General features: G+C 62.0%; 55 protein-coding genes (1 of these 55 only partly in view). 29 read left to right on the top strand and 26 right to left on the bottom strand.

What is annotated here, in order from left to right; all coding sequences use genetic code 11:
• The 3 genes in view from QD408_RS10750 to QD408_RS10740 are tightly spaced (at most 13 nt apart) and all read right to left on the bottom strand, a layout consistent with a single transcriptional unit that may run on beyond the window.
• On the bottom strand, positions 1-285 hold the 5' portion of the coding sequence (locus QD408_RS10750) for a TadE/TadG family type IV pilus assembly protein (protein WP_414139290.1). It extends 513 nt beyond the left edge of the window; only the first 285 of its 798 coding nucleotides appear in the window; the start codon lies at positions 283-285; its stop codon lies off the left edge, out of view.
• Between the two features lie 5 nt (positions 286-290).
• Positions 291-854, bottom strand: a complete 564-nt coding sequence (locus QD408_RS10745) for a prepilin peptidase (RefSeq protein ID WP_414139289.1) — start codon at positions 852-854, stop codon at positions 291-293.
• Positions 855-867: 13 nt separating this feature from the next.
• Complete coding sequence (locus tag QD408_RS10740; RefSeq protein WP_008531426.1) at positions 868-1,071, bottom strand: hypothetical protein; 204 nt, start codon at positions 1,069-1,071, stop codon at positions 868-870.
• Positions 1,072-1,580: 509 nt separating this feature from the next.
• Here QD408_RS10740 and QD408_RS10735 point away from each other — a divergent pair.
• Positions 1,581-1,712 carry a hypothetical protein gene (locus tag QD408_RS10735; RefSeq protein ID WP_008531424.1) on the top strand — a complete coding sequence of 44 codons (132 nt, stop codon included), beginning with the start codon at positions 1,581-1,583 and terminating at the stop codon, positions 1,710-1,712.
• Positions 1,712-2,860, top strand: a complete 1,149-nt coding sequence (locus tag QD408_RS10730; RefSeq protein WP_414139288.1) for a CpaF family protein — start codon at positions 1,712-1,714, stop codon at positions 2,858-2,860. Before QD408_RS10735 ends, QD408_RS10730 begins: the two co-directional genes overlap by 1 nt.
• A gap of 250 nt (positions 2,861-3,110) precedes the next feature.
• Here the strand turns inward: QD408_RS10730 and QD408_RS10725 are convergent, their stop codons facing one another.
• On the bottom strand, positions 3,111-4,004 hold the full coding sequence (locus QD408_RS10725; RefSeq protein ID WP_088683601.1) for an NAD(P)/FAD-dependent oxidoreductase: 894 nt from the start codon (positions 4,002-4,004) through the stop codon (positions 3,111-3,113).
• Between the two features lie 43 nt (positions 4,005-4,047).
• Between QD408_RS10725 and QD408_RS10720 the strand changes: the two genes are divergently transcribed.
• From QD408_RS10720 to QD408_RS10710, 3 genes are all read left to right on the top strand, one after another.
• Complete coding sequence (locus QD408_RS10720) at positions 4,048-4,191, top strand: hypothetical protein (protein ID WP_190237489.1); 144 nt, start codon at positions 4,048-4,050, stop codon at positions 4,189-4,191.
• A 101-nt stretch (positions 4,192-4,292) separates the two neighbouring features.
• Positions 4,293-4,940 (top strand): TetR/AcrR family transcriptional regulator, encoded by a 648-nt coding sequence (locus tag QD408_RS10715; RefSeq protein ID WP_088683603.1) that lies wholly within the window; start codon positions 4,293-4,295, stop codon positions 4,938-4,940.
• A 36-nt stretch (positions 4,941-4,976) separates the two neighbouring features.
• A complete protein-coding gene (locus tag QD408_RS10710) occupies positions 4,977-5,840 on the top strand; it encodes a class I SAM-dependent methyltransferase (RefSeq protein ID WP_414139287.1) in 864 nt (287 codons plus the stop codon).
• Between the two features lie 159 nt (positions 5,841-5,999).
• Here the strand turns inward: QD408_RS10710 and QD408_RS10705 are convergent, their stop codons facing one another.
• The 4 genes from QD408_RS10705 to QD408_RS10690 are packed head-to-tail and all read right to left on the bottom strand — an operon-like array spanning position 6,000 to position 11,034.
• A complete protein-coding gene (locus QD408_RS10705) occupies positions 6,000-6,545 on the bottom strand; it encodes a sarcosine oxidase subunit gamma (RefSeq protein WP_414139286.1) in 546 nt (181 codons plus the stop codon).
• Positions 6,538-9,492: a sarcosine oxidase subunit alpha family protein gene (locus QD408_RS10700; protein ID WP_414139285.1), complete on the bottom strand. Its 2,955-nt coding sequence runs from the start codon at positions 9,490-9,492 to the stop codon at positions 6,538-6,540. The genes QD408_RS10705 and QD408_RS10700 overlap by 8 nt, the downstream gene beginning before the upstream one ends.
• Positions 9,489-9,770, bottom strand: a complete 282-nt coding sequence (locus tag QD408_RS10695; RefSeq protein WP_414139284.1) for a sarcosine oxidase subunit delta — start codon at positions 9,768-9,770, stop codon at positions 9,489-9,491. Before QD408_RS10695 ends, QD408_RS10700 begins: the two co-directional genes overlap by 4 nt.
• Before the next feature lie 13 nt (positions 9,771-9,783).
• Positions 9,784-11,034, bottom strand: a complete 1,251-nt coding sequence (locus QD408_RS10690; RefSeq protein WP_414139283.1) for a sarcosine oxidase subunit beta family protein — start codon at positions 11,032-11,034, stop codon at positions 9,784-9,786.
• A gap of 87 nt (positions 11,035-11,121) precedes the next feature.
• Between QD408_RS10690 and QD408_RS10685 the strand changes: the two genes are divergently transcribed.
• From QD408_RS10685 to purU, 7 genes are all read left to right on the top strand, one after another.
• Positions 11,122-12,078: a GlxA family transcriptional regulator gene (locus QD408_RS10685; protein WP_414139282.1), complete on the top strand. Its 957-nt coding sequence runs from the start codon at positions 11,122-11,124 to the stop codon at positions 12,076-12,078.
• A gap of 78 nt (positions 12,079-12,156) precedes the next feature.
• Positions 12,157-12,840 carry a helix-turn-helix domain-containing protein gene (locus QD408_RS10680; RefSeq protein WP_088683609.1) on the top strand — a complete coding sequence of 228 codons (684 nt, stop codon included), beginning with the start codon at positions 12,157-12,159 and terminating at the stop codon, positions 12,838-12,840.
• An 88-nt stretch (positions 12,841-12,928) separates the two neighbouring features.
• Complete coding sequence (locus QD408_RS10675) at positions 12,929-13,834, top strand: class II glutamine amidotransferase (RefSeq protein ID WP_088683610.1); 906 nt, start codon at positions 12,929-12,931, stop codon at positions 13,832-13,834.
• Between the two features lie 57 nt (positions 13,835-13,891).
• Positions 13,892-14,578 carry a protein GlxC gene (locus QD408_RS10670; RefSeq protein WP_414139281.1) on the top strand — a complete coding sequence of 229 codons (687 nt, stop codon included), beginning with the start codon at positions 13,892-13,894 and terminating at the stop codon, positions 14,576-14,578.
• Between the two features lie 14 nt (positions 14,579-14,592).
• Positions 14,593-15,921 carry an FMN-binding glutamate synthase family protein gene (locus QD408_RS10665; RefSeq protein WP_088683612.1) on the top strand — a complete coding sequence of 443 codons (1,329 nt, stop codon included), beginning with the start codon at positions 14,593-14,595 and terminating at the stop codon, positions 15,919-15,921.
• 80 nt (positions 15,922-16,001) lie between these two features.
• Positions 16,002-17,309: a type III glutamate--ammonia ligase gene (glnT, locus tag QD408_RS10660; RefSeq protein ID WP_414139280.1), complete on the top strand. Its 1,308-nt coding sequence runs from the start codon at positions 16,002-16,004 to the stop codon at positions 17,307-17,309.
• A gap of 74 nt (positions 17,310-17,383) precedes the next feature.
• Positions 17,384-18,268, top strand: a complete 885-nt coding sequence (gene purU, locus QD408_RS10655) for a formyltetrahydrofolate deformylase (RefSeq protein ID WP_414139279.1) — start codon at positions 17,384-17,386, stop codon at positions 18,266-18,268.
• A 116-nt stretch (positions 18,269-18,384) separates the two neighbouring features.
• Here the strand turns inward: purU and QD408_RS10650 are convergent, their stop codons facing one another.
• From QD408_RS10650 to QD408_RS10640, 3 genes are all read right to left on the bottom strand, one after another.
• Positions 18,385-19,206: an oxidoreductase gene (locus QD408_RS10650; protein WP_414139278.1), complete on the bottom strand. Its 822-nt coding sequence runs from the start codon at positions 19,204-19,206 to the stop codon at positions 18,385-18,387.
• Between the two features lie 130 nt (positions 19,207-19,336).
• The gene (locus QD408_RS10645) at positions 19,337-22,447 is read right to left on the bottom strand and encodes an efflux RND transporter permease subunit (RefSeq protein ID WP_414139277.1); all 3,111 of its coding nucleotides are present in this window, start codon (positions 22,445-22,447) and stop codon (positions 19,337-19,339) included.
• Positions 22,447-23,565: an efflux RND transporter periplasmic adaptor subunit gene (locus QD408_RS10640; RefSeq protein ID WP_414139276.1), complete on the bottom strand. Its 1,119-nt coding sequence runs from the start codon at positions 23,563-23,565 to the stop codon at positions 22,447-22,449. The genes QD408_RS10645 and QD408_RS10640 overlap by 1 nt, the downstream gene beginning before the upstream one ends.
• Positions 23,566-23,663: 98 nt before the next feature.
• Between QD408_RS10640 and QD408_RS10635 the strand changes: the two genes are divergently transcribed.
• From QD408_RS10635 to minE, 4 genes are all read left to right on the top strand, one after another.
• The gene (locus tag QD408_RS10635) at positions 23,664-24,254 is read left to right on the top strand and encodes a TetR family transcriptional regulator (RefSeq protein WP_414139378.1); all 591 of its coding nucleotides are present in this window, start codon (positions 23,664-23,666) and stop codon (positions 24,252-24,254) included.
• Positions 24,255-24,588: 334 nt separating this feature from the next.
• The gene (minC, locus tag QD408_RS10630; RefSeq protein ID WP_414139275.1) at positions 24,589-25,314 is read left to right on the top strand and encodes a septum site-determining protein MinC; all 726 of its coding nucleotides are present in this window, start codon (positions 24,589-24,591) and stop codon (positions 25,312-25,314) included.
• A gap of 31 nt (positions 25,315-25,345) precedes the next feature.
• Positions 25,346-26,161: a septum site-determining protein MinD gene (minD, locus tag QD408_RS10625; protein WP_088683619.1), complete on the top strand. Its 816-nt coding sequence runs from the start codon at positions 25,346-25,348 to the stop codon at positions 26,159-26,161.
• Positions 26,158-26,418, top strand: a complete 261-nt coding sequence (gene minE / locus QD408_RS10620; RefSeq protein ID WP_011428260.1) for a cell division topological specificity factor MinE — start codon at positions 26,158-26,160, stop codon at positions 26,416-26,418. The genes minD and minE overlap by 4 nt, the downstream gene beginning before the upstream one ends.
• A gap of 99 nt (positions 26,419-26,517) precedes the next feature.
• On the opposite strand, the gene QD408_RS10615 is transcribed toward minE, so the two are convergent.
• Together QD408_RS10615 and QD408_RS10610 are read right to left on the bottom strand one after the other, a co-directional pair.
• Positions 26,518-27,549 carry an aldo/keto reductase gene (locus QD408_RS10615; RefSeq protein ID WP_414139274.1) on the bottom strand — a complete coding sequence of 344 codons (1,032 nt, stop codon included), beginning with the start codon at positions 27,547-27,549 and terminating at the stop codon, positions 26,518-26,520.
• Between the two features lie 212 nt (positions 27,550-27,761).
• Positions 27,762-29,030 (bottom strand): flavin monoamine oxidase family protein, encoded by a 1,269-nt coding sequence (locus QD408_RS10610; RefSeq protein WP_414139273.1) that lies wholly within the window; start codon positions 29,028-29,030, stop codon positions 27,762-27,764.
• A gap of 115 nt (positions 29,031-29,145) precedes the next feature.
• On the opposite strand from QD408_RS10610, the gene QD408_RS10605 reads away from it, so the two are divergent.
• Positions 29,146-30,126 (top strand): 3'-5' exonuclease, encoded by a 981-nt coding sequence (locus tag QD408_RS10605; protein ID WP_414139272.1) that lies wholly within the window; start codon positions 29,146-29,148, stop codon positions 30,124-30,126.
• Between the two features lie 154 nt (positions 30,127-30,280).
• Positions 30,281-30,427 (top strand): DUF1127 domain-containing protein, encoded by a 147-nt coding sequence (locus tag QD408_RS10600; RefSeq protein WP_011428254.1) that lies wholly within the window; start codon positions 30,281-30,283, stop codon positions 30,425-30,427.
• Positions 30,428-30,565: 138 nt separating this feature from the next.
• On the opposite strand, the gene QD408_RS10595 is transcribed toward QD408_RS10600, so the two are convergent.
• Positions 30,566-30,817, bottom strand: a complete 252-nt coding sequence (locus QD408_RS10595) for a hypothetical protein (protein ID WP_414139271.1) — start codon at positions 30,815-30,817, stop codon at positions 30,566-30,568.
• A 217-nt stretch (positions 30,818-31,034) separates the two neighbouring features.
• Here QD408_RS10595 and kduI point away from each other — a divergent pair, with 217 nt between their 5' ends.
• The 3 genes from kduI to QD408_RS10580 all read left to right on the top strand — a co-directional run bounded on the left by kduI (position 31,035) and on the right by QD408_RS10580 (position 33,562).
• Positions 31,035-31,871, top strand: coding sequence for a 5-dehydro-4-deoxy-D-glucuronate isomerase (kduI, locus tag QD408_RS10590; protein WP_414139270.1), 837 nt, complete (start codon positions 31,035-31,037; stop codon positions 31,869-31,871).
• Positions 31,872-31,876: 5 nt separating this feature from the next.
• Positions 31,877-32,632, top strand: coding sequence for a 2-dehydro-3-deoxy-D-gluconate 5-dehydrogenase KduD (gene kduD, locus QD408_RS10585; RefSeq protein ID WP_414139269.1), 756 nt, complete (start codon positions 31,877-31,879; stop codon positions 32,630-32,632).
• Between the two features lie 183 nt (positions 32,633-32,815).
• Entirely contained in the window at positions 32,816-33,562 is a 747-nt protein-coding gene (locus tag QD408_RS10580) for a FadR/GntR family transcriptional regulator (protein WP_414139268.1), read from the top strand.
• A 4-nt stretch (positions 33,563-33,566) separates the two neighbouring features.
• On the opposite strand, the gene QD408_RS10575 is transcribed toward QD408_RS10580, so the two are convergent.
• The 4 genes from QD408_RS10575 to QD408_RS10560 form a co-directional block, all read right to left on the bottom strand.
• A complete protein-coding gene (locus tag QD408_RS10575; protein WP_414139267.1) occupies positions 33,567-36,842 on the bottom strand; it encodes a GH36-type glycosyl hydrolase domain-containing protein in 3,276 nt (1,091 codons plus the stop codon).
• A 191-nt stretch (positions 36,843-37,033) separates the two neighbouring features.
• On the bottom strand, positions 37,034-37,522 hold the full coding sequence (locus QD408_RS10570) for a cupin (protein ID WP_088683628.1): 489 nt from the start codon (positions 37,520-37,522) through the stop codon (positions 37,034-37,036).
• A 177-nt stretch (positions 37,523-37,699) separates the two neighbouring features.
• Positions 37,700-39,241: a DHA2 family efflux MFS transporter permease subunit gene (locus QD408_RS10565; RefSeq protein ID WP_414139266.1), complete on the bottom strand. Its 1,542-nt coding sequence runs from the start codon at positions 39,239-39,241 to the stop codon at positions 37,700-37,702.
• 264 nt (positions 39,242-39,505) lie between these two features.
• Positions 39,506-40,414, bottom strand: coding sequence for a flagellin (locus QD408_RS10560; protein ID WP_088683630.1), 909 nt, complete (start codon positions 40,412-40,414; stop codon positions 39,506-39,508).
• 336 nt (positions 40,415-40,750) lie between these two features.
• On the opposite strand from QD408_RS10560, the gene QD408_RS10555 reads away from it, so the two are divergent.
• Positions 40,751-42,772: a beta-N-acetylhexosaminidase gene (locus tag QD408_RS10555; protein WP_414139265.1), complete on the top strand. Its 2,022-nt coding sequence runs from the start codon at positions 40,751-40,753 to the stop codon at positions 42,770-42,772.
• A gap of 77 nt (positions 42,773-42,849) precedes the next feature.
• Here the strand turns inward: QD408_RS10555 and QD408_RS10550 are convergent, their stop codons facing one another.
• Positions 42,850-43,590, bottom strand: coding sequence for a helix-turn-helix domain-containing protein (locus QD408_RS10550; protein WP_414139377.1), 741 nt, complete (start codon positions 43,588-43,590; stop codon positions 42,850-42,852).
• A gap of 277 nt (positions 43,591-43,867) precedes the next feature.
• Between QD408_RS10550 and QD408_RS10545 the strand changes: the two genes are divergently transcribed.
• Positions 43,868-44,782, top strand: a complete 915-nt coding sequence (locus QD408_RS10545; RefSeq protein WP_414139264.1) for a DMT family transporter — start codon at positions 43,868-43,870, stop codon at positions 44,780-44,782.
• A gap of 5 nt (positions 44,783-44,787) precedes the next feature.
• Here the strand turns inward: QD408_RS10545 and QD408_RS10540 are convergent, their stop codons facing one another.
• From QD408_RS10540 to QD408_RS10520, 5 genes are all read right to left on the bottom strand, one after another.
• The gene (locus tag QD408_RS10540; RefSeq protein ID WP_414139263.1) at positions 44,788-45,990 is read right to left on the bottom strand and encodes an ROK family transcriptional regulator; all 1,203 of its coding nucleotides are present in this window, start codon (positions 45,988-45,990) and stop codon (positions 44,788-44,790) included.
• A 90-nt stretch (positions 45,991-46,080) separates the two neighbouring features.
• Positions 46,081-47,280 carry an MFS transporter gene (locus tag QD408_RS10535; protein WP_414139262.1) on the bottom strand — a complete coding sequence of 400 codons (1,200 nt, stop codon included), beginning with the start codon at positions 47,278-47,280 and terminating at the stop codon, positions 46,081-46,083.
• Positions 47,281-47,295: 15 nt separating this feature from the next.
• A complete protein-coding gene (locus tag QD408_RS10530; RefSeq protein WP_414139261.1) occupies positions 47,296-48,072 on the bottom strand; it encodes an SDR family oxidoreductase in 777 nt (258 codons plus the stop codon).
• A 25-nt stretch (positions 48,073-48,097) separates the two neighbouring features.
• Complete coding sequence (locus QD408_RS10525; protein ID WP_088683637.1) at positions 48,098-48,961, bottom strand: MurR/RpiR family transcriptional regulator; 864 nt, start codon at positions 48,959-48,961, stop codon at positions 48,098-48,100.
• A 22-nt stretch (positions 48,962-48,983) separates the two neighbouring features.
• On the bottom strand, positions 48,984-49,370 hold the full coding sequence (locus QD408_RS10520; protein WP_088683638.1) for a RidA family protein: 387 nt from the start codon (positions 49,368-49,370) through the stop codon (positions 48,984-48,986).
• A 111-nt stretch (positions 49,371-49,481) separates the two neighbouring features.
• Between QD408_RS10520 and QD408_RS10515 the strand changes: the two genes are divergently transcribed.
• Genes QD408_RS10515 through QD408_RS10505 form a run of 3 tightly spaced genes read left to right on the top strand, consistent with a single transcriptional unit; the run spans position 49,482 to position 52,571 of the window.
• Positions 49,482-49,964: a hypothetical protein gene (locus tag QD408_RS10515; protein WP_414139260.1), complete on the top strand. Its 483-nt coding sequence runs from the start codon at positions 49,482-49,484 to the stop codon at positions 49,962-49,964.
• 30 nt (positions 49,965-49,994) lie between these two features.
• The gene (locus tag QD408_RS10510; RefSeq protein WP_414139259.1) at positions 49,995-51,470 is read left to right on the top strand and encodes a M81 family metallopeptidase; all 1,476 of its coding nucleotides are present in this window, start codon (positions 49,995-49,997) and stop codon (positions 51,468-51,470) included.
• The gene (locus tag QD408_RS10505) at positions 51,471-52,571 is read left to right on the top strand and encodes a D-TA family PLP-dependent enzyme (RefSeq protein WP_414139258.1); all 1,101 of its coding nucleotides are present in this window, start codon (positions 51,471-51,473) and stop codon (positions 52,569-52,571) included.
• A gap of 519 nt (positions 52,572-53,090) precedes the next feature.
• On the opposite strand, the gene QD408_RS10500 is transcribed toward QD408_RS10505, so the two are convergent.
• Complete coding sequence (locus QD408_RS10500; RefSeq protein ID WP_414139257.1) at positions 53,091-53,900, bottom strand: hypothetical protein; 810 nt, start codon at positions 53,898-53,900, stop codon at positions 53,091-53,093.
• A gap of 15 nt (positions 53,901-53,915) precedes the next feature.
• Entirely contained in the window at positions 53,916-54,239 is a 324-nt protein-coding gene (locus tag QD408_RS10495) for a hypothetical protein (protein ID WP_414139256.1), read from the bottom strand.
• A 369-nt stretch (positions 54,240-54,608) separates the two neighbouring features.
• Between QD408_RS10495 and QD408_RS10490 the strand changes: the two genes are divergently transcribed.
• The 3 genes from QD408_RS10490 (at position 54,609) to QD408_RS10480 (ending at position 56,158) form a co-directional block, all read left to right on the top strand.
• Positions 54,609-54,956, top strand: coding sequence for an ArsR/SmtB family transcription factor (locus QD408_RS10490; RefSeq protein WP_414139255.1), 348 nt, complete (start codon positions 54,609-54,611; stop codon positions 54,954-54,956).
• The gene (locus QD408_RS10485; protein WP_414139254.1) at positions 54,949-55,452 is read left to right on the top strand and encodes an SRPBCC family protein; all 504 of its coding nucleotides are present in this window, start codon (positions 54,949-54,951) and stop codon (positions 55,450-55,452) included. The genes QD408_RS10490 and QD408_RS10485 overlap by 8 nt, the downstream gene beginning before the upstream one ends.
• Positions 55,453-55,648: 196 nt before the next feature.
• Positions 55,649-56,158, top strand: coding sequence for a nucleoside kinase (locus QD408_RS10480; RefSeq protein ID WP_414139253.1), 510 nt, complete (start codon positions 55,649-55,651; stop codon positions 56,156-56,158).
• Positions 56,159-56,442: the final 284 nt, after the last annotated feature.

Raw genomic sequence — 56,442 nt, 5'->3', positions numbered from 1 at the left:
GATCGTAAACTGGAAGACTACGAACATGAAGAAGACGAAGATCGGCGTGACGAGCACGAAATCCATCATCGTCGTGCTGCCCGACACGTCCCTGTGAAGCTCCGATATCCGGCGCCGGCGGGCGGAAAGCCGCGGCAGCAGCAGCATCGAGGCGAAGAGTACGAGGGCGATCGCAAAGGTACCGAAGAGGGCGCCGTGATCCTCAGGGATCCAGAAGGTCCGCGAGTGCAGGATCGAACTCCAGAAGGCACCGTCGAAAGTGGGGCGTTCGAGTTCAGGGCGCATTGCCGTTACCTCACAAGGGCAAGAGGGGTGAAATCAGGTATGAACAGGCACCAGAGAAGTCCGAGGGCTGCGGCGACGCCGAAGCGGACGGTATGATCCGTTTCGCGCGGCTTCAGCACCAAAGCGGCGCTGCGGAAACCGGCAGGCAGGAGCAGGGCGAACAATCCGACAGCCCGCAGCAGCGCGCTCCAGTCAACCCTTCGCGCCATCGAGAAAACGGCGATGACGCCGCCAACCATCAGCGATGCGAGCATCACGTCGATGGCGGGCCAGAGGCCGAGAATGGCGCCGAGCGCCGCCATCAGCTTGACATCGCCGCCGCCGCAGCTTCCGGCTGCGAAGGCGATGATGAAGATCAGGCCTGCAGCGAGCAGGCCGGCAAAAGCCAGGCCGATCCCTGCCGGACCGCCGCTGATGGCTGCCAGCATGAAGCCGGTCAGCAAACACGGATAGGTCACGGCGTTCGGGATGTGACCATGGCGGTGATCGAGCACCGCCGCGGTCGTGGCGCAGGCGACGGCAAGAGCCGTCGCCGCAGGCATCTGGGTCAGATCGTAGGTCATGTCCATGACACGGATCCGCTTATTGGCCCGGCTCAGGAATTCTCTCGGCGTCGGAGAGAGCCGTGTTCTTTTCGTTGAACCACTCGCCGATCTGTTTGCCGAATGCGAGCAGGAGCAGCATCAGCGGAATGACGATCAGCGCGACGGCCAGGACGATCTGGGCCATGTCGCCGCGCTCGTCCTTGTGAAGTGCAATTGCGAGAGTCTTGAGTTTTTCAAACATCTGCGTATTCCTCGTTCCCAAGTTTGTTTCGGATCGAAGACCTTGGTGAAGATAAAGCAAGAATACGATATCGTTTCGAACCGGCACGTTGCTCGTTTCAATGATATTTTCTGCTTCGGTTTATCTTCCCCGGTGGCCAACGCTTGTTGAGCAACACCATTAAGACCCAAGAGTGCGCCCAAGGCCAGCCCTCCGTCAAGCAAACGAAACGAAGGGTTCCAATTGACTTGGAGGCATTGCCTGTTGAAACGGAATCGACGAGGGCAATTTCTAGCTAATCATCTGAATTAGCTCAATTTTCAACCCGAAGGGCGCAGCCTGCCGCGATTTGGCCCAATATCGTCCACTGCCCCATAATTGGCCAATCCTTTCAAGGCGATAGAATATCCGGGTAGGCGCAGCTATCTCACCCGCCCGCGTGGAACGCGCCCATGGCATTGCTTGGCGATCTGGATTAAGCTTATCGGACGTATTGGGCATTGACCCTTCAGTCGTTCCGGAGAAAGAACATGGAAACGATGAGCAGCGTCTTGATACTTGCATTGGTCCTCATTCCACTGATGATGTTCTTTCCGACCGCGGTTCAGATGATGGTAACGCTGTTCGGGATGAGCACTGTTCTTGTCGGGATGCCGCTCTGATGAAGGCCGTTTCCGACGATGCCGCCGAACAGGCGACCTTCCAGGTCCTGACCCGGGCGCTGGACAAGCTCTTGGGACCGATCCGCTTCCTTCTCGAGGACCCGAGCGTTTCCGAAATCCTGATCAACGGAACCTCCGACATCTTCGTCGAAAGGCGAGGCAAGCTCGAACGCGCCGATACGCGCTTCGCCAGCCGCGAGGACCTGGAATCGGCCGCGCGCAGCATTGCGCAATTCTCGGGCAAGCGGCTGACGCCGGAGGAGCCGAGCGTGGAAGCCCGTCTGCCGGATGGTTCACGCGTGCAGATGATCCAGCCGCCGGCCGCCCGCACCGGGCTCTGCATCTCCATTCGCCGCTTTCTGAAAGAGCATCGCAGCATCCGCGATCTCGTCACCCAGGGCAGCCTGACCGAGGAGTCGCTGTCGCTGCTGCAGGCAGCCGTCGGGCTGCAGAAAAACGTCATCATCTCCGGCGGCACCGGCACCGGCAAGACGACGATGCTGAACGCGCTGTCGGAAGCCTTTGCCGATCACGAACGCATCATCGTCATCGAAGACACCTCGGAACTGCAGATCCGCAAGGAGCACGTGGTCTATCTCGAAGTGACGAAGCCCGACCGTTTCGGCCGCGGCGGCGCCAGCATCCGCGACCTGTTCCGCTCGTCCCTGCGCATGCGGCCCGACCGCATCATCGTCGGCGAATGCCGCGGCGGCGAGGCGCTCGACATGATCCAGGCGATGACCTCCGGCCACAGCGGCAGCCTTTCGACCGTGCACGCCAATACACCCTACGATGCCCTGCACCGGCTGGAGACGCTGGCGCTGATGTCCGACATCGATATGCCGCTCCGGCCGCTCAGGGCCCAGATCGCCTCGGCCGTCGACGTCGTCGTCCAGATCGCCCGCTTCAAGCGCACCGGCAGACGCCGGGTGATCGAGATTTCCGAGATCAAGGGCCTCAACGACGACGGCCAGTATATCGTCGAGAGCATCTACAAGCTGGAAGGCGACGGCCATTCCAATTCCGATGGCGCACTGCTCTGGACCGGAGTCGTGCCGAGCTTCGCTTCCGATGCGATGGAAGAGCTGCAAGGTGCGGAGCGAGCGGAATGGATGAAGGCCGAAGCCGCCGCGCGGGCAACGACTTGAAAGCCTGTTGGCGGACTGTCTGCCCGGCATGATGCGTCGAGGGAGGCAAGCATAGTTACCTTCCCCGGTGTTTACTGGCGCTTCTTGCGCCAGGGTGCGTTCTTCTGCCAGTCGCCGGCCACGATGCTCCCGTAGATGGCCTTCCGGCAGGGCCTCCAGCCGGATGCCTGCTCCGGAAATCCGAGGCTGAGGAACCAGCGCCGGCGGCGCGCTCGTCCTCGCCAGAACCCGGAGAAGGAATTCGCGGCTCTCAAACCAGCATCGACTGCTGGGCGAAGATACCCGCCATCGCACCTTGCCATGATGCCGTGGTGACCGAGGGCATTCCGGGATTGGCGAGGTCGCCGGCGGCGTAGATGCCGGGCATGCTGGTCTCGCGGCGATCATCGACCTTGAGGGCGATGCCGCTGGGCGTATCGACTGTGGCGAGGCCCAGTGATTCATGCAGGCTGGCGGACGGCTTGTTGCGCGGATGGGCGAACAGGATGTCGACCGCGACATCGGGGCCGGTGTCGAGTTTGACGGTGGCGCTATGGCCCCCGTGATGGACGATCCCCGTGATCCGGCCCTCGACGACAGGTATGTTGCGAGGTGCGAGATCGGCCCGGATATCGGGCGGAATATCATGACCATCGGCGAACAGCGTCAACCTGTCGGTCCAATCGTGGAAAAGCCTGGCCTGATTGTGCGACTGCCGGCCGGACCAGACGAGGCCCCAATGCTGGCCGGCGACTTCAAAGCCGTCGCAATAGGGGCAGGGCACGATGGAGGTGCCCCAGCTTTCGGCAAAGCCGGGAACATCAGGCATCTGGTCCGCGATGCCATAGCTCAGGATCACGCGGCGCGCCTTGAGGCTTTCGCCATCGCCAGTGAGGACGGAGAAGTTGTCGATTGCGCCGGAGACACTTTCGGCCCGGGCACGGACCAGCTTGATCGTAGGATAACGCGCCAGCTGCTGCCGCGCCTCGGCCAGGATGTCCAGCGGCGGCTTGTGATCGTGGCCGAGCAGACCATGCGAGTGGCCGGCGAAGCGATTGCGCGGCAGGCCGGTATCGAGAACGGAGACCTTGCGGCGGGCACGGCCGAGCTGCAAGGCGGCGGCGAGACCGGCAAAGCTGCCGCCGATGATGATGACGTCATCCATGGTAATGGGCTCCGTGTTGCGGATGGAGAGGGTTGAGTTGGGCTTGGCGCGCAATATCGTCCAGCGATACGCATTCGAGACGGGCAGCGAGCAGGGCTTCGGCATCGGCGTGAAATTCGCCCATCACTGTTTTGGCAGTCGGCACAATGCCGCATTCGATATCGCCGTGCGGCCAGGGGAAACTTGATTTGGAGGACAGGATAAAATCCCCTCTTTAACTTGCATATTTTTGATACTACATGGTATCGTAAAGCATGAATAACGATACTGTCAAGGATCTTAATAGTCGTGTCCGAAAATAGTCGAGGCCGGCGCGGCCGGCCAGCCAACGAGGCGCTTGGCCAAACGATAGTCGACGTAGCATACGAACTCTTTGTGGAATTGGGTTTTCAAGCGACGACATTGGACAAGGTCACCCAGCGAGCGAAGATATCAAAGCTCAGCATCTATCGGCACTTCGAGAACAAGGAGGCGCTGTTCAGCGCGGCCGTCGCCACCCGCTGCCATCAGTTTGCACCACAAGCCCTTTTTGAAGGCGTCGACGGTTCGGCCGAAGATCAACTCATGGCGCTGGGATCATCCCTCCTTCGCACGCTGTTGAGCCCGGACGTCCGCAGTGTCGAAGCCATGGTCATGGCCGACAAGACGAACCAAAAGTCGTTAAGCAAGCTCCATTACGAAGCCGGCCCCGCCCATATCATCGCCCAAATCGAGGCCCTGTTGCGCCAGTTGCACGCGAAGGCGGTTCTGAACGTGCCCGATCCTCTCCGGTCTGCCCGCTTGTTTGCCGCGCTTTTCAAAGGCTCCGATCTCCTGCTTGTCGCACGCTTCGATGAGGCTAAAGCAGAGGACGACGACGAGATCGAATCCTATTGCCGGTCGGCCGTCGCCATGTTCATCGCCGCGCACGGTCGCAACAACCAGGCGGGGGGATAGCCTGGTTAAAGAACGGATCAGAACAAGGACCATGGCATGACAGAGAAAGATGTTTATCAGGTAGCCGACTGGAAAGGCCAAAGCGGGGAGCGCTGGGTCGCCTACCAGGCCCGGCTCGATGCAATGATGGCGGTGTTTGGCCAGGCCGCGATCGAAGCAGCCGCGCCCGTCGCGGGTGAACGCGTGCTGGACGTCGGCTGCGGCGCGGGAGCGTCTAGTCTGGACCTAGCCGATCGCGTCGGCGCGGGAGGCCATGTGCTAGGCGTGGACATATCCGAACCGTTGATCGATAGAGCGCGCGCGCTAGCACCGCAGCATTCGGCGGCCATGTTCCAAGTGGCCGACGCCAGCAGCGCCGAGCTTCCAAAAGGGGCGTTCGACATTCTGTTCTCGCGTTTCGGGGTGATGTTTTTTGACGATCCCGCGGCGGCCTTCACTCATATGCGCCGCGCGCTCCGGCCGGGCGGCCGGGTCGCTTTCGTCTGCTGGCGCAGCATAGCCGAGAACGATTGGGTGCGTTTGCCGATGGGCGCGATGAAAGGAATCATCCCGCCGATGACGCCGCCCGGTCCCGAAGCGCCCGGCCCGTTCTCGTTTGGTGACCAGGGGCGTGTGGCGCGTATTCTAACGGCGGCTGGCTTCACCGATGTCGCTATCGCGCCCTTCGATGCCTCCATCCCATTCGGCAAGGGGGAGACGCGGGATGCGGCGCTCGACGACGCGGTGAAGATGACACTCGAGGTCGGCCCGCTGGCACGCTCTCTCGCTGATCAGCCCGACGATATCCGCGTCCGCGCCTCGGCTGCGGTTCGTGCCGTCTTCGCGGGCTGCACTCGCGAGCGGTCGGTGATGATCGACGGCGCAGTGTGGATCGTCACGGCGCGCAATCCGGCAAGCTGACAGGGATTGACCGGCGTTATAGCCCTCAACATGCCACGGCAAGCGCGGCGGGCAGAGCCTTGTTTGCGATCTCGCGACGGGGGAAATAGAGCAGCAACGACGCCGATCATCTCTTTCCATCCATGGACAAACATTGGCAGTTGACGGCAACGATAGCCTTTATGCGCTATCCTTTTCGGCGCTTGTCGCCATATGCTTAAGCTCGTGCCACAGACTTTCGGCAAAACTGCGCAGGACCGTGAGTTCGAAGCTGTCGTCGCCGGTGCGCGCGATCTGCACGGAGATATGACCGACCATCGTCATCGCCGCACTGCCTTCCGGGAAGACGGCGGGATCGAGATCGATGGCCGTGCCCTTTGAAAGAAGCAGGCGTGAGGATCGGCCGGAAACGCCGATGCGGACCCGCCCGTGGCTCTGGTCCATGACGAAAGCTTTTCCAGCGAGTACGGCTGCGAGCGCGTCGAGACTTGCCGGCAGAAGCGGCTCGTCACCGGCGACGAACCATTGGTGGAAGCCGGCCTTGCGGACCGAGCTGTTCGTAAAGCGGGCTTTGGCCAATTCCGCGGCAAGTGCCGCCGGCTCGATCGCGCCGAGCACGTGCAGCAAATAGCCCTCCGGCAACGCCTCCAGCCGGATGCCTGCTCCGGAGATGCCGTTATATGCCGTCCCGGCAAGAACCGGTTTGTGCTGGGGAAGATCAGGCATGAAGCTTCTCGTTTTCGGGATCGATGAAGACGGGATGGCAGAGCACCGCATCGGTGAATTCGTTGCGCAGGCCGTTCCAGACCGTCACCTTTTCGCCGATGCGTTCCGGTCCACGCTTGACGAGCGCAAGGCCGATCGTATGGCCGAGGCTCGGCGAGAAGGCGCTTGAGGTGACATAGCCCTGGTCGTTTTCGAGCGTCGCCGCAGCACCCTCGGCGAGGATATGCGAGCCGGTGCGGAAGCCGCTTGCCGGATTGAGCGGCTTGACGCCGACAAGGCGCGGGCGCTCGGGATGCTGCAGGCCCTCGCGGGCAAGCATCGCCTTGCCGATGAAATCTGGCTTGGTCGATGAAACCATGCGGCCGAAACCGAGATCGCCAGGTGTTACCGTGCCGTTGATCTCGGCATGGGTGACGTGGCCCTTTTCGATGCGCATGACGCCGAGCGCTTCGACGCCGTAGGGTGAGATGCCGTGCTTTTCCCCTGATGCCATGATGGCATCGGCAACACTTTCGCCGTAGCCGGCCGGCACGGCCAGCTCGTAGGCGAGTTCGCCCGAGAAGGAAATCCGGAAGAGCCGGCCTTCGAGGCGGCCGCCGAATAAGGACACCTTGCGGGCGCTCATGAAGGGGAAGGCCGCATCCGATATATCCTCGTCGACGATCTCGGAGAGGATTGCGCGCGACTTCGGCCCGGCAACCGCCATCTGCGCCCATTGATCGGTCGAGGAGGCGAAGCAGACGTCGAGTTCCGGCCACAGCGTCTGGGCGCAGAATTCGAGATGGGTGAGCACGCCGGCGGCGAGCGCCGTCGTCGTCGTCATGAAGAAATGGTCTTCGCTGAAGCGGCTGGTGGTGCCGTCGTCATAGATGAAGCCGTCTTCGCGCAGCATGATGCCGTAACGCGCCTTGCCGACCGCCAGCTTGGCAAAGCCGTTGCAATAGACCCGGTCGAGGAAGGTCGCTGCATCCTTGCCGAAGATTTCGATCTTGCCGAGGGTGGAGACGTCGCAGAGGCCGGCATTCTTGCGGATGTTCAGCACTTCGCGATCGACGCTTTCGCGCCATGTCGTCTCGCCGGCGCGCGGGAACCAGGAGGAGCGATACCAGAGACCGGTTTCGACGAAGACCGCGCCGTTCTTTTTCGCCCAGCCATGCAGCGGCGATTTGCGCGCCGGCTGGAAATCCTTGCCGCGCGACGCCCCGGTCAAAGCGCCGAAGGAGACCGGCGTATAGAAGGGCCGGAAAGTCGTCGTTCCCACCTCGGCAGGCGACACGCCGCGCGCCTCGGCAAGAATGCCGATGGCGTTGATGTTGGAGAGCTTGCCCTGGTCGGTCGCCATGCCGCTGGTGGTATAACGCTTGGCAAGCTCGACATGGCCGTAGCCTTCGCGCACGGCAAGGCCGAGGTCCTTGAGATGCACGTCGTTCTGATAGTCGACGAAAGCCTTGCCCTTCGAGCCTTTGACCGACCAGAGCGGCTTTGCGCGCTGAGCCGTTTCGGTGGCAGAAGCAAAGGCCGGTTCCGCGGCGAGGCCGATTGCCTGCAATGCGGCGGCGGCCTTTGCCGCACCATCACCGAGGCAGGCTGTGGTCTGCGCAAGGCCGGCGGCCGCGCCGGCAACGGCAAGTCCTTCCTGCGCAGACGGCGCCAGAAAGGCCGAGGCCTCCTCCGACCACTGCGGCTTGCCGCCGCGATGGCAGGCAAGATGAATGATAGGGCTCCAGCCGCCGGACATCCCAAGCGCATCGGCTTCGATCCGGCGAAGGCCGCCTGAGGTCTCGATGCTGACGCCGCGCAGGCGCTTGCCGCCCTCTGCATCGATGACCCGGGCGCCTCGCAGAACCTCGGCGCGGCCCTGCCAGCTCTTGCCGCCATCGGCGCGGCTGTCGACGATCGCGGCAACTCGAAGGCCGGCGGCTTCGAGGTCGGCGGCAGTGTCATATGCGGTATCGTTGGTGGTGAAGATCACCGTGCCTTGGCCAGGTGCTACCGCCTGCCGATTGAGATAGCTGCGCATGGCGCTTGCCATCATCACGCCGGGAATGTCGTTGCCGCCGAAAACGAGCGGCCGCTCCTCGGCTCCTGTCGCCAGGATCGCCTGGCGGGCGACGATGCGCCACAACCGTTCGACCGGACGATCCGGATCGGGCAGCGCCACATGTTTCTGCACACGTTCGACGGCGCCGAAGACATTGTCGTCGTACCAGCCGAACACCGTCGTGCGCGGCAGCCGGCGCACATTCGCCAGCCCTTCGAGTTCGGCCAGTAGCTCGCCGAGAAGAGCGTCCGCCGGCTTGCCGTCGACGGCGCCGCTGTCCGAGAGCAGGCTGCCGCCGAGTTCGGGGCCTTCGTCTGCGAGAATGACGCGCGCGCCGGCGCGGCCGGCCGTCAGTGCCGCGGCAAGGCCGGCAGGGCCGGAGCCGATCACCAGCAGGTCGCAATGCGCCCAGCATTTCTCGTAAATATCAGGATCGGCTTCGTAGGAGGCCCGGCCGAGGCCTGCCGCCTTGCGGATCACCGGCTCGTAGAGTTTTTCCCAGAGGGCCGCCGGCCACATGAAGGTCTTGTAGTAGAAGCCGGCGCTGAGGAACGGCGAGAGCAGCCCGTTCACCGCGCCGACATCGAAGCCGAGCGAAGGCCAGCGGTTCTGGCTCCTTGCCGCCAGCCCCTCGTAAAGCTCGATCATCGTCGCGCGCGTATTCGGCTCGGTGCGCCCGCCGCTGCCTGTCGTCACCAGCGCGTTCGGCTCGGCGGCCCCCGCCGTCAGGATGCCGCGCGGGCGGTGATACTTGAAGCTGCGGCCGACGAGCTGGATACCGTTGCCAAGCAGCGCCGAAGCGAGCGTGTCGCCCGGATGGCCTTGCAGCGCCTTGCCGTCGAAGGTGAAGCCCAATGTCCTGGCGCGGTCGATGCGGCCACCGGAGGAAAGACGGAAGCTCGTCATGCCGATTCTCCGCCAAGCTTGGCAAGGGCGGCATCCCTGACGCCATGGACCACATGGGTGACGGTATCACGCTCGACGATCAGCCAGCGACGGCATCCGGAAGAGTGGTGCCAATATTCTCTGTGCCGGCCCTTCGGATTGTCGCGCAGATAGACATAGTCGTACCAGGCATCCGCGCCGGCATCGGGCGCCGGCCGGACAAGGTTCGCATCGCCGCGGATCGAGAATTCCTCCTTGGGCCGGGCGCCGCAATGGGGACATGAAATCAGGCTCGCCATAATCTAAATGTCCTCAGTGCAGATTGGGCTGGGCGCCGACGCCCTTTTCATCGATCTGATAGCCGCGCGCGAAACGGTCGAGCCGGAAGGCGCGCGCCGTCTGGTGCGGCGTATTGCGGGCGATCAGATGGGCGTAGCAGAAGCCGGAGGCGGGGGTGGCCTTGAAGCCGCCGTAACACCAGCCGGCGTTGAGATAGAGATTGTCGATATGGGTGCGGTCGATGATTGGCGAGCCGTCCATGCTCATGTCCATGACGCCGCCCCAGGAGCGCAGGTAGCGCACACGCGACAGCGACGGGATCATCGCGATGCCGGCTTCGGCGACATGCTCGACGGTCGCGAGATTGCCGCGCTGGGCGTAAGAATTGTAACCGTCGATATCGCCGCCGAAGACCAACCCGCCCTTGTCCGACTGGGACACATAGAAATGCCCGGCGCCGAAGGTGACGACATTGTCGATGAAGGGTTTCAGCCCTTCGGAGACGAAGGCCTGCAGCACATGGCTTTCGATCGGCAGGCGGAGGCCGGCCATATCGGCGACGACGGTGGAATTGCCGGCGGCCGCGAGCGCCAGCTTGCCGCAGCCGATGAAGCCCCGGCTGGTCTCGACGCCGGTGACTTCACCGTTTTCCGTGCGGATGCCGGTCACCTCGCATTGGGTGATGATATCGACACCGCGGCTGTCCGCGCCGCGGGCATAACCCCAGGCGACCGCGTCATGGCGCACCGTGCCGCCGCGCGGCTGGAAGAGGCCGCCCATGACGGGGAAGCGGGCATTGTCGAAATCGAGGAAGGGCAATTTCTTGCGCACCGCCTGCCGGTCGAGAAGTTCGGCATCGACCCCGTGCAGCCGCATGGCGTTGCCGCGGCGCGTATAGGCGTCGCGCTGCGCGTCGGAATGGAAGAGGTTGAGGACGCCGCGCTGCGAGACCATGGCGTTGAAGTTGAAGTCCTGCTCCAAGCCTTCCCAGAGCTTCATCGACAGCTCGTAGAAGGGATTGTTGCCGGGAAGCAGGTAGTTCGAGCGAATGATCGTCGTGTTCCTGCCGATATTGCCGGAACCGAGATAGCCCTTTTCGAGAACGGCGACATTGGTGATGCCGAACTCCTTGGCGAGATAATAGGCGGTGGCAAGACCATGGCCGCCGCCGCCGACGATGATGACGTCGTAATGCGGCTTCGGTGCGGGATCGCGCCAGGCCGGCGCCCAGCTCTTGTTGCCGCGAAGGCCGTTCAGGAAGATCGAAAAAGCGGAATAGCGCATGGGTGAATCCGAAAAGAACAGGCCCATGATGACAGAAAGACCGCATTCGACTTGCGTAATAAGGACACTTGCAGCTAGAAAAGAGACATGTCCTCCGATACCAGAAACGTCCAGGCGGTCGGCTTCATCCTGATTCCGGGATTTGCACTGATGTCCTATGCCTCGGCGACCGAGCCGTTGCGGGCGGCAAACCTTCTGGCCGGACGAGAGATCTATCGCGTCTCGACCTTTTCGCCGGATGGCGCGCCGGCGCTTTCCTCCTCCGGCGTCAGCGTGCCCGCCGAACCTCTTCCCCTCAGGGGATCGGGCCTCGGCACCGCCTTCGTCTGCGCCGGCGGCTCGCCTCGGGAGTGGCGATATCCGGGCGTACTTGCCTGCCTGAGGCAGCTGTCGCGCGAGGGCGTGAGGATCGGCGGGATTTCCGGCGGCCCTTATCTGATGGCCGCCGCCGGGTTGCTTGCCGGCCGCGACTTCACCATCCACTGGGAATATGCGGCCGCCCTTCTCGAAGCCTTCCCGGACCTCACGCCGCGCCAGGCGCGCTTCATGATCGACGGCAACCGCATCAGCTGCGGCGGCGGCATCTCCGCCCTCGATATGATGCATGTGCTGATCGGCGAGCGCATGGGGCCGGATTTCGCCCGCCGGGTCAGCGACTGGTATCTGCACACGGAGGTCAACGAACCCGCCGCGCCGCAGCGCGCCTCGCTCGCCGAACGCTACGGCGTCCACCACCCCGGCCTGCTCAACGTTCTCGAACGGATGGAGGAGACGATCGAGATGCCGCTCGACCGGGCCGCCATGGCGCGCATTGCAGGCGTCACGCCCCGTCATCTCGACCGGCTGTTTTCAGCCCATCTCGGAACCACCTTCCTCGATCAATATCACAGGATCAGGCTGCAGCATGCCCAACGGCTGCTGAAGCAGAGCCCGCTCTCCATATCGGAAATCGCGGTCGCCACCGGCTTTTCCAGTCCGAGCCATTTTTCCCGCATGTTCCGCACGGTTTACGGCATCGCTCCGCGTCAGGCGCGACAGGAATAGGCTTTCCTCACGGTTGAGAAAATTTCACTGCCACGATAGGGTCGCCTTCGAATAAAACAGAAGGCGACGGGAAAATCGATGAACTCCAAAGGTGACGCTGCGGACAAGCAGGAACACGCAGCCGGCGGGCGGGTCCCTTTTTCTCAGGATCCCCACGCCGTTCGGGAACCGAAGGAAAACAACCTCGAAATGGCGATCGGCCACGAGGTCCGCGCCTATCGCAAGAAACTCGGCATTACCGTCACCGATCTCGCGGCCGCGACCGGCATTTCCCTCGGCATGCTGTCGAAGATCGAGAACGGCAACATTTCGCCGTCGCTGACGACGCTGCAATCGCTGTCGCGGGCGCTCGGCGTGCCGCTGACGGCCTTCTTTCGCCGCTATGAAGAACCGCGCAATGCCGTCTTCGTCAAGGCGGGGCAGGGTGTCGAACTCGAACGGCGCGGCACCCGCGCCGGCCACCAGTATAATCTGCTCGGCCATATCGACAACAATACCAGCGGGGTCATCGTCGAGCCTTATCTCATCACGCTGACGGCCGATTCCGACGTCTTCCCGACCTTCCAGCACGAGGGCATGGAGTTCCTCTACATGCTCGAGGGCGAGGTGATCTATCGCCACGGTGATCAGCTTTTCCATATGCAGCCGGGCGACAGCCTGTTCTTCGACGCCGATGCGCCGCACGGGCCGGAGCAGCTGGTGAAACTGCCGAGCAAATACCTCTCGATCATCAGCTATCCCCAGCTGAACTCCAGAAGCTGACTTGCCTGAGAAGAAAAAATTATTCTTCCAAGTTGAACTCCACAAATAGACCTGCTAGTCCTTTCTCAACACGAAAGGAGGCACGGCTATGTGCGGCATTGTTGGATTGTTCCTCAAGGACAAGAGCCTTGAGCCCCAGCTGGGAAACCTGCTCTCGGACATGCTGATCACCATGACCGATCGCGGGCCGGATTCGGCCGGCATCGCGATCTATGGCGGCTCTGCCGAGGGCAAGGCGAAAATCACCATCCAGTCCGCCAATCCGGGTGTGGACTTCGAAGGCCTTGCCGGCGACCTGGAGAAAGCCGGCATCAAGGCTCACGTGTGGATCAAGAGCACGCATGCGGTCATCGAGCTTGATGCCTCCAAGCTTGGAGACGTGCGCGAGGCGCTCGAACGTATCCGCCCGTCAGTCCGCCTCATGGGCTCGGGTGAAAGCGTCGAAATCTACAAGGAAATCGGTCTCCCGAAAGACGTCGTTGCCCGCTTCGGCGTCCGCGCGATGAGCGGAACTCACGGCATCGGCCATACCCGCATGGCGACCGAATCCGCCGTCACCACGCTCGGCGCCCATCCGTTCTCGACCGGCGCCGACCAGTGCCTCGTGCACAACGGTTCGCTCTCCAACCACAACAATCTGCGCCGCGAACTGGTGCGCGAAGGCATGACCTTCGAGACGCAGAACGATTCCGAAGTCGCCGCCGCCTATCTCACAGCCGAAATGGCCAAGGGCAAAGATCTCGGCCAGGCGCTGACCGGCGCGCTCGACGATCTCGACGGCTTCTTCACCTTCGTCGTCGGCACCAAGTCCGGCTTCGGCGTGGTGCGCGACCCCATCGCCTGCAAGCCCGCCGTCATGGCCGAGACGGACCAGTATGTCGCCTTCGGCTCGGAATACCGCGCGCTGGTCAACCTTCCCGGCATCGAGAATGCCCGCGTCTGGGAGCCGGAGCCGGCAACCGTTTACTTCTGGGATCACGACAAGGCCGCCTGAGGGGCGCCTGAAAGCCAAGAGGCGGCTCGGGCCGTCTCTCCGACCAACGAGGTACCAATGCCCACATTCGATCTTTCCAACACCCCTCTCCGCGAACTGAATAGCGCCCTGCATGCCCTGTCCAAAGGGGCGAACGACACCGAATTCGAAGTCATCAACCCGCGCGGTAGCCATGCCGTCGCCGTCGGCATCGACAGCCCGGTCACGGTCGCCATCAGAGGATCGGTCGGCTACTACTGCGCCGGCATGAACGACGGCGGCAGGGTTACGGTTCATGGCTCGGCCGGTCCGGGCGTTGCCGAAAACATGATGTCCGGCACCGTGGTCATCGAGGGCGACGCCAGCCAGTATGCCGGCGCCACGGGCCGGGGCGGCCTGCTCGTCATCAAGGGCAATGCGGCGTCGCGCTGCGGCATTTCGATGAAGGGCATCGACATCGTCGTTCACGGCAGCATCGGCCACATGTCGGCCTTCATGGGCCAGTCCGGCCATCTCGTCGTGCTCGGCGACGCCGGCGATGCGCTGGGGGATTCGCTTTACGAAGCCAAGCTGTTCGTCCGCGGCGAGGTCAAGAGCCTCGGCTCCGACTGCATCGAGAAGGAGATGCGGCCGGAGCATCTGGAAAAGCTTGCCGAGCTGCTCGACAAGGCGGGCGTGACAGGCGTCAGGCCCGAAGAGTTCAAGCGCTACGGCTCGGCCCGCAAGCTCTACAATTTCAACATCGACAACGCCGACGCGTACTGAGGCGAGGGACATCCATGAGCTATCACAACCCTTATACCCCGCCACGCAAGTCCGCGACCTTCGACGATTATACGCTCGCCGAAATCCGCCGCGCGGCCGCTACCGGCATCTACGACATCCGCGGCGCCGGCACCAAGCGCAAGGTTCCGCATTTCGACGATCTGCTGTTCCTCGGCGCCTCCATCTCGCGCTATCCGCTCGAAGGCTATCGGGAGAAGTGCGACACGACGGTGGTGCTCGGCTCGCGTTTCGCCAAGAAGCCGATCACGCTGAAGACGCCGATCACTATTGCCGGCATGAGCTTCGGCGCGCTGTCCGGCAATGCCAAGGAAGCGCTCGGCCGCGGTGCGACGATCGCAGGCACGTCGACCACGACAGGCGACGGAGGCATGACGGACGAGGAGCGCGGCCATTCGCAGACGCTGGTCTACCAATACCTGCCTTCGCGCTACGGCATGAATCCGAAGGACCTGCGCCGCGCCGATGCCATCGAAGTCGTGGTCGGCCAGGGCGCCAAGCCCGGTGGCGGCGGCATGCTGCTCGGCCAGAAGATCTCCGACCGCGTCGCCAATATGCGCAACCTGCCGAAGGGCATCGACCAGCGCTCGGCCTGCCGCCATCCGGACTGGACCGGCCCCGACGATCTCGAAATCAAGATCATGGAGCTGCGCGAGATCACCGATTGGGAAAAGCCGATCTACGTCAAGGTCGGCGGCGCGCGCCCCTATTACGACACGGCCCTTGCCGTGAAGGCGGGTGCCGACGTCGTCGTGCTCGACGGCATGCAGGGCGGCACGGCGGCCACACAGGACGTCTTCATCGAGAATGTCGGCATGCCGACACTCGCCTGCATTCGCCCGGCCGTTCAGGCGCTGCAGGACCTCGGCATGCATCGGAAGGTGCAGCTCATCGTTTCCGGCGGCATCCGCTCCGGCGCCGACGTTGCCAAGGCGCTGGCGCTCGGCGCCGACGCGGTGGCGATCGGCACGGCGGCACTTGTGGCGATCGGCGACAATGATCCGCACTGGGAAGAGGAATATCAGAAGCTCGGCACCACGGCCGGCGCCTATGACGATTGGCATGAAGGCAAGGATCCGGCCGGCATCACCACCCAGGATCCGGAACTCGCAAAGCGCCTCGACCCGGTTGCGGCCGGCCGCCGCCTTGCCAACTACCTCAAGGTGATGACGCTCGAGGCGCAGACGATCGCGCGCGCCTGCGGCAAGAACCACCTGCACAACCTCGAGCCGGAAGACCTCGTCGCGCTGACGATCGAGGCATCGGCCATGGCGCAGGTGCCGCTCGCCGGCACCAACTGGATTCCCGGCAAGGGAGGCTTCTGATTTCTACCGGCCGGGCAAAAGACCCGGCCGTCTCATATCCATAACCAAAGTGTCTCCAAGAAATCCAAAGGGGAACGAGTATGACACTGGACCTTGCTGCTTTTGCCAAAGACAAAGGCATCAAATATTTCATGATCAGCTATACCGACCTGTTCGGCGCTCAACGCGCCAAACTGGTCCCGGCTGAAGCCATTGCCGACATGCAGAAAGATGGCGCCGGTTTCGCGGGCTTTGCGACCTGGCTCGATTTGACGCCCGCCCATCCCGATCTGTTCGCGGTTCCCGATGCTTCCTCCGTCATCCAGCTCCCATGGAAGAAGGACGTCGCATGGGTTGCCGCCGACTGCGTCATGGACGACCGGCCTGTCGAGCAGGCGCCGCGTGTGGTGCTGAAAAAACTGGTCGCGGAAGCTGCGAAAGAAGGGCTCCGGGTAAAGACCGGCGTCGAGCCTGAGTTCTTTCTCATCTCTCCGGACGGCTCGGTGATTTCGGACCAGTTCGATACCGCAGAGAAGCCCTGCTACGATCAGCAGGCGGTGATGCGCCGGTACGACGTCATTGCCGAGATTTGCGACTATATGCTCGAGCTTGGCTGGAAGCCCTACCAGAACGACCACGAGGATGCGAACGGCCAGTTCGAGATGAACTGGGAATATGACGATGCCCTCAGGACGGCGGACAAACATTCCTTCTTCAAGTTCATGGTCAAGTCGATCGCCGAAAAGCACGGCCTTCGCGCCACCTTCATGCCGAAGCCTTTCAAGGGCCTGACCGGGAACGGATGCCACGCCCATATCTCGGTCTGGGATATCGACGGCAGGGTGAACGCGTTTGCGGACAAGGAAATGCCTTTCGGGCTCTCTGCCCAGGGCAAGACCTTCCTTGGCGGGATCATGAAACATGCTTCGGCGCTGGCCGCCGTCACGAACCCGACCGTCAACTCCTATAAGCGGATCAACGCTCCGAGAACGATCTCGGGCGCGACATGGGCGCCGAACACCGTCACCTGGACGGGCAACAATCGCACGCACATGGTACGTGTGCCGGGTCCCGGCCGCTTCGAACTCCGGTTGCCCGACGGCGCGGTCAATCCTTATCTTCTGCAAGCGATCATCATCGCCGCCGGCCTTTCGGGAATGCGATCGCAAGCCGATCCCGGCAGGCATTATGATATCGATATGTATCGTGACGGACATACCGTCACCGACGCTCCGAAGCTGCCCCTCAATCTTCTCGACGCGCTGCGTGAATACGAGAAGGACGAAGAATTGCGAGCGGCGCTTGGCCGGGAATTCTCCTCCGCCTACCTCAAACTGAAGCATGGCGAGTGGAATACCTATTGCTCGCACTTTACCGAGTGGGAGCGGAGCACCACTCTGGACATTTGATTTCCCAGCCGCATCCGCGGCCGCTTGCCCCGTGCCATCGGCACGGGTCTTTTTTCCTTCGTTCGGATAGTCCCATGTCTCAGTACGTTCTTACGGTTTCATGCAAGTCGACCCGCGGCATCGTCGCCGCGATATCGGGTTGCCTTGCCCAGAAAGGCTGCAACATCATCGACGCCTCCCAGTTCGATGATATCGAGAACACGAAATTCTTCATGAGAGTCACCTTCGTCTCGGAAGAGGGCGCAACGCACGAGGAAATCCGGGAAGGGTTCGACAAGGTCGCCAAGCAGTTCGAGATGAATTTCGAACTGGTGGATGCCTCGCGCCGGACGAAGGTCATCCTCATGGTATCCCGCTTCGGGCATTGCCTGAACGATCTTCTCTACCGTTGGCGCATCGGCGCGCTGCCGATCGATATCGTCGGCGTCGTGTCCAATCACCACGACTATCAAAAACTGGTCGTGAACCACGACATTCCTTTCCACTACATCGCCGTGACCAAGGCCAACAAAGCTGAGGCGGAGGCGCGTTTGCTTGACATCGTCGGGCAATCGGAAGCGGAACTGGTGGTTCTTGCCCGTTACATGCAGATCCTTTCGGATGCGCTTTGCCAAAAGATGTCCGGCCGCATCATCAACATCCATCACTCGTTCCTGCCGAGCTTCAAGGGCGCCAACCCCTACAAGCAGGCCTATGAGCGCGGCGTGAAGCTGATCGGCGCGACGGCTCACTATGTCACCGCCGATCTCGACGAAGGTCCGATCATCGAGCAGGACACGGTGCGCATCACCCATGCGCAATCGGCGGAGGACTATGTCTCGCTGGGACGCGACGTCGAGGCCCAGGTTTTGGCGCGCGCCATTCACGCCCATATCCACCACCGCACCTTCATCAACGGCAATCGCACCGTCGTCTTCCCCGCAAGCCCGGGAAGCTACGCCTCCGAACGCATGGGATGAGCCGGCCGGCCGGAAATTTAGACAAGCGTGTTCCGCCAGTCGCTCGGGCGCGCTGGGGTTATCACGCTTGCTAAATCGACAGGTCAGCCGGCGCCGCCTGGAAGTTTGGGCAAGATTTAGGACACAGGACGCTTTCCGAAGCCGAATGTCTTGCGCAGGCTGCTGTCGACCGCGCTTGCCGGCATAAACCTGCGCAGCCGGCTTAGAAGCGTTGCCTGGCCGCCGGCCGGTTGACGCATTTTGTATGGGCCATTGATTGCCGCCAATATCTTCTCCGCAACTTTTATAGGCGACGGCGCGGTTTTGATCTGGGCTTGTACCGCCTTGATGGTCGCCTCAGCCTGCGTTGCATAGGCTCCCAAGGGCGCCTCGGTCTGTGCCGCGTTTACATCGAGCTTGGTGTTTGTAAAGGTCGGCTCAATCAGCACGACGCGCACGTTGAACTCACGAACCTCATGATCCAGCGATTCCGACAATCCTTCGAGTGCATGCTTGCTGCTGGCATATATTCCCATGAACGGCGCCGGCAGGAAACCGAGGACCGAACTGATATTGATGATCAGCCCGCTGCGAGCGGCGCGCATGGAAGGCAAAGCAGCGCGCATCATGCGCAAAGGGCCGAAAACATTGGCATCGAATACCGTTTGCGCTTCGCGAGGCGACGTGTTCTCGACAGGGCCGACCAGCGAAATGCCGGCATTGTTGACTAGAATGTCGATCTTGCCTGCCTCGGACAACACCCATTGAACAAAATTGGAGACCGAGGCGTCGTCGGTCACGTCGACAGTCCCATAGCGCACGCCGGGAATGGCGTTGACACGTGCCGGGTTGCGGACGCCCCCGAAGACCTGGAAGCCGTTTTGTGAAAGAAGGCGGGCTGACGCCTCGCCTATTCCGGAGGATGCTCCGGTAATCACGACAACTCTATTTTTAGACATGCATGCTCCTTGGTTCTTATCAAGCAGTTGATTATCAATAACTTTTTATTCTCTAGCGATTTTTCGGCCAGAGTTGCTCTCGCGAATTCGCCCGGTTTCCGGCACGTCAAACGCACCGCTTCGCAGAAAATCACTCGGCAGCCATCGCCGTTGCTAACTCCACGGCGCTTGGTGAATTTGCATGGCCTTCATTTTTCGTCGGCTTGATGCGGAACCAGCTGGCGTAGAGAGCGGGAAGGAAGAGCAGGATCATCGCTGTGCCGACCGCCGTTCCGCCGATCAGCGTGTAGGCCATCGACCCCCAGAACACCGAATGGGTGAGAGGAATGAAGGCAAGGACGGCGGCGAGGGCTGTCAGGATGACGGGACGCGTCCGCTGCACTGTCGCCTCGATGACGGCGTGATAATCGTCGAGACCGGCTGACTTGTTCTCCTTGATCTGTTCCGTCAGAATCAGGGTATTGCGCATCAGAATTCCCGCCAGCCCGATCAATCCGAGAATGGCATTGAAGCCGAAGGGCTTATCGAAGAGCAGCAGCACCGGAACCGCCCCGGCAAGGCCGAGAGGCCCCGTCAGCATGACCATGGTCATCGTCGACAGGCTGCGGACCTGCAGCACGATCACGATCAGCATGGCGGCAATCATTGCCGGGAAGATTTTGACGAGGGCGGCGTTGGCCTTGAGCGACTCCTCGATGTTCCCGCCCATCTCGATACGATACCCCACAGGCAGCGAGGCGATCAGCGGCTGAAGCGCCTTTAGAATCTGCTCTGATACTTCTGGCGGCTGGGACGCCTCGTTGATATCGGACCGGATGGTGATGACAGGCGTGCGGTCACGACGTTTCAGGATCGGTTCCTCAAACCGGATTTCCGAATGGCCGATCTGATCGAGCGGGACCTGTCGCCCATCCCGGCTCATCAGTGAGAAGTCTGCCAATCGTGACGGGTCAAGCCGGTTTCCGCCGGCACTGCGCGCAACGACAGGCACGTTGCGGATATTCTCGCGAACCTCAGTGATCGGAATTCCGCTCAGCAGCAATTGCAGCTGCTGCGCTGCCTCGGCCGGCGACAGGCCGATGAGGCCCAACCGATCCTGGTCGGGAACGAAGCGCAGCACCGGCGAGCGGTTGCCCCAATCGCGGTTTGCCTGGCGCACATCCGGCACGCTCTTCATGATATCGAGGGCTTTTTCGGATATCTGGTACAATTGCTCCGGATCAGGGCCGGTGATCCGGAACTCGACCGGAAACGGCGTGTAAGGCCCGAAGACGAGCTGCGTAACGCGGACATAGGCCTCGGGGGCAAGCCCGTCCGAAATGGCCGCACGCAGCCGAAGCTTCAATACCTCGCGCGTGTGAGCGTCAGGGGTCAGCACGACGATCTTGGCGAAAGACGGGTCCGGCAATTCCGGCGCCATGGCAAAGAAGAAGCGGGGAGCCCCCTGACCGACATAGCTCGTGACGGTCTTTGCCTCCGGCTGCTTCTGCAGCCACCCTTCGAGCTTCTTGACCGCTGCCGTCGTCGTCTCGATGCTGGTGCCTTCCGGCATGCGGACTTCGACGAGGACTTCGGGACGGTCCGACGTCGGGAAGAACTGCTTTTTCACCGCTCCCATCCCAACGACGGAGGTTCCCATGGCGATTACGACCACCGCACAGGTGACGAACTTGTGGCGCACGGTAAACTCGATCAGCCGCCGCAGGCGCCGGTAGTTCGGGGTGTTATAGATGGCGTGATGGCCCCCTTCGACCGGTTTGATCGCCGGCAGCATCTTGACGCCGAGATAGGGCGTGAAGATCACCGCAACGATCCAGGATACGATGAGCGCAAAGCCCACGACCCAGAAGATGTTGCCGGCATATTCGCCGGCGGTCGAGCGGGCGAAGCCGACGGGCATCAACCCGATGATCGTTACGAGCGTGCCGGATAGCATGGGCGCCGCCGTATGGCTCCAGGCATAGGCGGCCGCCTTGATGCGATCCATCCCCTCTTCCATCTTCACCACCATCACCTCGATGGCGATGATGGCGTCGTCGACCAGAAGGCCGAGCGCCAGGATGAGCGCTCCGAGAGTGATGCGATCGAAGAACCGGCCGGTCTCCAGCATGATGAGGAAGACGACCGCAAGCGTCAGCGGAACGGCCAGAGCCACGACGATGCCGACACGCCAACCGAGGCTGACAAGGCTGACGAACAATACGACGCCGAGGGCCATGGCGAATTTCAGCATGAACTCGCCGACGGCTTCCTCGATGTTGACGGCCTGGTCGCTGACCTTGGCGAGCGTCATGCCGAGCGGCAGGGTCTTCGCGATCGCGGCGGATCTTTCTTCCAGGGCCTTACCTAGCTCCAGACCGTTCCATCCCTGTTGCATTACCGCGGCAAGCATGATGGCGGGCTCGCCGTCATGGCGAATGAGATAGGTGGCCGGATCCTCATAGCCGCGCCGCACTTCGGCAAAATCCGAGAGTTTCAACGTGCGTCCGGCCGCGACGATCGGCGTGTCGGCGATCGCCTGGATACTGTCATAGGCGCCATCGAAGCGAATGAAGACCTGGGGCCCGCGCGTATCGATCGATCCGGCCGGCGTCACTGTGTTTCGCCGCTGCAAGGCGGCCGCGACGTCCTGTGCCGAAATGCCAAGGGTGGCGAGCTTGGCATAGGAGAACTCGACAAAAATCTGTTCGGGCCGCTCTCCGAGGATGTTGATCTTCTTGACACCAGGCACATGCAGAAGATCCTGGCGGATCACCTCCGCCTGACGCACAAGCTCGCGCATCGGCATGCCCTTGGCCTTGAGGGCATAAAGACCGAAGCTGACATCCGAGTACTCGTCGTTGACAAAGGGGCCAAGCACGCCCCGGGGAAGGCTCCGTGCCTCGTCTCCAAGCTTCTTTCGCGCCTGATAGAATTCCTCCTCGACTGCCGTGGACGGCGTGCTGTCCTTCAAGGTGACGGTCAAGAAGGCGTATCCCGGCCGGGTTGTCGTCTCGACACGATCGTACCAGGTGAGTTCCTGGAGGCGCTTCTCGAGCGGCTCGGCGACCAGATCCTGCATCTCGCGCGCAGTCGCGCCCGGCCAGACGGTCGTCACGGTCAAAGTCTTGATGGTGAAGGAAGGATCCTCGGCGCGCCCGAGCTTGACGAAGGCATAGGCGCCGGCGGCGGCCAGCAGGACGATGAAGAACAGCGTAACGGCCCGCTCGCGAACAGCGAGCGCGGAGAGGTTGAAGGTCATCAGTTTGCCGCCTCTGCCTGTTCTACCTTGGTGCGCACGCTGGCGCCGTCCTGCAGCAGATGGGCACCGAGAGCGACGACCGGCTCGCCTGATTTGACGCTGGAAACCACCGCGACCTCCTCACCCAATTGTTCTATTTTCACCTGTCGGAAGTGGACGGTCGAAGATGCCTGATCGAAGACCCAGACGCCGGTTCGGCTGCCATCGTCCAACAAGGCGCCGACCGGCACCGCGGCATGCGATTGGCCGGTGCTGCTGGAGATTCTGATCGTCACCGTCGCGCCCAGCGGCGCCGATGCTGCGGCGCCATCCAGAACCCAGCGCGCCTCATAGGTGCGGGTTTGAGGATCGGCGGCGTCGGAGATCTGCCGAAGCCGCGCCTTGTCCTGCCGGCTCTCGTTTCCGTAGATGCTGGCGTCGGCTATCTCGCCGATTTGCGGCCGCAGCGACTCCGGAAGCCAGACGAGCGCTTCGCGCGGGCCGGCCTGCGCCAGGCGGATCACAATCTGTCCCGCCGTCACGACTTGACCCGGCTCTCCGAGCGTTTCGACAATGGTCCCGTCAGCATCAGCAACCAACAAGGAGTAAGTTGCGGCGTTTTCAGCGACCCTTGCCTCCGCTTCCGCCGCAGCCAGTTGAGCCGTTGCAGTGTCGAGCGCAGCCTTTGCCTGTTCATAGCGCTGCGGTGAAGCCGCCGCCAATCCGCTTTTCGCCAAAGCAGCGTAGCGTCTCTCATCGGCTTGCGCTTGGATCAACACAGCTTGCGCGGAGACAACTGCGTTGTGTTTCGCAGTCAGCGCGAGACGCAGATCGGTCTCATCGATGCGCATCAAAGGCTGACCGGCTTTGACCTGCTCGCCAACGTCCACATAACGCTGGACGACCTTGCCCGGTACGCGAAAACCAAGATTGCTCTGCACCCGGGCGGCAATGGTGCCCGTAAAGGCGCGTTCGGCCGTTTCCGGCTTCTTCGCTTCCACCAGTTTGACGAACGGCGGCGCGTTTCGGGGATCGGCGGCTTGCGCGCTTCCTTTCGAGGATACTCCGAAAAGCACGAACGCCGTGGCGCCGGCAGCCGCCAGAAGGCCGAAAGAGGCGAGGAGGATTTTGCGGTTCATGTCAGTAAGCCTTATTGACGGGCGCAGCCATTGAATTAGATTGCGATCTAACTCTAATTCCGCTATAGATGTCAAATGAAATCTAATTGGAGATCGCAATGAGAGTCAGTCGTGCTCAAGCCGAGGCCAATCGTGAAACGGTGATCAACGTCGCAAGCCGACTTTTCCGAGAGCATGGATTCGACGGCATCGGCCTGAAGGACCTGATGAAAGGGGCCGGCCTGACGCAAGGCGGCTTCTACAAGCAGTTCGCATCGAAGGATGATCTTGCGGCGCTGGCATCCGGCCGAGCAATGGAGAGCGCCCTTCGCAGGTGGTCGAGGGTTGCCGCCGGAAGTGCCGATCCCTTCGCCGCGGTTGTCGGCATGTATCTGTCGACCGGGCACCAGGAAGAGAAAGGTGATGGCTGCCCCTTGGCTGCGCTTGGGTCAGATGCGGCGCGCCAGAGTGAAGAGGTGCGAGTTCCGTTCCAGAATGGCATCGAGGCGCATCTTCAGATTCTCGACGAATTGATCCCGGCATCGGACGGCACGAAACCCTATGACAAAGCCATGGTCGTCCTGTCCCTCATGGTGGGCGCCGTAACCATCTCTCGCGTCATGACCGACCAGGGCATGTCGGAGCGTCTGCTCGAAGCCGCGGCGGATGCAGTCAAACGGATCGCGGGCGAAACTGCGGAGGAGGAATGAGATCCCGCCTGACATTCCTCGGACAACAGCAATAGCACCGTCGTCTTCCAGGCAAGCCCCGGAAGCTGCGCCTCCGAGCGTAGGGTGTGAGTCGCCGAGGGGTTAACGCGGCGCTAAGAACCGCCTGATGGTGTCGACGTGATCGCCGAGCGACAAGTCCTCATTCCGATCATATATGAGGATTATTCACTCTTCATATTCATTCAATCTTTTCATCCGCTTAAATAAAATCTTCGACCGAGGGAAGTGACATTACGTTAGGGAATTCCGGGGTCACGTTAACTTTTTGTTAACCATGTCGGCGGTACAGATGGTCAACGATTTATTCACACAGATGACCAAAGTGCTAACAGACGCTCGCTCTATCCGAATCAAGGGCCGCTCCTTCCTGGCCGTCATGTTGTCCCCGGACCTTCCTTTCGACGATTGGTTGGCGAGGTTGGACGATCTGGCCGCACGTTCGGCCGGCTTCTTCCTGGGACGCCCCGTCGTCCTCGACCTGACGGATCTGCAGATCGATAAGCCGCAGCTCAAGGAGCTCATTGCCGAACTCGGCAAGCGCAATGTCAGCATCATGGGCATCGAGGGCGCGCGGCCTTCCATTCTGGGCTCCGGCATGCCTCCGGCGCTCAAAGGCGGCCGTTCCGCTTCCGACATCGAGGTTCAGGCGTCGAATGAGCCTGCCGATCCGGTCGGCAAACCGGCGGCGGCCGAGATCCGTCCGGCAACGACGCAATCCATCGTCATCCGGGAACCGGTGCGCTCGGGGCAGTCGGTGATCTTCCCGGAAGGCGACGTCACCATCGTCGGCTCCGTCGCCTCGGGCGCGGAAGTCATCGCCGGCGGCTCCGTCCATATCTATGGGGCGCTGCGCGGCCGAGCCATGGCAGGATCCATCGGAAACGCATCCGCGCGGATCTTTTGCCGGAAGCTCGAAGCCGAACTCGTTGCAATCGACGGCATTTACAAAATGGCGGAAGACATGGCCCCCAATCTTCGCGGACAGGCTGTTCAGCTCTGGCTCGAAGAGGATGCGATCATGGCGGAAAAACTGATCTGACCCGGCTGCGGCCACGGCAAAGGAGAGAGAAATGGGGAAAGTGATCGTCGTCACGTCAGGTAAGGGCGGGGTCGGAAAGACGACCTCGACGGCCGCATTGGGAGCGGCGCTGGCGCAACGCAATGAAAAAGTCGTCGTCGTCGATTTCGACGTCGGCCTGCGCAATCTCGACCTGGTGATGGGCGCGGAACGCAGGGTCGTCTACGACCTGATCAACGTCATCCAGGGCGATGCCAAGCTTCCCCAGGCGCTGATCCGCGACAAGCGGCTGGAAACCCTGTTCCTGCTGCCGGCCTCGCAGACGCGCGACAAGGACAATCTGACAGCCGAAGGCGTCGAGCGCGTCATCAACGATCTGAAGCGCTATTTCGACTGGATCATCTGCGACAGCCCTGCCGGGATCGAGCGCGGTGCAACGCTTGCCATGCGCCATGCCGACGTTGCCGTTGTCGTCACCAACCCGGAAGTTTCGTCGGTGCGCGATTCCGATCGCATCATCGGCCTGCTCGATGCCAAGACCGCCAAGGCCGAACGCGGCGAGCGGATGGAAAAGCACCTGCTGCTGACCCGTTACGACGCCAACCGCGCCGAGCGCGGCGACATGCTCAAGGTCGACGACGTGCTGGAGATCCTTTCCATCCCGCTCCTCGGCATCGTGCCCGAAAGCATGGACGTGCTGCGCGCTTCCAATATCGGCGCACCGGTGACGCTGGCGGAAAGCCGCAGCGCAGCCGCCATGGCTTATTTCGACGCCGCTCGCCGGCTCGCCGGCGAAACCTTGCCGATCGCGATCCCTGAGGAAAAGCGGAATATCTTCGGCAAGATCTTCGGAAGGAGAGCGGCATGAATATTTTCCGTCTCTTCAACAAGCAGCGCACGGCGCCCGCCGCCCGCGAACGCCTCCAGGTACTCCTCGCCCATGAGCGTTCCTCGGCGGGATCGGACCTCGTCTCCCTGCTGCGCGAGGAAATCCTTGCGGTCATCGCCAAGCATGTCGAGCTCGACCACGACAAGGTTCAGGTGACGATCGACCGCAACGAATTTGTCTCGACCCTGGAGATCGATGTCGAAATCCCGCTGAACGCCGCCGTGCAAGCCGCCTGACGGCCACGACGAGTTTCCCCGCCTCGTGGAAGTCGCCATGGAAACATGGCGACTTTTTCTATTGATGCAGACCGTTCTCGTCATGCAGAGGCGAAAGGCTCAGCGGCCGCCTTCGATCTTGCGGTGGCGCTGGTTGATGCCGCCCTTGCCGTAGGGATAATCCAGGGGCTGGGGCGCGCTGACCTCGTTGAGCCTCGCAATCTCCTCGTTGGATAGCGCGACCTTCATCGCGCCGAGATTGTCGGCAAGCTGTTCGGGCGTGCGGGCGCCAAGAATGACCGAGGTCACGGCCGGCTGCGCCGCCGTCCAGGCGAGCGCCACCTGCGCCATGCTGACGCCGCGCGCCTTGGCGATCTCCTCGACGGCCGCGATGATCGCCCAGGTGCGTTCCTGCGCATTGCGCGGCGCATAGGATTCGCTGCCGCGGTTGGGGTTTTCGCCGAGGCGGGTGGCGCCGGTCGGCATCTCGTCGCGCTTGTACTTGCCTGTCAGCCAGCCGCCGCCGAGCGGCGACCAGGGCAGGAGGCCCATGCCGGCATCCTGGCAGGCCGCGACGATTTCGAGCTCGATGTCACGCGCGAGCAGGCTGTATTGCGGCTGCAGCGTCACCGGACGCGTGTAGCCGCGGGCCTTGGCGATCTCGGAGGCCTTGGCGATGTGCCAGCCGACATAGTTGGAAAAGCCGTAATAGCCGATCTTGCCTGATGAAACCGCATCGTCGAGGAAGCGCAGCGTCTCCTCGATCGGCGTCAGCGCATCCCAGGCATGCATCTGGTAGAGGTCGATCTGCTCCAGGCCGAGGCGGCGAAGTGAATCGTCGAGCGCCTGGCCGAGATGCCGGCGCGACAGGCCGATATCGTTGGGCCCGTTGCCCATCGGAAACCGCCCCTTGGTGGCGACGATCGCCTGGCGGGCTTCGGTCGGACGCGCCTTCAGCCAGCGTCCGATGATCTCCTCCGACTTGCCGGCGCTGTAGACATCAGCCGTATCGATGAAATTTCCGCCCCAGGCGAAATAATCATCGAGCAGCTTGTGCGAGGCCGCTTCGTCGGCCTCCGCGCCGAAGGTCATGGTGCCCAGGCAATAGGCGGTGACGACGGTCCCGCTCGGACCGAGCTTGCGATAATCCATTTCTTCCTCCTCATGCGGATGCCCGCAGCCGACGTGCGAAATCGTCGGGGTAGAAGCCGGGGCTCCTGCAATCAATGACAATATCGTGCTTGAGGCGGCGGCTTGCCGCCGGGATGAGGTACGGCGCCCTGGGCTCGGGTAGCGCGAGGGGCAAGGGCAGCATAGCCAATCCCACCCGTGCCACAAGTGGGAAAAAATATTTCCGACAACGTTTACGGATTCTGCTGAAACGAACCGGCAATAAGATCGGCGGCGGCGACGCCGGTCTCGTAAGCGCCGTGCGCCGTCGAATAACGCGAGCGCGAGCAGGCTTCGCCTGCGAAGAAGATTCGCCCGTCATGCGGCGCGGCAAGCTCCCCGCGCAAATCGGAAGCGCCGGGTTCGGCGTAGGAATAGGAGCCGCCGATGTGGGGCGCCGCGGCCCAGGCCGAGATCGCCGCCACCGACAGTTCCTTGCGGATATCCGCCCCGAAATGCGCTGCCAGTTCATCGGCGGCGAAGGAAAAGGCAGCCTCTCGGCCCTCCCGCTCGAGATCACGCGCGAGGTCTCCGGCAAAATAGGCCTCGACGACGGGCGCGCCGAACGGCCGCAGCTGATAGGTGCCGGTCTCACCGCGGCTGGTCGAACCGAGCATATGCGTATCCGCCGGCAGCGCCTCCGGATTGGCGAGCCTGAGGAAGAGCTTGTCGGCGAGCCCAAGCGGCAGACGGGCGGCCGCCTCGGCCTTTCCGGGCAGGGGAGGGTCGAAGGCGATCCGGCCTGCGGCAAGCACGTTGGTCGAAACGGTGACGAGCACGGCGCGGGCGCTGAGCGTCCCCTGGTTCGTCTCGATGCCGATACGGCCGGCATGGCGGTAGTCGATGCGCGTGACTTCGACGCCGAGTCTGGCGGGAACCGGACTGCCGTAGCGCGAGATCAACGTCCCATAGCCCTCGCGCACCCGCCAGTCGGGACCGGGGCCGGGATCGTATCTGTTGTAATCGGCGACCGAAGACCGCTCCAGCTCTGCGCCGGTGATGTAAGTGCCGATCGCCCGGATATGGCCATTCCAGGGATTGCCGTGTTCGAGCTTAGCGGCCAGATCGGTATCGCCGCCTTCATGGCTTTCGAGACGCTCGAAATAGGCGCCGATCGCCTCCTGCGAGGCACGCACGTCGGCATCATCCCGCTCGAGCTGCCGCCCGCCATTCCAGGGCGCAGGCGTGCGGTCGACCGTCAAGCCGACTTCGCCGGCTATTTCAGTCCAGGCATTGGTCCGCGCCCCATGCAGCCAGCCGCAGCCGAGGTCGAGCCGGACATTGTCTGCTCCCGGCAGCCCGACCGTCCAGGCCCTGCCGCCGAGACGATTTCCGGCTTCGATCAGGAGGATGGAGAGATCCGGACGGATTGCCTGCAGACGGCGGGCTGCGGCAATGCCGGCGGCACCCGCGCCGATGATGACGACGTCCTCGTCCGCACCCTTGCCGTTGTCGCCGGGCATATGATCTCCTTTAATCGCTCATCCTCAGCTAAACTTCCCTCTCCCTGAAAGGCAAGGGCTCGATATAACGCCGCGCCCGATGGATTAAGCCACGTCTCCGTGACATATAGATCCGATGAGCGTGAACAGAGATTCGCAACTCGACATGTTTGCCAAGGCATCGCCCGCGATCGCCAAGGCGCACGGTCCGTCGCGCCGGCGGCAATCGCAGCCGGCCGCCCACTCCGAGGAAGACATGGCGCGGGTGCTGGAGGAGAGCGGCAATTATCGCATCCTCAGAAAACTCGCGCCCCGGCCGATTGCCGCAATCCGGCGACCGGAATTTCCGCGGCTCGGCGTCGTTCTCGATACCGAAACGACAGGCCTCAACCACCGCAGCGACGAGATCATCGAAATCGGCGCGGTCGCCTTCACATTCGACGATGACGGCGCGGTCGGCGATGTCGTCGGCATCTATGGCGGCCTGCAGCAGCCGTCAAAGCCGATCCCGGCCGAGATTACCCGGCTGACAGGAATCACCGATGCGATGGTCGAAGGACAGGTCATCGATATCAGGACACTCAGCACCCTGATCGAGCCGGCTGATCTGATCATTGCCCACAATGCCGGTTTCGACCGTCCGTTCTGCGAGGCCTTCTCGAAGATCTTCGCCGGCAAGGCCTGGGCATGTTCCGTTTCGGAGATCGACTGGAGCACACGCGGCTTCGAAGGTACCAAGCTCGGCTATCTCGTCGGCCAGGCCGGTTATTTCCACGAAGGCCATCGCGCGGTGGACGACTGCCATGCCCTGCTCGAAATCCTCGACCGGGCGCCGCGCGAGGGTGAAAACCCCTTCGCGGAGCTTTACCGCGCCAGCCAGCGCTCCCGTATCCGCATCTTTGCCGAGCACAGCCCGTTCGAGATGAAGGATCACCTGAAGGCGCGGGGCTACCGCTGGTCGGATGGAAGCGACGGCCGCCTGAAATCCTGGTGGATCGAGATCGGCGAGGAAGATCTCGCCGAAGAGCTTTCCTATCTGCGCTCGGAGATCTACCGCTGGAAAGAGGCGGACCCGCCGATCGTGCGGCTGACCGCCTTCGACCGCTTCAAACTCTGACCCTCTTCGACAATCCATGCATTTGCTGCATAGGTGCAGTGATGCATTGGCGCTGCAACAATCGAAGGTCCCGTATTATATGAAGCTCATCGAAGCGAACGAAGCGCCAAGGACTGGCAGCTAAGCTTCGAAAGCCCACGGAAAGGGGATCATCATGAACGTAGCACGCTCTTTCAACAACTGGCGCAAGTATCGTCAGACGGTCGCTGAACTGGGCCGTATGTCCACGCGCGAACTGGACGACCTCGGCATCGGCCGCGGCGACATCCGCAACGTTGCGCGCGCAGCCATCGCCCGCTAACGGCCACGCAGACTACATTTTTCGAGACTTGCCCAGCGCCTGCTTCCTCCCGAGCGGGCGCTTTGCTTTTTGCGCTTGCCGGCAGATGACGAGCCGCCCGCTTTTCGCATAACGCATAGCTGCCCTGCAAAGAAATGCCTATGAACTGAGCAGGAAATAAGTATGATTATTTCCATCGAAGCGATGCACCTTCTCCCGCATCCCTTCGGACATGCAGGCGCCCCATCCTCCTCCCAGGGTCGCTTGCGGGAACGGCAGCACTCCTCCTCCCAGCTGTCGTTCGGTTTTATCGAAAGCCTGCCGCACCTCCTCCCGCGGCAGGCTTTTTTTCATTTTGGCCGAGGGAAATACCGAACCGCGCCGAGAGCGGCCGCTTGTGATGGCGATCATCACCCCGGACAATTTCTCCCGTTATTCCCAGATTTGCTGCCATGTTCTTGCGGGCCGCGTGTCTTCTCCGGCGAGCACCGGACAAACCTGTTGACACCCAACTTGTCGTACAACTATGTAACCAGGTAGATACCCACGCGGGCGGAAGACGGCAGGCAAGACTGGCTTCCGCGATAGCGACAATGCCTGACGACAACGAAGCTGAAGGAAATTCGACATGCAGATCGACGTGAGACACGCCTCCCATCCCGAGGCCGTGCGCAATTTCGACACCGAAACGCTGCGGCGTCATTTTCTGGTCGAGACCATCTTCGAAGGCGGCGAGATCCGGCTCACCTATTCCCATTACGACCGCATGGTCATCGGCGGCGCCACACCACTCGGCAACGGCCTGCCTCTGACGGCGCCGACGGCGATCGGGCAGGAAACCTTCCTTGCCGAACGTGAACTCGGCGCGCTGAATATCGGTGGGGCCGGCCGCATCGTCGTCGACGGCACGAGCTACGATCTTGCCAAGTATGATTGCCTCTATGTCGGCAAGGGTGCGCGCGATATCCGCTTCGAAAGCGCCGATGCCGCCGATCCGGCGAAGTTCTACCTCGTCTCGACCCCGGCGCATGCCACGCATCCGACCGTGCTGCTCACCCGCGACAAGGCGCGGCACTTGAGCCCCGGCGACCCGGCAACCTCGAACAAGCGCTCGATCTACCAGTATGTCCATCCGGAGATCTGCCAGTCCTGCCAGTTGACCATGGGCCTCACCATGCTGGAGACCGGCAGCGTCTGGAACACCATGCCGGCCCACACGCATGACCGGCGCATGGAAGCCTATCTCTATTTCGACCTCGAAGCCGACCAGCGCGTCTTCCACTTCATGGGCGAGCCGCAGCAGACCCGCCACATGGTCGTCGCCAGCGAACAGGCGGTCATTTCGCCGCCGTGGTCGGTTCACTCGGGCGCCGGCACCCGTAACTACAGCTTCATCTGGGCGATGGCCGGTGACAACAAGAGCTTTACCGACATGGACCACATCGCCGTTGCGGATCTGAGGTAAGCGCCGTGGCAAATCCCTTCGACCTTTCCGGCAGGACTGCCGTCGTCACCGGCGCCAACACCGGCATCGGCCAGGCCATCGCTGCCGCGCTGGCTGAGGCCGGTGCAGCGATCGTCGCCGTCGGACGCTCCTCGATGGACGAGACCGAAGCACTGGTGAAGCAGGCGGGAAGCCGCTTCCATGTCGTCAAGGCCGATCTCTCCACCATCGAGCCGGTGAAGGGGATCGTCGAGGAGACGATCAGCACCTTCGGCGGCCTCGACATTCTCGTCAACAATGCCGGCATCATCCGCCGCGCCGATGCGCTCGACTTCACTGAGGAAGACTGGGACGCGGTCATCGACGTCAACCTGAAGACCGCCTTCTTCCTGTCGCAGGCGGCCGGCCGCCACATGGTCGAGAAGGGGAGGGGCAAGATCATCAACATCGCCTCGCTGCTCTCCTTCCAGGGCGGCATCCGCATTCCCTCCTATACCGCCTCGAAAAGCGGGCTTGCCGGACTGACCAAGCTGCTTGCCTGCGAATGGGCCGGCAAGGGCGTCAACGTCAACGCCATCGCGCCGGGTTATTTCGTCACCAACAACACGACGGCACTGCGCGAAGATCCCGACCGCAACGCCGCCATCCTCGCCCGCATTCCGGCCGGGCGTTGGGGAACGCCTGATGAACTCGGCGGCGCTGCGGTTTTCCTGGCGTCGCCGGCATCCGATTACGTGCACGGAACGGTGCTGCCGGTCGACGGCGGCTGGCTGGCACGGTAATCCGCTCACGGAACGACGACTGCATAATTTAAAGTGCAACAGCGCCGCGCGTCTGAAACGACGCGTGGCGCTGTCGGCATAGAGCTGCCGTGACCGACGTCGTTTTGCCTTTCAGGCCGGCATGCGTTAGCAAAAGGAAATGAGGCGGGCGCAGCCGCATCGACAGGCAGGATTCGACACGGGATGACGGACAGGGACAACGCGGTCTTCAATACCACTCGGCAACCGCCGAACCTGCGCAGCGGCCTTGCGGATACGTTGATGGCGCAGATCGAGTCCGGCGACCTGCAGCCCGGCCAGCGCCTGCCGACCGAACAGGCGATCATGGCGGCGACCGGTGTCAGCCGGACGATCGTGCGCGAGGCGCTTGCCACACTGCGGGCGAAGGGGCTGATCACCACCCGCCAGGGCCTCGGCGCCTTCGTCTCGAACGATCCGACGCCGAGATCCTTCTCCATCATTCCGAACGACCTGCAGTCGATCGACGAGGTCCTGCGCGTGCTGGAGCTTCGCATCGGCGTCGAATATGAAGCGGCCGGCCTTGCCGCCTTGCGGCGCACCCAGGAAGACATCGACCGCATGCAGGGCCGCCTCGACGCCCTCGACAAGGCGCTCGAAGACGGCGGATATGGCGCGCAGGAGGACTATGCCTTCCACCGGTCCATTCTGGTCGCGACGCAGAACTCCTATTACGGCCGGCTCTTCGATACGTTCGGCAACATCATGGTGCCACGGCAATGGGCGCGCCTGGACAAGATGACGGCTGCCGAGCGCAAGCGCCATGCAACGCGCATGCGCAGGGAACACCACGCCATATTCACGGCGATTCGCGACGGCAACGAAGCCGCCGCGCGGCGCGCCATCCGCACCCACCTGTCGAAAAGTACGGCGCGCTTCGAAGAGCTGCGCGACGCCAGCTCCTCGTCCTGAACCTTTACGGCTTCATCAGCCGACGCCAGGCGGCGTGATCCGTGTGCAGATCGACGGAAGCGTGAGCGGCAGGCAGAAGCGGTTTGCGCTTGCGCCGCCCGAAGCGCCGTTTGAAGCCCAGGATATTTTCGACGAAGCTTCGGGTATAAAGCCCGGGTCCGCTCGAATAGATGCGCCATCCGCCGTCGACGGCGATCTTCCCCGCCTTGACGCTCTCCCACTCGGCCGCCGCCTGATAGCGGTCAGGGAAGGCGGCATCGCTGCTGCTGAAATAGGTGTTGCGCTGGCGCAGCGAAGCGTGCGGCAGGGCTGATGTGACGGCGATCGGATTGACGACTGATATCGCCTTCCAGAGTTCATCCGCCTCGGCCCCCAGGGCAAGCGTTTCGCAATAGCGCAGATGCGCATGCACATACATCAGCCCGATCTCGCGGCCGAAGAAGGAGGAGGATTCGGCGCGGCGAAACAGCGTCTCGGGTCCGCCGGCATAGGTCGCCGGCTTTTCCATCAGCCGCACGCCATCAGGGAAGAGCAGATGCTCTTCGATCAGCCGCATATGAGCCTGCCTCTGCGCCGGCGTGAACAGCCTGCCGAGCATCGCCTGCGTCATCGAGATCAGCGAGAAAGAGAGCCCGGTGCGCCGGTCGCTCGGGTGCAGCAGCAGTTCGACGCCGTCATGTTCGGGATCGAAGATACCATAGCCGGCAACCACGCCGTCACGGATGAGATGACGGTTGAAATCCCGGCGCATCGCCGTCGCGATCTTCCTGAGCGCCTTGGCTTTGTCGCCCCGGCCGTGGCGGCGCAGGATCGCGGAATAGCGGACGACCTGCTCGTAGAGAAGGGCAACCGTCCAGCTGCTCACCATCCAGTCGCGCAGATGCGGATCGGCCGGCTGCAGGGAATCGTTCCAGTCTCCCTCGCCGTAGCGGATCAGATGCGTTCCCGGAATGAACTGTTCGCGGACAGTATCGAGCAGCTTCTCGGCATGCGTCGCGATGGTGTCGGTTTCGGACGCCTTCTGCATGGTTTTTTCGTCACGCCAGGAAACTTCCTCGTCGAGGATGGCGAGATCGCCGGTCGCTTCGATATAGTCGCAGAGCGCCTTCAGCGGCCAGACGACGATATCGCCGTGGCTGTCGCCGGCCCGGATATTGGAATAGGGCTCCAGCATGAACCATTGCGGCCAGTCGCCTTTTTCCAGGTATTGTTCGCTGAAGACGGTTTTCACCACCTCCTTGGCCTCGCAATCATGCTCATAGGCAAGCAGGAACTCGATCGGCCCCTGGCAGGCGTCGCGCGTTCCCCAGGCCGCACCGGTATATTGCTCGAGGCCGTGCGGCACGCTCAGATGCACGATGGCGTCATGCGCAAGCCAGGGCAGGAGGGTCGTCTGCGCGGCAAGGTCGGGCGCCGTGCCGCCGATCGTCAGGCCGCGCACGGTCTTCCGCCAGAATTTAGATGCCAGCACCAGCATCGCTTCCTCGGTAACGCCAGCAGCATAGCGTTGCGCCAGGTGTTCGGCCTCTTTCGCATCGGTCATCGAACCGACGACGGCGAAGGAAAGAACCTGCGTCGGCCGCGAGCGAAGCGCGACGAAGGCGCCGTTGCGCGCAACGCCGTCTGTGTAGAGCAGCTCATCGCCGCCGATTTCCTCGATGGCATCGGGCGTCGAACTCACCAGCCAATAGGCGGCGTCGGGATACCGTTCGCCCCAGAGCCAGGCCGGATCAGGCAGGAAGCGAATGCGTTTGCCCGGCGCATCGAAGTCGATCCGCCCGCCCGCATCATATTCGCGTTCGCCGAGGACGACATGGCCGAACACGAGGAAGCGGCAAGGCTTGCCTTCGACGGAAACGGTCCATTGCATGGCCGCATCCTCGCCGGAAACCACGGCCGCAACAGTGATGGTGCGGTCGGCGCAGCGATAGATCCAGCGGCAATCGCTGAGCCCCATCTCGAAAGCCGAAGGCACCGCCAGGAGCTGCCAGCCCGCCCCGACATCCGTCATGATGCGCAGCCCGCTGGCGCTCGTCAGATTGTAGGGATCGCGGGAGACCGAAAAGAGCTTGTGGAAGGAGGTATTGCCGATCGTCAGCTGCGCGGCGAAAATGCCCTGCATCCAGCAAGTCGCGGCAAGCGTGGAAGCATCGAGCAGCATATTCTGGCCGCTCCTGACGATCGCGCCGTGACGGCGCGCGACAAGGCGTTCCTTTTCGCTGAGGACGACGTGGCGGTTCAAGACACCATCGGCCACGAAAAACGAAAGGAGCTTTCCGCTGGCGCGTTCCTCCAGGCTCCGTTCAGGATAAAGCCGCGCAATCGCCTTTTTATCGAGCGGCTCGGCCTCCAGCAGAGGAGCATCCTGCAGCAGGCTGCGGGCGGGCTCGGCTTCGGCAATCTCAGCGGCGGCGCTTTCCGTGGCCGCAAGCCCATCGAGCCGCGAAAGATCGGCATCGCTCGAAGCCTCGGGATGATCGGCGGCAAACAGAGCGAAAAAGGTCGCGCTCGTCCCGCTTGCCGGTACGGAAAGGGATTTCGATTGGATGGCAGGACATGCCGTTTCCTGCTGCCGCCGTTCACTCGGCAGGCTGGCGCCGAACGGGCCGACCAGCAGGTCGCCGAGGCGGTCTTTCGCCTGCACCAGCTGGATCGCATCCGTGGCATAGGCTGCCGCGCCATCGAGGCAGCCCTGCGCGAGCCACGGATTGCGGGCGCCCGACTGTTTGAGATTTTGCCGGTTCATCACGACCCATCCATAGGTCTTGTGATCGGCAATATGGTGATCGACATATTGCGAAGCATAGGCTTCGCTGTTCATCAGGAAGCCGCGATCGCCGAGGCCGACGTCCTGGATCAGCACCAGATCGACCGGCAGCGTTCCCTTCTTCGGATGCCTGAGCGAGACGCGCCAGAACCAGGCCGTTTCGGTGGGATGAAGTTCGAGGCGGACGTTATAGCCGATATCGCCTGTTTTGCCGCTCCAGGAGAAGCTCGTCGCGTTATGCCCGAAGCTGCCAGCGGCCCGAGGCCCGACGATCTCGACGACATCAGGCGCGGCGCCGCCGATGCGCAGGTAAAGGCGGCCGATGCCGCCGATGAGCGGCGAGCCTTGAATCTGGTTGATCTGCACCGATCCCTTGTCGTCGGCATATTCGATGGCAAACAGCGTGCCGTTCGGCAGCGCCGATATCGACAGGCCGGAACCATTGCTGATGGTGCGGAGGCCGAGATCATCGCGGCGGGGCATTTGCAAACTGCGCGTAAAGTCCGGGGACATCAGGATCTCATCGATTGGCATCAGAGGGAATCGAAGGATGACGCAAAAAGATTGAGAGAAATCTTACTGACGGCCGCAAGATCGGCAAGTGTCGTGACGTGACGATCAACTCTTGCGGTTGTGTGTCGCATCGGCCAGGTTAGCCTCGCAAACTGAACATCGCCGTGAAATCGGTCGCGGTGCCCGTATAACTACCGCCATTTCTCAATGAGAAATCCGGACCGTCCTTGAAGGGGATCGGTATCGGGCAGACGCACTGACGAGATTTTCGTCAGCATTTCGCTTGAAGCAGCCGAGGTCTGAATGTCCGCATGCTGCCCCTTAGGATATGCGCCGATCACCTGGAAGTCCGGCGTGCAGCCGAGATTTTGGTGCCCGGTTCCGGCAGGAAGCACCAAACAATCTCCTGCCGCAACCTCCAATGCTTGACCGCCGGGACCGCCGATCAGCAGCGTGGCGCCGCCACGTGTAATTCCCAGCACTTCATGGGCACCGGAATGGTAGTGCTGATAGTCGAAGACACCGTTTGTCCAGATACCAGTCCAACCGTTTGCCGCGAAGCGACCTTCGAAATCGCGAGGTCCACCATCGGCAAAGATATCCCGATAAAGCAATACAGGAAGACGCGGGTTGTTTGGAACCCAGTCGCTCTGCTCGAAAATAATCGTCTCGGTGTTCATGCTGAATTCCTACGGTAGGCGAGGGCCTTGACACGATAGTTGGGGGCCATCCGCGCTGGTGAGCGAGTTCGATGCGATTGCGATGGCTTCAAAAGGCTAAACTTTGGCGACCGCCAGCAGTTCCTTCAATCAATATGTTAAACGATTCTGCTTAAGCAGATCGTCACGTGACGGGTCTCATGCCGGCGCTGGCCGCCTGGCGAAGGGCACGGAGAGCAGGGCGCAGCCGGTCAGAACGGCGACGACCATCCAGGCTTCGTTGATCGCCTGAACGCTGGCCGCTGTCTGGACGAGAGGATCGAGCAGCGCCGTCGCATCCGCATCGAAGCTGCCGCTGTGCCCCGATATGGCCTGGAGAGGCGCGCCGACGAATGTTGCGGCCTCGATGTCGCCGGCTTGAAGGCGCGTCCAGAGGCCCTGTCCCAGCGGTTCCGAGCGCGTGTAGATGATGGTGTCGACGAGCGCGATGCCGATGGCGCCACCGAGGTTGCGCATCAGGTTGAAAAGACCGCTCGCATCGGGAATGCGATCGGCCGGAAGCGTGCCGAGCGCCAGCCGCGTCGGCGGCAGCAGACAGAACATGATGGCGACGCCGCGCACGACCTGCGGCCAGAACATCGCGTCATAATCCGAGCGCGGATCCTGAAATGCGCTCATACCGACACCGATCGCAAACAGGGCAAAACCGGCAGCCGACAGCAGCCGCGCATCCATGCGCTTCTCCAACGCGACGGCGACCGGTGCGGTGATCAGTTGCGAGACGCCGGTGACCAGCATCGTCATGCCGATTTCGAGAGCATTGTGGCCCCTGACGAAAGCGAGAAAGACCGGCATGAGATAGACCGAGCCGAAGAGACCGATGCCGAGCACGAAGCTCAGGATCGAACCGACGAGAAAGTTCCGATCGGCGAAATTGCCGAGATCGACGATCGGTCGTGTTCGCCGGAGCGTTCGCCCTGTGAAAATGGCTCCCGACACAAGACAAAGGGCGAGCAGGCTCAGGACATAGGCGGAGGTCCAGCCGCTGGTCGGCGCCTCCTTCAGGCTGAGTTCCAGGCTCGTCAATGAGGTTGCCATCAGCAGCAGCGAAAGGATGTCGATGTGCCCGAGTTCGGACGAATCGATCGCCTGCCGCGGCAGGAAGCGTGCCGCGACGATCGCCGAGGCGATCCCCGGCAGGATGTTGATCAGGAACAGCCAGTGCCAGGAATATGTCTGCGTCAGCCAGCCGCCGACGATCGGTCCGACGGTCGGCGCAAGCACAGCAAGCACACCGGCGATCGTCGTCGCAAGCGCCTGCCGCTCATTCGGGAAAACGATGAACACGGCTGAAAACACAGAGGGGATCAGCGTTCCGCCGGAAAAGCCCTGAAGCACCCGCCAGGCGACCAATTCTGCAAAGCTGCCGCTCGCCGCGCAGCCGGCAGAGGCCGCGACGAACAGGCCGACGGCGACGACGAAGAGCCATCGCATCGTCAAAAGCCGCGTCAGCAGGCCGGTCAGCGGGATGGCGACCACTTCGGCGATCAGATAGGCGGTCTGTATCCAGCTCATCTGATCCGGACCGATATCGAGCGCCGACTGGATGGTCGGCAGCGATGTCGCCACCACCTGAACGTCGAGGATCGCCATGAACATGCCGACGCACATAGCCAGGAAGCCGAGCCAGACGATGGCCGGCGCCCCGTCAGGACGAGCAGCTTCAAGTCGTTCCGACATGCTATGATCCCGCCAGCGGCATTGTCTGCGTCGATGAGAATATCTGAGGCCAACATGTTTGCGATCGAAACGATCGGCATGTCAACCGGCACGCTTCGGCGGAGGCAACTCTAGATCAAGCATCGGCATCGGCATCGTGGCGTCGCTTACGTCATTGCCGAAAACGCGACCGAGCCTGACCGGGAAGGCCAGGCTCGGTGTTCGATCAGCGAATATGGTCCGGGCGTTCTATGCGCCCGGCTCCCTTTGCGTTGGCCAGTACGATTAGCCGCGGAAGAGCGACAGGATGTTCTGGGACGACGAATTCGCGATCGACAGCGATTGGATTGCAAGCTGCTGCTGGGTTTGCAGGGCAGAAAGCCTGCTCGACTCCTCTTCCATGTCGGCATCGACGAGCCGGCCGACGCCCGAGTCGATCGAATCGGAGAGTGCGCCGACGAAGTCTTCCTGCAATTCGATGCGGGTCGAGATCGAACCCAGCTGCGCACCCGCAGAGGTCATTGCCGACAGCGCGGATTCGACAGTCGTCAGCGCCGACTGGATCTGGCCGAGCGTGAAGTCGGTGATATCCATCGAATAGACCGAGCCGGTCGCGCCCGACGAAGTGCCGAGAATACCCGTGGAGGTTTCGATCGAGCCGCCGCTCATGCCGAACAGGACGTTGCCCATCGAGGCGGTATCCAGAGCATAGTCCGTCATTTTCACCGAAACGGCGCCGGAGCCGTCGCGGACGAAGGACGATACGACGCTCACGGTGCCGTCAGCGCCGGCGACCCAGTTTTCGCCCGAGAAGGACGCCGATTGGGCGATGCTCATCAGTTGCTCCTGCAGCTGGCTGATTTCTTCCTGGACCTTGGACTTGTCGACACCGTCTTCGGTCGCGGCCACGAGCTTGGCTTTGATCTCGTCGACGACGTCGATCGCGCTGTCCATTGCGGTATAGGCGGTATCGACTTTTGCGGCACCGAGGCCGAGCGCGTCGGACACGGCGGAAAGGGCCTTGTTGTCGGACCGCATCGTGGTCGCGATCGACCAGTAGGCGGCGTTGTCGGATGCGGTATCGACGCGATAACCGGTGGAAACGCGGTTCTGCGTCGATTCGAGACCGGAGTTGATGGAGCGCAGCGTCTGAAGGGCTGCCATCGCCGAATTGTTCGTATTGATGCTCGTCATTGGAAATTCACCTGTTTCGGAAGTTGGATGTGGTGCATCCCGGCAACATCCGGGCCGTGGCGAGCAGCCTCATGCTTATCGACTCCTTCGGGTAGGTCAATTCGCCATCGTTGGGACAATTATGGTACTTAAAGGTACCTTAATCGTTAACGCCGCGAGGGCTGGTGTGTTTTTTTGCAAAAATCTGATGCGCAGCCTCGACTGCTCCGTTGTGCCGGCTCTGGGTGGGGATCAGGCAGGAGCCGCGCAAATTCCGAATTCGGCAATTGACGCCTCGTCAGGAAACTGGCTATCAATATTAAATCAATTTGATTGACTTCAAAGGAATGGCTGACCATGTCCACACCGCGACCGAAAGCCCTGCGGCTCGAAACCCTTTGGAACCCTCCCGCGGACGGCAAGGAGTTTTCCTATGTCCTGCGCCTGAGGAACCTCGGGGCCGAACCGCTTTCGGGTTTCTCGCTCTGTGTGAGCGGCCCGGGTCGCGTCGATCCCGCCGGCCGCGTCGAAGGCGCCACCATCTCGCAGCGGCTTTCCAATTTCACCGAATTCCAGCCGCCCGCCAATTTCGTTCTCGGCCCGGGTGAGACCTGGACGATATCCGTCTATGCGCTCAGCTGGCAGTTCCGCCACTGGACGGACGGCGCGACGAGCGCCTATCTCGCGCTTGCCGACGGGGGCACGATCGTGCTTTCCGTCGAGCCGACACGCTCGTCGGTCAGCAACGCGCCGCTGAAGCGCGGCTCCGAAATCTATCCCGTTCCCGCCAATGCGCCGGTTCAGGTGTCGATCATTCCCTGGCCGAACCACGTCGCGGTCGCCTCACGCCGGCCGCTGCCCGCCGGTTTTGCGCCGAAGGCGCAGAACGGCGAAGGGGAGGCGGCTGCTCGAAGCTTCGCAGCCCTGGTGGACCATCTCTTCGCCGTCGAAGGCATCGTACGAAGCGAAGCGGAAGGCGCGGTTCCTGTTTCCCTGAAGGACGCCTCAGGCTTCGGGCCGGAGGCCTACCGCTTGAGCTTCGACGAGGAGGCGATCACCATCGAGGCGAGCGGCCGGACCGGCTTTCTCTACGGCCTCGTGACACTCGGCCAGATCTGGCGCGGCGCGAGGCTGCATCCCGGCGTCTTCCAATTTCCTGCCTCCGGCGAGATCGTCGACGAGCCGTCGATGGGCTGGCGCGGGCTGCATCTCGATGTCGCCCGCCAGTTCTATGCCGCAGCCGAAGTCAAGAAGCTGATTGCGGTGCTGGCCTGGAACAAGCTCAACCGCTTCCACTGGCACCTTTCCGATGACGAAGCCTGGCGCGTTGAGATCGACGCCTATCCCGCGCTGACCGAAATCGGCGCCTGGCGCGGCCACGGCCTTGCGGTTCCGCCGCTCCTCGGCTCGAGCCCGGCCCGAACAGGCGGCTATTATACCAAGGCCGCCATCCGCGATATCGTCGCCTATGCAAAAGGCCTCGGCGTGGAAATCGTGCCGGAGATCGACATGCCCGGCCATTGCTATGCCATGCAGAAGGCCATCCCGGAATTGCGCGATCCCGATGAAACCGGCAGCTACTATTCGGTCCAGGGCTTTCCCGACAACTGCATCAATCCCGCCCGAGAACAGACCTACGAAATCGTCGAGACGATCCTTTCCGAGCTGATCGAACTCTTTCCGTTCAAGACCATCCATCTCGGCGCCGACGAAGTGCCCCTCGGCGCATGGTCCGGCTCGCCGGAAGCGCTCGACCGCCTGCGTGCCGTTGCCGGAGACGCCGTTGCCGACGCGCACGCCAAACGGCTGAACGTCGTCACCAATACGCATGGCGCCGACGACATTCACGGCTCGGGTGCCGCCATTCTGCAGGCGGAGTTCCTGGAGCGCGTCCAGCGCTTCCTGGCCAGCAAGGGCTGCGTCACCGGCGGCTGGGAGGAAGCGGCTCACGGCGATGTCATCGACAAGTCGAAGAGCTATCTCTGCAGCTGGCGCAATGTCGAAGTCTCGGCGGAACTCGCCGAACGCGGCTACCAGATGGTCGTCTGCCCCGGGCAGGTCTATTACCTCGACATGGCGCTCAGGCCGGATTGGGACGAGCCCGGCGCCAGCTGGGCAGGCACATCGGACGCGGAGAAGCTCTACACTTTCGATCCCATCGGCGGCTGGACGGCGGCGCAGAAAGAGAAACTTCTCGGCATTCAGGCCTGCATCTGGTCCGAGCCGATGACGGACCGCGCCGTTTTCGACCGTCTCGTCTTCCCGCGTCTTTCCGCCCTTGCCGAGACAGGCTGGACGAAGCCGTCATCCAAGTCATGGGAGCGTTTCAGGGCCTTGGCGGGATTGATGCCGCTGCTCTACGGACTGCAGGAGTCGTAGCGCTCGGATTAGGCAACGCAGCAATATTATAATAGAGCGGGCTCAACAGGAGGCCGCGCGATCGATGACCACGCGCGTCACTGTCGCTGCCGGTAGGCAGAGGGCGTGACCCCTGTGCCCAGCTTGAATGCGCGTGTCATGTGGCTCTGGCTGCTGAAGCCGCAGGCCGAAGCGATCTGCGCGATCGGGTCCATGCCGCGCAACATCGATTTGGCGCGCTCGACGCGCCGGTGGGCCACCCAGCCATGCGGGGACACACCATAGCTTGCCCGGAACATCCGCTGAAAATGAAACGCGCTGAGCTGCCCGATCGCCGCCAGATCCTGCAGGCGGATTGTCTCGCCGAGATGGGCCTCGATATACTCCAGACTCCGGCGCCTGATATGAGGAGCGAGCCCGCCGCTGATGGCGCAGGGGCGCATGCCGCCAAAACGCGGATCAACGAAGAAATCGTTGATCGTCTGCGTCATCGCTTCTTCAGCCAGCAGATGATCGCCCGCCGACATCGCTTGCGTCATCTGCCGAAGCCTGCGCGCCAAGGCGGGTGCATCTTCGAAGGTCACTTCGGGAAGAACCATGAGTCGGGAATCGCGGTCAAACGTCTCGGCAAATATCCGGCGCATCTGATCGTCCGGAATATACAGATGGACGAATTCGAAGGGGTCGGTGATTTCCCATTCGGACGAGTGCCCCTGCGGCATGATGCACAGGGCTCCGGGCCGGCCTTGCGCGGCGGGGCTGCCATCCAGACGGCGCGTTCCGGCGCCGCCCGTGAGATAGAGACTGAACGTATGTCCGTCCGGCCGCTCGTAGCTCATCCTGTCGCTGCCATTGCTCCAGAGGGCCGCCGATCGGCCGAACCCCAGATCGATGGACTGTAACGTCCGGGCAGAGGGAGACGCGGACAAAAAGCTGAAAACCGAGAGGCGGCTGTCTTTCACCAATTCTTCCCCACACAAGGCCAAGCCTTGCGAACAATACCGGTGGACGCCCCACGTGGCGAGCGGGAACTCCGGGCAAATCCATTTCATAGCAAGAATGTGCAAGAAACCCGCTCACGGTTCGCCTATCGGTCGATAAAACGAGGATCGCTCCATGGCAAATGCCGCTCTCTTCATCGCGACCGTTCTCATATGGGGGACGACCTGGATCGCCATTGCGATGCAGGTCGGTCCCGTACCGGTCCTGGTTTCGGTCTTTTACAGATTTGCGGTCGCAGCCGCGATCCTCGTCGCCATCCTGGCTGTCATGCGGCGGCTCAACTTCCCTGCCTTGCGCGATCAACCCTTCATCCTCGCGCAAGCGCTTTGCCTGTTCAGCCTCAATTTCATCTGTTTCTACAACGCAGCCGGCTTTATCCCCTCCGGCCTGATCTCCGTCATCTTCTCGCTCGCAACGATCTACAATGCCGTCAATGCCCGCCTCTTCTTCGGCGACCGCATTACCGGTCGCACGCTGCTCGCAGCAGCGCTCGGAGCAACCGGCCTGCTGCTGCTTTTCGGAGAGGAGGTCGTCGTCGATTTCAATATGGGCACGCTGAAAGGGATCGGGCTCGCAGCGCTCGGCACGCTGTTCTTCTCGCTCGGCAATATGGCATCGCGTCGAAACAGCGCGGCCGGAATTTCACCGGTGACCGCCAATGCCTGGGGCATGACCTATGGCTCGGTTTTCCTCCTCTTCCTGATTGCCGCGAAGCAAACGCCGATCGTGGCGCCGCCTGACATCACCTATCTCACGGCACTGCTTTATCTCGCGGCGATCGGATCGGTGATCGGCTTCACGACCTACCTCATGCTGGTCTCCCGCATCGGCTCCTCACGCGCCGCCTATGCCACCGTCCTGTTCCCGATCGTCGCCCTGTCATTGTCGACGGTCTTCGAGGGCTACCATTGGAGCGGTCTCGGCCTGATCGGCCTGGCGCTGACGCTCCTCGGCAACGTGGTCATATTCGCGCGACCTCTGGTCCGCCGCCCACCGCAAACAGATGCGCGGCTGCCGGCAGGCGGGTGAGGGTGTCAGCCGACCGGCTTTTGCAGGACGTCGAAGCGCGGATTGGTTTCGGAAAAGATCGGCAGGGCGGCTGCACCCAGGATCGCAGTATCCTTGCCGGTCATACCGATCATGACGCGGGGTATCGTCCGCTTCCGGTCGGGATCGATCGGCACATGCAGCGGTTCCAGCCGCTCGGCAAGCCGGGCCATCAGCGATGTCGATACGCTGCCGCCGAGCACCACGGTCTGCGGATCGAAGGCAAGCTCCAGAAAATCGAGGGTCTGGCGCAGCGGCTCGACGGCCTGATCCAGCCAGGCATCCAGGCCTTCGCCGCCTTTGGCGATCAGTGCGTCGAGATCGTCGGGCGAGAGCTCCCGCGCATTCGCAATGCCCATGCATTCGTATGCGACGCTTGGCGAGAGATAACGATCCAGGCAGCCGCGCTTGCCGCAGATGCAGAGCTTGCCGTGCGGTTCGACGATGATATGCCCGATCTCGCCGGCATTGTTGCGGCTGCCCTTGTAGAGGTGGCCGTCGAGGAACATTCCGGCGCCGATACCGCCTCCGCCAGCGAGAAACAGATAGACGAAGCTGGCGAAACCACGGGCGACGCCGTGAAGGCGCTCACCGATGGCCGCCGCCGTCGCATCGTTTTCCACGAGCACCGGCACCTTTACCCGCTGCTCGAGCTCGTGCCCCACGGGAAAGCCTTGCCAGCCGGGCAGGCTGTGGGGGCTGAGGGAGGTGGTGCCGCCATCGCCGTAGCGGCCGGGCAGGGCCATGCCAACGCCGAGCAGCCTGTTTCGGTCGAATGGGAAAGCCTCTTGAAGATCCTCGACGATTGCTTGCAACGCCGGCATCGCCCGTTGCGGATCGGGATGGTCGACATGGCGCTCGATGCGCGCGCAGACGGCGCCGGACAGATCCGTCAGAACACCGCTGGCGCGCTGCCGGCCGAGTTCGAGACCGATCGAATAGGCTCCGTGCGGATTGATGCTGTAGGGAATGATCGGCTGGCCTCGCGCCAGCTTCTGCGCCTCGGCGGGAACCAGAAGGTGCGACCTCTCCAGCTCCTCGACGATATTGGACACGGTCTGGGCGGTCAGCGCGGTCATCCGGGCAATCGCGGCGCGCGACAGAGGACCGTTCGTGCGCACGGCCTCGATCACCACACGGCGGTTGTGAGACTTGGCCTGCTCGAGATTCGTGCCGGAGATCGCCTTCATGTCGCCTTCAAAGGAAATGGTGCACCACCCTTGTCACAAGACGGACGCCGATGAAAGCCGCTTATTTCCCGAGCCCGCGCGTCAATCGGCTCAATGGGCACCACGTCTCTGCAGGAAGCCGAGGATCGCAATCCCCGACAGGCCGGTGACGGCGCTGAGGACGGCGGTGCCGGAATAGCCTGTCACAGAAGTGCCGGCGGCAAAGACCAGCGCGCCGATCCCCGCACTCGCAAAGATATTGACGGAGATCAGCGCGCTGCCGAGCCCCGGCCGATCGGCAATGAGATCCTGCAGATAGGTGATCGGAATGCTGATGATCGCCGCCGCACCGATGCCGGCAAGCAAGGTCAGCGCATAGAGGTGCCAGGGCTCGGAGGCGAAGCCGAGAAGGCTGAGGAACACGGCATAGACGATGGTGCCGGCGGCAAGCGCCGTCATCTGGCCGGTCTTGCGGGCAATCCGCGACCAGACGATGATGAAGACGACCTCCAGCAATGCGACGATGCCGACGAGAATGCCGACATCGCTGAGTGCACCATGCGCCGCGCCGGTGGCGATCAGCGGCAGCAGGGCATCGTTGAGATGGAGCGTGCTGGTGATGAGCGCCACCCCGAGGATATGCGCCGAAATTCGCGGCGAAACCACTTGGCGAAGCGCGCCGAGATAGGTGAGATGATGGGTGGCGGCCATCTCCGTTCCCGCCCGCTTCGGCAGGGCGAAGAGGATGATGCCCTGGCATATCAGGCACGAGATGGCGGCGAAAAGATAGGCCGGCAGCATGCTCGATGCGCCGGAGAGCACAAGGCCCGTAACGCCTGGGATCAGCACCCAGGAAAGCGAAATCATCGCGCGCACGCCTGAATTGGCCGTCACCATGTCGCTTCGGCTCATGCCCTGCATCGCCGCGCGCGCATTGGCAAACAGCAGCGAATTCAGCGCCCCGTAGATTGGCAGCGGCAGCAGCCCGCTGACGATGAAGACTGCCGCTGTGGGAAAGGCGTAGACCATGCCGTAGCCGACGATGCCGAAGACGCAGGCGCCGATCATCGCCGAGCGGTATTCGCCGAGCCGATCGGCGAGATTGCCGAGCAGGACGCTGACGACGACGTTCACCGCCGCCGAGGCGAAGCTCAGGACGGAATAGAGACCGTCGCTCAGCCCCAGTTCGCGGATACCCACGATCGACCGATAGGGCGCCGTCATCGCCCCCGCCATTCCGAAGGTGAAGATGGCGATCATGCTGGCGCGGATCGCCGGATTGCGGAAGACGTCGGGAAAAAGGCGGCTCATGCGGTCATGTGAGTTTCAGTAGTGTTCCGATTGGGAGAAGGTCCGCGCGAGCTCGGCCTGGCCGGCCGTGAGGCCGCAATCGACGGGCAGGCAGACGCCCGTGATGGCTGCGGCCAACGGCCCGGCAAGGAAGGCTACGGCGTTGGCGACATCCTTGGGATCGACGACGCGCTGCAGCGGATACCAGCGGCGCGCCTCCTCGAACACGTTCGGATTGGCGCTCGCGCGCGCTTCCCAGGCCTGCGTCTTCACCGTGCCGGGTGCGACGGCGTTGGAGCGGATGCCGAACTTGCCGTATTCCACGGCGACCAGCCGGGTGAAGTGCAGAAGGCCGGCCTTGGCGGCGCTATAGGCGGGATGTCCGAAGACATTCATGCCGTTGACCGAGGCGATGTTGACGACGGACCCTTTCGAGACCTTCAGCATCGGCTCGAAGGCGCGGAAACATAAGAATGCCGCTTCGAGATTGAGCGCATTGTCGGCCCGCCAGATCTCGGGCGTCGTATCGTGCAGGCTGGTCGCGCGGGCAGCACCGGCATTGTTGACGAGAGTTCGGACGACGCCGCTGCCGGCAGCGCGTTCTGCCAATTCGGCAATGCTCGCCTCGCTGGTCACGTCGCATCCGAACGCCACGAAACGATTTTCCGGACCGAGCTTCGAAGCCACGGCGGCGGCGGCAGCCGCATCGATGTCGGCAAGCAGGACGACATCATGGTCATCGGCGAGCCGCGCGGCAATCGCCGCGCCGATGTCTCCCGCGGCACCCGTCACGATGGCGATCGATTGGGTCATTTATTGTCGCTCCCGTTCATGGACATCAATCTCCAAGCAATTGCCGATCATCGCCGTCCCGGTGAAGGACGAGCTGCTGCTTGATGCGCCGCAGCGTCACCGTCGCCTTCGGCTGGACGGCGTATGCGACCAGGCTCGACAGGATATCGACCATGGCGATGTAGGCGATGCGCGTGGAAGTCGGGCGATAGATATTGTTGCCCTCGGGAAGATCGATCGGCACGACGATTTCGGCCGCCTTGGCGACCGGGCTCTCCGTCTGGGTCAGGGCGATCGTCTTCACCTTGGTGTCGCGGGCAAGCTCGAAAGCCCGCACCAGCTCCATATTGCGCCCGGAGAACGAGGAGCCGATCAGCACGTCGCCCGGCTTTGCCGCGGCCGCCATCATCAGCTGCATGCTGTGGTCGGAACTTGCGGTGATGCGCAGCCCGAGGCGGAAGAGGCGGTTCTGCAGCTCGTCGGCGATCATCGACGAATTGCCGCCGGAGCCGAAGGCATAGATCATATCGGCTTTGGCAATATGGGAAACGGCGGCTTCGATCGCGGCAAGATCGAGCGACCGATGCAGGAGGAAGAGCGCGTTCTGGGCTTTGGTGATGATATCCTGGGCGACATCGGCCGGATCGGTGCTCTTCGATTCCGGCTTCAGATAGCGCACGCCGATATGAGCGGTCCGGGCAAGCTGCACCTTGAAATCGGAAAAGCTTTCGCAGCCGAGCCGCCGGCAAAAGCGCGTGACGGTCGGCGGCGAGACCTCGGCCCGCTCCGCAAGCTCGATGATCGAGGCATTCACGGCAAATTCGAAGTCGTTGACGATGATCTCCGCGATGCGGCTTTCAGAGGGGGAGAGCCGGCCTTTGTCTTCCTGCAATGTCGAAAAAATATCCAAAGTCGCTCCCCCGATGGCTCCGTCAATCCTTCTTCTTATAGGCCACGCAGTCGATCTCAACCTTGCAATCGACCATCATCGACGATTGCACACAGGCACGCGCCGGCGGATGCTCGCCGAAATACTCCTGATAGATCTTGTTGAAGGTCCAGAAATCGCGCGGATCGTCCAGCCAGACGCCGACGCGCACGACGTCCTCGACGCCGTATCCGGCCTCTTCCAGGATATCAAGAACATTGGCGATCGTCTTATGGGTCTGGGCGATGATGTTGCCGTCGATGATCTCGCCATCTTCCATTGCAACCTGTCCGGAAACATAAAGCCATCCGTCGGCTTCGACCGCGCGCGCGAAAGGCAGCGCCTTGCCGCCGGCGCCGGTTTGAACAGAGCCATAGCGCTTGATAGGCATTCCCGAGTCCTTGCAAATTATTTTCTTGATAAGTTGACAAATGACCATAGAAAGCGGAATTTGACCAGTGAAAAACGTGTTTTATGAAAAGAATTTCAATCCGGGGCCAGCATGCGCGATCCTTTCAAGAATCCTTTCCCGTCCGACAGCGCCCGCCACGCCATCTGGGAAATGCTCGTTCCCCGCGATATCGATGCCTTTCTGGCCGCCGATTGGTCGATGGTGGAGCAGGACTTCGTGGAAGAGGGCTTCATCGGCATCGACGGCCGGAAGGAAGTCAGCCCCGACAAGTGGCGCCTGGCCTTCCCGACGCTGTCTGCCTATCGTGATGAATGGTTGAGACAAGCGAAGGATTTCGCCGAACAGAGCTTCGCGGAAGATCCGCGCACCGCGATCTTCACCACGACGACGCTTGAGGATATCGAGATCGAAGGCGACATGGCGCTCGTCCGCAAGAAATTCGACGGCGGCATTACCAAATCCGATGGCACCCGGGACGTCCTGCAATGGCAGACGCTCTATTATTGCAGGCTTCACCAGGGACGCTGGAAGATCTCAGGTTTCACCGGCTACCTGCCGAACCCCATGGGTTGACGCGGAGCCGATCAGAAGAAGGCCACTTTCTTGCGCATTTTCACGGCAGCACTGGCGACCGAAACCAACACATTCTCCCCGATCTGCGTGGATCGCCGCGCATTCGAAGCTTCTCTTTATGCCCCGCCCGGCCAGCATCCCGAAACGCCGACGCTCTGCACCGCGCCGATCACCGTCGGCAGGCGCGTCGCCAAAGAAAAGGGTTGGGGACTGATCGAGGGAACGGCCACTTGGGCCGATCCGGCGGGCCTCGTCAACCGCGCGACCTACGAAGAGCTGCGCGACGAAATCCTCGGCCAGCTCAGCGCGGCAATGCCGGTCGATGCCGTCGTCATGGGCCTGCACGGCGCCATGGTGGCCGCCGGATACGAGGATACGGAAGGCGATCTTCTCCAGCGCATGCGCGCGATCGTCGGTCCTGACGTCCTCATCTGCGCCGAGCTCGATCCGCACAGCCACCTCACGGCAAAACGCGTCGCGGCACTCGATTTCGCCGTCTATTTCAAGGAATTCCCGCATACCGACTTCGTCGACCGCGCCGAAGATCTCTGGCGCATCGCGGTCGATATGCTGGAGGGTCAGGTCAAGCCTCGCATCTCGGTGTTCGACTGCCGCATGATCGACGTCTTCCCGACATCGCGCGAGCCGATGCGCTCCTTCGTCGACAAGATCATGCAGATCGAGAAGGATGATCCGGATATTCTGTCGATCTCGGTGATCCACGGTTTCATGGTCGGCGACGTTCCCGAAATGGGAACAAAGCTGCTCGTCGTGACCGACGACAAGCCGGAAAAGGGCACGGCTCTGGCGCGCGAACTCGGCCTCGAACTGTTTTCCAAGCGCGGCACTTTCATGGTCCCGCAGATCGACGAGAAGCAAGCCGTCTCGCGCGCGCTTGCCGCGACCGCATGGCCCGTCGTCATCGCCGATGTCTGGGACAATCCGGGCGGCGGCACCGCAGGCGATGCGACGGTCGTGCTCGGCGAACTGATCGCCCGCGGCGTCAAAAGTGCCGCGATCGGCACCATCTGGGATCCGATGGCTGTGCAGATCTGTTTTGCGGCGGGTGAGGGGGCGGAAATTCCGCTGCGCTTCGGCGCCAAATCCGCACCCGGCACCGGCAACCCCATCGACGGCACAGTGAAGATCGTCAAGCTCGTAAAGAATGCCGAGATGCAGTTCGGCGAGAGCCTGGCGCCCTTCGGCGATGCCGCGCATATCGTGCTCGACGGCATCGACATCATTCTCAATTCCACACGCGCCCAGAGCTTCGATCCGAGCCTCTTTTCGGTGATGGGCATCGATCCCACCAAGCAGAAGATCCTGGTGATCAAATCCACCAATCACTTCTTCGCGTCCTTCTCGAAGATTGCGGCGGAGATCCTTTACTGCTCCGCCGGAACGCCCTATCCCAATAATCCGGCGACGACGCCATACCGGCGGGCGCCGAAGACCATCTGGCCGATCGTGGCCGATCCACATGGGATAGAACGCGGAGCCGCCTAAATGCATGATGCCAGCTTCGCCGTCGTTGCCAAGGCAGGTGACAGGATCGCCGATCTCTCGACGCCGCGCCCTGTCATCGACGAAGACCGGCTGGCTGCGAACATCAACCGCGTTCAGTCCTATATGGACGAGCACGGCCTGAACTTCCGCCCGCATATCAAGACGCACAAGATCCCGGCGCTCGCCGTCGCGCAGGTCGCGGCCGGCGCCAGGGGCATCAATTGCCAGAAGGTCACGGAGGCCGAGGTCTTTGCCGAAGCCGGCTTCGGAGACATCCTCATCACCTTCAACATTCTCGGGCAGCAGAAGCTCGAACGCCTGGCCAGGCTGAACGACAAAATTCCGGCCCTGAAAGTCGTCGCCGACAGCGAAGTGACGGTCGACGGGCTCGCCGCGCATTTTTCCGGCCACAAGCCGCTCACGGTGCTTGTGGAATGCGATACCGGCGCCGGCCGCTGCGGCGTGCAGACACCCGAGGAGGCGGCCTCGCTCGCCAAGCGCATCGCCGCCGCCGACGGCCTCACCTTCGGCGGCATCGTGACCTACCCGAAGCCGCAATCGGCCGCCGCCGTGGAAGCCTTCATCACTGAGACGGTGAGCCGCCTGAAATCGGAAGGCATAACCTGCCCGATCGTCAGCAACGGCGGAACGCCAAGCCTCTTCGAGGCGCATCTCGTCACGTCAGCCACGGAACACCGCGCCGGCACCTATATCTACAACGACCGCCAGATGGTGCGCATGGGCCATTGCACCGAGGACGATTGCGCCATGCATGTACTGGCGACCGTCGTCTCCTGCCCGAACGCCGACCGCGCCGTCATCGATGCCGGCTCGAAGACGCTCACCTCGGACCTTCAGGGCTTCAGCGATTACGGCCTGATCGTCGGTTATCCCCAGGCACGCATCACCAGCCTCTCGGAAGAACATGGCGTGATCGATCTTGCCAATTGCACCGGCCCCCGGCCGCAGATCGGCGAGAAGCTCTTCATCATCCCGAACCATACCTGCGTGGTTTCAAATCTGTTTGATACGATGGTGTTTCACCGGGGTGGGGTGGTGACCCGAGTCGAGAAGGTCGCGGCGCGTGGACTTGTCTGGTAGGGGTCAGTTCGGGTTGGTGGCGAAATTGTCGGTAGACATGCGCCGGCTTTTGTTCCCCGGCGCCGCAATGCAATACAGCTTGGGCGTGCTCACCATCGGGTGCTTGCTGAAGCCGTACGCGTGGAAGTCAGATGACGCGGCATGGTTCAAAAAGCACCCAGATCGGCCGCACCGTCTCCAGCATATATTTGACGGCGAACTGGAAACAATGCCGCCCGGTGTCATGTCATTAGAAATTCCGGACAAACACCGACTCAAAATCGTTGTGCGCCAAGTCAAGGCGGGAAAGCGGATATGCACGATATTCTGCCGAAGCATCGAAACGCCCATCTCCGATGTCGAGGAGATCATTCACGCTATTTTCTACAGTATCTCACAGCCTGCGAAGCGCGGCGTCATCAGTGTGAAGGAAATCGCCAACCTAGCTACCAAGTATAGTGCGCCCAATCCCCCAAGGGTCAACCAGGGATCGCCAAGCGGCCGTGACCGTCTTCGAAAATGCGAACATAAACTACGATTTCAGTCGCGATCAACGAAACCAGCAGGGTAGCCGTGTGCCAAGGTCGAGAAACTGGAATCGCCTTCCGTGTGGAGATTCAGCACCGCGTCGGCTCCGAGAGCGCTTGTGGCGTATAAATCGAAGGCAGGCCAGTCAGGCTTGCATCCGAGTGATGTTACGAACGTGCCGACCACGGCCTTGGCGGCGGCATAGGTGCTTGTGGTGATGGATAGCGGCACAGCCAGCTCGATAACGCGCGGTCGGCCGATACCTTGCACCAGCTTGATATGGGCGAGATCTTTCAGCCAGAAGTAGACACCTTCACCGCCCCAATGCTGCAATAATAGCTCTACGCCGCCGTCGGTGATGGCGTAGGGGTGGGAAACCATCCAGAATTTGCCGGAGCGGGCGTCCTTCTGTTCATGGAAGGGACTTTCCCAATAGAGTGCGTTGGCGATTTCGATCGATAGGACGCCGACGGCCACCTGAGCGTCAAGCCGGCGGCGGATAGCTGCCAAATCCGAAGTATGGATGCCGCTCGATTTTAGGAGAGCGACCTCGCAGTCGGTCAGACGCGTGTAATGCCATGCGCGGATCGTGCGCTGCTCCATCGCAGGCATGATGATCCGTTCGATGATATACATCCGGTCGGCCGCATAGGGATTTTCCTTGAGCGGAACCCACCCCTCTGCGGCTTGCTGCTCCTCGTAGTTCTTCCGGCTGGTCAGTTCGTAATTGCGAAGCACGTCACGGTCCGCGTTCAGGAATGCCAAGAGATCTTTGTCGAAGGTTTCTAGGTTCCAAACGTCGATCGGGGGCGTTGATGTCATGGAGAGCTGCCCGTATTAAGCGGGATCAAAATAAGATGCGTGGGTTTGGTGGCCCTTGCCAGCCATAACAGGTCCGCCCCGGATGACGCCTCGGTTAGCGCTGCACACAAGATAGTAAGCACCGCCGTCAAAGATGGCGACAACCGGCTCGCCGCCCGGTGCATAGTACTCCGGCATGGGTGCACCGACTTCGGCCGAGCGCATGTGCCCATCATGGAACCACGACAGGGCACGGATACGCGGCGAGCTTGAAAGCCCCCCCACGTGCTTGCGTGTCGCTTCATAAACCTGCTCCGCCTGTTCCGAACTGGACGCGGCCGGGATGAAGAATGCAACCATGTAGACCTCCTCTTGTCAGAATTCACCTTACACGGCCGAGGCGCGCCAAATCCAGAGCTTTGGATTCTCCTTCGAATATCCTGTATCGCGGGCACCCGCGCCCTTCAGCATATAAAGCGCAGTACTGTTCACTGGCGGCGTTGTCGGTTTCATAGCCAACCGACAGTTCTAAGAAGGGAAGGATGAACCGCCAGGACCGAGCCAGTCGGCTCAAGCCGCCGTCGGATGGTCACATCGCTTTCGGTCAGCTCCATGCGCCGCTCGAAGGCGATGCCGACGTCGTCGAAGAGATGACAGCCGGCGTCGCTAGGACACCGAACGTTCGAAACGCTTGCGCTTTCTGCTCAACCAGGTTAAACACTGAACTACATGGTTCAGTATTTAGATCCTCCCCTCGATCTCTCGTTCGCGGCGCTGTCCGATGCGACCCGCCGCGGGATCATCGAGCAGCTTGGGCGAGGGGACGCGTCGATCAGCAGTCTGGCGGATAAGTTCCAGATGACGCTGACCGGCATGAAGAAGCACGTCCAGGTTCTTGAGCGGGCGGGGCTCGTCGTCACGCAGAAGGTCGGACGGGTGAGAACCTGCACGCTTGGGAAACGCGGCCTCAAGGCGGAGGCCGAGTGGATCGAGGCGCATCGCAAGCTCTTCGAGGCCCGCGTCGACGCATTGGACGAAATCATCAACGAAATGAAACGGGAGGGAAGCGATGACTGAGCAGGTTGACGGTGCAGGTGGCGCGCAGAACCGTACGTCGGTCGAGCGCAAAGGCGATCGCGAACTCACGGTAATGCGGACATTCGATGCGCCGCCGAGCATGGTTTACAGGGCGTGGAGCCAGCCCGAGTTGTTCCAGCGCTGGTGGGTGCCAAAATCAGCACCCGGCATTTCGCTCGTATCGTGCGATATGGACGTCCGTACCGGCGGCAAATACCGGCTGGAATTCGGCGCCGGCGGTTCGGACACCATGGCCTTCTACGGCAGGTATATCGAGGTGGTGCCGAACGAGCGCATCGTCTGGACCAACGACGAGGGCGAAGAGGGCGCGGTCACGACCGTGACCTTCGAAGACCAAGGCGAGAGGACGCTTCTGATTTTTCGCGAGGTCTATCCGTCCAAGGAGGCGCTTGAGGAAGCACTGCAGGGCTCGGCAGTCGCATTGCCGGAGCAGTTGGAACAGCTCGACGAATTGCTTCCCAGCATAGGCGAGTAGCGCGGTCGAGAAACTCGGCGGGGTGCGTCTGCTCTTGGGACTTGAGCCCACCGCTTTTCCGGCCGGAGGAAGGCGCGCACCCGCCAGATATTCGCCGCCACTGCGATTGGGCTGCGGACGATCACTGCATTCGTTGTGGGAGCGTCCGCACGTAGAGACCCTTCTCACCGGCTGGAAGGTCGTGATAAAAGCCCGCATGGGCATCAGGAACTATTTGATCGAAGGCAGTTCTGGCACCGGAAAAACGTCAGTCGCTTCCGAACTGGAGCGGCGGGGCTACCATGTTGTCCATGGTGACCGCGTCCTGGCATATGTGGGCGACCCCGAGACAGGCCACGCACTCGCGGGACCACCCGAAGGCGCTGATCGCATTGCCTGGGGATACGCGCATTGGATTTGGCCTATCGAAAAGGTCCAGGCCATTGCTGCCGACACCACCCGCCCTGTTACTTTCTTCTGTGGCGGCTCGCGCAATTTCCACAAATTCCTGCACCTGTTCGATAAGGTTTTCGTGCTCGACATCGACGTTGAGACTTTGAACCGACGATTGGACGGGCGGCCCGATGAGCCGGGCTTCGAGCCGGCCGAGCGGGCTCTGGTACTGCGTTACCATAATAGCCGGGAGTATCTTCCCGCCGGTATCAATATCGACACGGCGGGCAGCATTACAGGTGTCGTCGACGATATCCTCGCTCAACTCACCTGAAATTCTAAAGCGCATCGCGATCTTTCAGATCCGCTCCTCACGCTTTAAGTCTTTGGTTTGCGCATGTCTTTGCCGCAAAACATGGGGTAATCGCGGCGCGATCACCCCATGTCATATTTATCAGATGATGGCTGGCTGGGGTGGTTGCCCCCGGTAAGATGGCAATACGGGCTCACGATTGAACCGGGCCCAAACATCGAATGGAGGCAACCATGGACCAATATATCGGGCTTGATGTTTCATTGAAAGAGACTGCGATCTCGATCCGGCAGGGAGGTAAGCGG

It is taken from the genome of Rhizobium sp. BR 249, from assembly GCF_047445895.1.
Lineage (GTDB): Bacteria > Pseudomonadota > Alphaproteobacteria > Rhizobiales > Rhizobiaceae > Rhizobium.
Note: the sequence above shows the minus strand (reverse complement) of the source record. Positions and strands in the feature narration are given on the sequence as shown.

Coding starts and splice junctions, on each gene's coding strand:
- QD408_RS10745 (WP_414139289.1), bottom strand. CDS start 854: ATGGACATGACCTACGATCTGACCCAGATGCCTGCGGCGACGGCTCTT.
- QD408_RS10740 (WP_008531426.1), bottom strand. CDS start 1,071: ATGTTTGAAAAACTCAAGACTCTCGCAATTGCACTTCACAAGGACGAG.
- QD408_RS10735 (WP_008531424.1), top strand. CDS start 1,581: ATGGAAACGATGAGCAGCGTCTTGATACTTGCATTGGTCCTCATTCCA.
- QD408_RS10730 (WP_414139288.1), top strand. CDS start 1,712: ATGAAGGCCGTTTCCGACGATGCCGCCGAACAGGCGACCTTCCAGGTC.
- QD408_RS10725 (WP_088683601.1), bottom strand. CDS start 4,004: ATGGATGACGTCATCATCATCGGCGGCAGCTTTGCCGGTCTCGCCGCC.
- QD408_RS10710 (WP_414139287.1), top strand. CDS start 4,977: ATGACAGAGAAAGATGTTTATCAGGTAGCCGACTGGAAAGGCCAAAGC.
- QD408_RS10705 (WP_414139286.1), bottom strand. CDS start 6,545: ATGCCTGATCTTCCCCAGCACAAACCGGTTCTTGCCGGGACGGCATAT.
- QD408_RS10700 (WP_414139285.1), bottom strand. CDS start 9,492: ATGACGAGCTTCCGTCTTTCCTCCGGTGGCCGCATCGACCGCGCCAGG.
- QD408_RS10695 (WP_414139284.1), bottom strand. CDS start 9,770: ATGGCGAGCCTGATTTCATGTCCCCATTGCGGCGCCCGGCCCAAGGAG.
- QD408_RS10690 (WP_414139283.1), bottom strand. CDS start 11,034: ATGCGCTATTCCGCTTTTTCGATCTTCCTGAACGGCCTTCGCGGCAAC.
- QD408_RS10685 (WP_414139282.1), top strand. CDS start 11,122: ATGTCCTCCGATACCAGAAACGTCCAGGCGGTCGGCTTCATCCTGATT.
- QD408_RS10680 (WP_088683609.1), top strand. CDS start 12,157: ATGAACTCCAAAGGTGACGCTGCGGACAAGCAGGAACACGCAGCCGGC.
- QD408_RS10675 (WP_088683610.1), top strand. CDS start 12,929: ATGTGCGGCATTGTTGGATTGTTCCTCAAGGACAAGAGCCTTGAGCCC.
- QD408_RS10670 (WP_414139281.1), top strand. CDS start 13,892: ATGCCCACATTCGATCTTTCCAACACCCCTCTCCGCGAACTGAATAGC.
- QD408_RS10665 (WP_088683612.1), top strand. CDS start 14,593: ATGAGCTATCACAACCCTTATACCCCGCCACGCAAGTCCGCGACCTTC.
- glnT (WP_414139280.1), top strand. CDS start 16,002: ATGACACTGGACCTTGCTGCTTTTGCCAAAGACAAAGGCATCAAATAT.
- purU (WP_414139279.1), top strand. CDS start 17,384: ATGTCTCAGTACGTTCTTACGGTTTCATGCAAGTCGACCCGCGGCATC.
- QD408_RS10650 (WP_414139278.1), bottom strand. CDS start 19,206: ATGTCTAAAAATAGAGTTGTCGTGATTACCGGAGCATCCTCCGGAATA.
- QD408_RS10645 (WP_414139277.1), bottom strand. CDS start 22,447: ATGACCTTCAACCTCTCCGCGCTCGCTGTTCGCGAGCGGGCCGTTACG.
- QD408_RS10640 (WP_414139276.1), bottom strand. CDS start 23,565: ATGAACCGCAAAATCCTCCTCGCCTCTTTCGGCCTTCTGGCGGCTGCC.
- QD408_RS10635 (WP_414139378.1), top strand. CDS start 23,664: ATGAGAGTCAGTCGTGCTCAAGCCGAGGCCAATCGTGAAACGGTGATC.
- minC (WP_414139275.1), top strand. CDS start 24,589: ATGACCAAAGTGCTAACAGACGCTCGCTCTATCCGAATCAAGGGCCGC.
- minD (WP_088683619.1), top strand. CDS start 25,346: ATGGGGAAAGTGATCGTCGTCACGTCAGGTAAGGGCGGGGTCGGAAAG.
- minE (WP_011428260.1), top strand. CDS start 26,158: ATGAATATTTTCCGTCTCTTCAACAAGCAGCGCACGGCGCCCGCCGCC.
- QD408_RS10615 (WP_414139274.1), bottom strand. CDS start 27,549: ATGGATTATCGCAAGCTCGGTCCGAGCGGGACCGTCGTCACCGCCTAT.
- QD408_RS10610 (WP_414139273.1), bottom strand. CDS start 29,030: ATGCCCGGCGACAACGGCAAGGGTGCGGACGAGGACGTCGTCATCATC.
- QD408_RS10605 (WP_414139272.1), top strand. CDS start 29,146: ATGAGCGTGAACAGAGATTCGCAACTCGACATGTTTGCCAAGGCATCG.
- QD408_RS10600 (WP_011428254.1), top strand. CDS start 30,281: ATGAACGTAGCACGCTCTTTCAACAACTGGCGCAAGTATCGTCAGACG.
- QD408_RS10595 (WP_414139271.1), bottom strand. CDS start 30,817: ATGATCGCCATCACAAGCGGCCGCTCTCGGCGCGGTTCGGTATTTCCC.
- kduI (WP_414139270.1), top strand. CDS start 31,035: ATGCAGATCGACGTGAGACACGCCTCCCATCCCGAGGCCGTGCGCAAT.
- QD408_RS10580 (WP_414139268.1), top strand. CDS start 32,816: ATGACGGACAGGGACAACGCGGTCTTCAATACCACTCGGCAACCGCCG.
- QD408_RS10575 (WP_414139267.1), bottom strand. CDS start 36,842: ATGTCCCCGGACTTTACGCGCAGTTTGCAAATGCCCCGCCGCGATGAT.
- QD408_RS10570 (WP_088683628.1), bottom strand. CDS start 37,522: ATGAACACCGAGACGATTATTTTCGAGCAGAGCGACTGGGTTCCAAAC.
- QD408_RS10565 (WP_414139266.1), bottom strand. CDS start 39,241: ATGTCGGAACGACTTGAAGCTGCTCGTCCTGACGGGGCGCCGGCCATC.
- QD408_RS10560 (WP_088683630.1), bottom strand. CDS start 40,414: ATGACGAGCATCAATACGAACAATTCGGCGATGGCAGCCCTTCAGACG.
- QD408_RS10555 (WP_414139265.1), top strand. CDS start 40,751: ATGTCCACACCGCGACCGAAAGCCCTGCGGCTCGAAACCCTTTGGAAC.
- QD408_RS10550 (WP_414139377.1), bottom strand. CDS start 43,590: ATGAGCTACGAGCGGCCGGACGGACATACGTTCAGTCTCTATCTCACG.
- QD408_RS10545 (WP_414139264.1), top strand. CDS start 43,868: ATGGCAAATGCCGCTCTCTTCATCGCGACCGTTCTCATATGGGGGACG.
- QD408_RS10540 (WP_414139263.1), bottom strand. CDS start 45,990: ATGAAGGCGATCTCCGGCACGAATCTCGAGCAGGCCAAGTCTCACAAC.
- QD408_RS10535 (WP_414139262.1), bottom strand. CDS start 47,280: ATGAGCCGCCTTTTTCCCGACGTCTTCCGCAATCCGGCGATCCGCGCC.
- QD408_RS10530 (WP_414139261.1), bottom strand. CDS start 48,072: ATGACCCAATCGATCGCCATCGTGACGGGTGCCGCGGGAGACATCGGC.
- QD408_RS10520 (WP_088683638.1), bottom strand. CDS start 49,370: ATGCCTATCAAGCGCTATGGCTCTGTTCAAACCGGCGCCGGCGGCAAG.
- QD408_RS10515 (WP_414139260.1), top strand. CDS start 49,482: ATGCGCGATCCTTTCAAGAATCCTTTCCCGTCCGACAGCGCCCGCCAC.
- QD408_RS10505 (WP_414139258.1), top strand. CDS start 51,471: ATGCATGATGCCAGCTTCGCCGTCGTTGCCAAGGCAGGTGACAGGATC.
- QD408_RS10500 (WP_414139257.1), bottom strand. CDS start 53,900: ATGACATCAACGCCCCCGATCGACGTTTGGAACCTAGAAACCTTCGAC.
- QD408_RS10495 (WP_414139256.1), bottom strand. CDS start 54,239: ATGGTTGCATTCTTCATCCCGGCCGCGTCCAGTTCGGAACAGGCGGAG.
- QD408_RS10490 (WP_414139255.1), top strand. CDS start 54,609: ATGGTTCAGTATTTAGATCCTCCCCTCGATCTCTCGTTCGCGGCGCTG.
- QD408_RS10485 (WP_414139254.1), top strand. CDS start 54,949: ATGACTGAGCAGGTTGACGGTGCAGGTGGCGCGCAGAACCGTACGTCG.
- QD408_RS10480 (WP_414139253.1), top strand. CDS start 55,649: ATGGGCATCAGGAACTATTTGATCGAAGGCAGTTCTGGCACCGGAAAA.